This is a genomic window from Mesorhizobium sp. L48C026A00 (assembly GCF_000502375.1).
Taxonomy (GTDB): domain Bacteria; phylum Pseudomonadota; class Alphaproteobacteria; order Rhizobiales; family Rhizobiaceae; genus Mesorhizobium; species Mesorhizobium muleiense.
On the sequence record NZ_AYWU01000010.1, the window covers coordinates 112,952 to 167,591 of the forward strand.

The 54,640-nt window shown below is 62.2% G+C and carries 62 protein-coding genes and 2 pseudogenes (2 of these 64 cut by a window edge); 42 read left to right on the top strand and 22 right to left on the bottom strand.

Features of this window, described 5'->3' with window-relative positions; genetic code table 11:
• The 5 genes from uvrB to X738_RS60755 form a co-directional block, all read left to right on the top strand.
• Positions 1-954: the 3' end of an excinuclease ABC subunit UvrB gene (gene uvrB, locus X738_RS60735; protein WP_023799858.1), read on the top strand. 2,259 nt of this gene lie to the left of the window's left edge; 954 of the gene's 3,213 nt are visible here — the last part of the coding sequence; its start codon lies beyond the left edge, outside the window; the stop codon is at positions 952-954.
• 367 nt (positions 955-1,321) lie between these two features.
• Positions 1,322-2,851, top strand: coding sequence for an ABC-F family ATP-binding cassette domain-containing protein (locus X738_RS60740; protein WP_023799859.1), 1,530 nt, complete (start codon positions 1,322-1,324; stop codon positions 2,849-2,851).
• Between the two features lie 104 nt (positions 2,852-2,955).
• Entirely contained in the window at positions 2,956-3,141 is a 186-nt protein-coding gene (locus tag X738_RS60745; RefSeq protein WP_023799860.1) for a hypothetical protein, read from the top strand.
• A 192-nt stretch (positions 3,142-3,333) separates the two neighbouring features.
• Complete coding sequence (locus X738_RS60750) at positions 3,334-3,762, top strand: VOC family protein (RefSeq protein ID WP_023799861.1); 429 nt, start codon at positions 3,334-3,336, stop codon at positions 3,760-3,762.
• Between the two features lie 186 nt (positions 3,763-3,948).
• Positions 3,949-4,302 (top strand): DUF1428 domain-containing protein, encoded by a 354-nt coding sequence (locus tag X738_RS60755; protein ID WP_023799862.1) that lies wholly within the window; start codon positions 3,949-3,951, stop codon positions 4,300-4,302.
• A 7-nt stretch (positions 4,303-4,309) separates the two neighbouring features.
• Here X738_RS60755 and X738_RS60760 read toward each other — a convergent pair whose 3' ends face one another.
• Complete coding sequence (locus tag X738_RS60760) at positions 4,310-5,944, bottom strand: tetratricopeptide repeat-containing sulfotransferase family protein (RefSeq protein WP_023799863.1); 1,635 nt, start codon at positions 5,942-5,944, stop codon at positions 4,310-4,312.
• 195 nt (positions 5,945-6,139) lie between these two features.
• Entirely contained in the window at positions 6,140-6,334 is a 195-nt protein-coding gene (locus X738_RS60765) for a hypothetical protein (protein ID WP_023799864.1), read from the bottom strand.
• Positions 6,335-6,717: 383 nt separating this feature from the next.
• On the opposite strand from X738_RS60765, the gene X738_RS60770 reads away from it, so the two are divergent.
• From X738_RS60770 to X738_RS60780, 4 genes and pseudogenes are all read left to right on the top strand, one after another.
• Entirely contained in the window at positions 6,718-6,984 is a 267-nt protein-coding gene (locus X738_RS60770) for a hypothetical protein (RefSeq protein ID WP_023799865.1), read from the top strand.
• A complete protein-coding gene (locus X738_RS60775) occupies positions 6,981-7,229 on the top strand; it encodes a hypothetical protein (RefSeq protein WP_023799866.1) in 249 nt (82 codons plus the stop codon). Before X738_RS60770 ends, X738_RS60775 begins: the two co-directional genes overlap by 4 nt.
• A 50-nt stretch (positions 7,230-7,279) precedes the next feature.
• Positions 7,280-7,417, top strand: a complete 138-nt coding sequence (locus X738_RS86095; RefSeq protein WP_023799867.1) for a hypothetical protein — start codon at positions 7,280-7,282, stop codon at positions 7,415-7,417.
• A gap of 168 nt (positions 7,418-7,585) precedes the next feature.
• Positions 7,586-9,138 (top strand): annotated as a pseudogene (locus X738_RS60780) (EAL domain-containing protein).
• 87 nt (positions 9,139-9,225) lie between these two features.
• On the opposite strand, the gene X738_RS60785 reads toward X738_RS60780, so the two are convergent.
• The gene (locus tag X738_RS60785; RefSeq protein ID WP_023799870.1) at positions 9,226-9,627 is read right to left on the bottom strand and encodes a Kazal-type serine protease inhibitor family protein; all 402 of its coding nucleotides are present in this window, start codon (positions 9,625-9,627) and stop codon (positions 9,226-9,228) included.
• Between the two features lie 504 nt (positions 9,628-10,131).
• On the opposite strand from X738_RS60785, the gene X738_RS60790 reads away from it, so the two are divergent.
• From X738_RS60790 to X738_RS60800, 3 genes are all read left to right on the top strand, one after another.
• A complete protein-coding gene (locus X738_RS60790; protein ID WP_023799871.1) occupies positions 10,132-10,344 on the top strand; it encodes a cold-shock protein in 213 nt (70 codons plus the stop codon).
• Between the two features lie 281 nt (positions 10,345-10,625).
• The gene (locus tag X738_RS60795; protein ID WP_006202521.1) at positions 10,626-10,838 is read left to right on the top strand and encodes a cold-shock protein; all 213 of its coding nucleotides are present in this window, start codon (positions 10,626-10,628) and stop codon (positions 10,836-10,838) included.
• Positions 10,839-11,081: 243 nt separating this feature from the next.
• Complete coding sequence (locus X738_RS60800) at positions 11,082-11,501, top strand: BA14K family protein (RefSeq protein ID WP_031255241.1); 420 nt, start codon at positions 11,082-11,084, stop codon at positions 11,499-11,501.
• Between the two features lie 114 nt (positions 11,502-11,615).
• Here the strand turns inward: X738_RS60800 and X738_RS60805 are convergent, their stop codons facing one another.
• The 3 genes from X738_RS60805 to X738_RS60815 form a co-directional block, all read right to left on the bottom strand.
• Positions 11,616-12,257 (bottom strand): MBL fold metallo-hydrolase, encoded by a 642-nt coding sequence (locus tag X738_RS60805; RefSeq protein ID WP_023799873.1) that lies wholly within the window; start codon positions 12,255-12,257, stop codon positions 11,616-11,618.
• A 260-nt stretch (positions 12,258-12,517) separates the two neighbouring features.
• Positions 12,518-12,835 carry a hypothetical protein gene (locus X738_RS60810; RefSeq protein ID WP_023799874.1) on the bottom strand — a complete coding sequence of 106 codons (318 nt, stop codon included), beginning with the start codon at positions 12,833-12,835 and terminating at the stop codon, positions 12,518-12,520.
• 145 nt (positions 12,836-12,980) lie between these two features.
• A complete protein-coding gene (locus X738_RS60815) occupies positions 12,981-13,874 on the bottom strand; it encodes a branched-chain amino acid aminotransferase (protein ID WP_023799875.1) in 894 nt (297 codons plus the stop codon).
• A 243-nt stretch (positions 13,875-14,117) separates the two neighbouring features.
• Between X738_RS60815 and X738_RS60820 the strand changes: the two genes are divergently transcribed.
• The 4 genes from X738_RS60820 (at position 14,118) to X738_RS60835 (ending at position 18,059) form a co-directional block, all read left to right on the top strand.
• Entirely contained in the window at positions 14,118-14,651 is a 534-nt protein-coding gene (locus X738_RS60820) for a MarR family winged helix-turn-helix transcriptional regulator (RefSeq protein WP_031255243.1), read from the top strand.
• Positions 14,638-15,357 (top strand): response regulator, encoded by a 720-nt coding sequence (locus X738_RS60825; RefSeq protein ID WP_023799877.1) that lies wholly within the window; start codon positions 14,638-14,640, stop codon positions 15,355-15,357. Before X738_RS60820 ends, X738_RS60825 begins: the two co-directional genes overlap by 14 nt.
• A gap of 52 nt (positions 15,358-15,409) precedes the next feature.
• Positions 15,410-16,822, top strand: a complete 1,413-nt coding sequence (locus X738_RS60830) for an ATP-binding protein (protein ID WP_023799878.1) — start codon at positions 15,410-15,412, stop codon at positions 16,820-16,822.
• Positions 16,823-16,973: 151 nt separating this feature from the next.
• Entirely contained in the window at positions 16,974-18,059 is a 1,086-nt protein-coding gene (locus X738_RS60835) for a glycosyltransferase family 4 protein (RefSeq protein ID WP_023799880.1), read from the top strand.
• 233 nt (positions 18,060-18,292) lie between these two features.
• On the opposite strand, the gene X738_RS60840 is transcribed toward X738_RS60835, so the two are convergent.
• The 4 genes from X738_RS60840 to X738_RS60855 all read right to left on the bottom strand — a co-directional run bounded on the left by X738_RS60840 (position 18,293) and on the right by X738_RS60855 (position 20,557).
• Positions 18,293-18,736: a YybH family protein gene (locus tag X738_RS60840; protein WP_023799881.1), complete on the bottom strand. Its 444-nt coding sequence runs from the start codon at positions 18,734-18,736 to the stop codon at positions 18,293-18,295.
• 335 nt (positions 18,737-19,071) lie between these two features.
• Complete coding sequence (locus X738_RS60845; RefSeq protein WP_023799882.1) at positions 19,072-19,431, bottom strand: tRNA-binding protein; 360 nt, start codon at positions 19,429-19,431, stop codon at positions 19,072-19,074.
• A gap of 18 nt (positions 19,432-19,449) precedes the next feature.
• Entirely contained in the window at positions 19,450-19,950 is a 501-nt protein-coding gene (locus X738_RS60850; protein ID WP_006202532.1) for a YbjN domain-containing protein, read from the bottom strand.
• A gap of 307 nt (positions 19,951-20,257) precedes the next feature.
• The gene (locus X738_RS60855; RefSeq protein WP_023799883.1) at positions 20,258-20,557 is read right to left on the bottom strand and encodes an accessory factor UbiK family protein; all 300 of its coding nucleotides are present in this window, start codon (positions 20,555-20,557) and stop codon (positions 20,258-20,260) included.
• Between the two features lie 155 nt (positions 20,558-20,712).
• Here X738_RS60855 and X738_RS80920 point away from each other — a divergent pair, with 155 nt between their 5' ends.
• From X738_RS80920 to X738_RS60885, 7 genes are all read left to right on the top strand, one after another.
• Positions 20,713-20,871, top strand: coding sequence for a hypothetical protein (locus X738_RS80920; RefSeq protein ID WP_023799884.1), 159 nt, complete (start codon positions 20,713-20,715; stop codon positions 20,869-20,871).
• Between the two features lie 126 nt (positions 20,872-20,997).
• Positions 20,998-21,873 (top strand): prolipoprotein diacylglyceryl transferase, encoded by an 876-nt coding sequence (gene lgt / locus X738_RS60860; RefSeq protein WP_084833748.1) that lies wholly within the window; start codon positions 20,998-21,000, stop codon positions 21,871-21,873.
• A gap of 78 nt (positions 21,874-21,951) precedes the next feature.
• Complete coding sequence (locus tag X738_RS60865) at positions 21,952-23,040, top strand: class I SAM-dependent methyltransferase (RefSeq protein ID WP_023799886.1); 1,089 nt, start codon at positions 21,952-21,954, stop codon at positions 23,038-23,040.
• 97 nt (positions 23,041-23,137) lie between these two features.
• Positions 23,138-23,932 (top strand): peptidoglycan editing factor PgeF, encoded by a 795-nt coding sequence (pgeF, locus tag X738_RS60870; protein ID WP_023799887.1) that lies wholly within the window; start codon positions 23,138-23,140, stop codon positions 23,930-23,932.
• Complete coding sequence (locus X738_RS60875) at positions 23,932-25,083, top strand: M24 family metallopeptidase (RefSeq protein WP_023799888.1); 1,152 nt, start codon at positions 23,932-23,934, stop codon at positions 25,081-25,083. The genes pgeF and X738_RS60875 overlap by 1 nt, the downstream gene beginning before the upstream one ends.
• Positions 25,084-25,137: 54 nt before the next feature.
• Positions 25,138-25,767, top strand: coding sequence for a hypothetical protein (locus tag X738_RS60880; protein WP_023799889.1), 630 nt, complete (start codon positions 25,138-25,140; stop codon positions 25,765-25,767).
• Positions 25,768-25,934: 167 nt separating this feature from the next.
• The gene (locus X738_RS60885; protein ID WP_023799890.1) at positions 25,935-26,870 is read left to right on the top strand and encodes a ribose-phosphate pyrophosphokinase; all 936 of its coding nucleotides are present in this window, start codon (positions 25,935-25,937) and stop codon (positions 26,868-26,870) included.
• A gap of 95 nt (positions 26,871-26,965) precedes the next feature.
• On the opposite strand, the gene X738_RS60890 is transcribed toward X738_RS60885, so the two are convergent.
• Complete coding sequence (locus X738_RS60890; protein ID WP_023799891.1) at positions 26,966-27,832, bottom strand: AraC family transcriptional regulator; 867 nt, start codon at positions 27,830-27,832, stop codon at positions 26,966-26,968.
• A 130-nt stretch (positions 27,833-27,962) separates the two neighbouring features.
• On the opposite strand from X738_RS60890, the gene X738_RS60895 reads away from it, so the two are divergent.
• Complete coding sequence (locus X738_RS60895) at positions 27,963-29,213, top strand: MFS transporter (RefSeq protein ID WP_036269886.1); 1,251 nt, start codon at positions 27,963-27,965, stop codon at positions 29,211-29,213.
• 42 nt (positions 29,214-29,255) lie between these two features.
• Here the strand turns inward: X738_RS60895 and X738_RS60900 are convergent, their stop codons facing one another.
• On the bottom strand, positions 29,256-29,933 hold the full coding sequence (locus X738_RS60900; protein ID WP_023799893.1) for an ArsR/SmtB family transcription factor: 678 nt from the start codon (positions 29,931-29,933) through the stop codon (positions 29,256-29,258).
• A gap of 5 nt (positions 29,934-29,938) precedes the next feature.
• Here X738_RS60900 and X738_RS60905 point away from each other — a divergent pair, with 5 nt between their 5' ends.
• The 8 genes from X738_RS60905 (at position 29,939) to X738_RS60945 (ending at position 37,335) form a co-directional block, all read left to right on the top strand.
• The gene (locus X738_RS60905) at positions 29,939-30,547 is read left to right on the top strand and encodes a DUF2938 domain-containing protein (protein ID WP_245277692.1); all 609 of its coding nucleotides are present in this window, start codon (positions 29,939-29,941) and stop codon (positions 30,545-30,547) included.
• A gap of 320 nt (positions 30,548-30,867) precedes the next feature.
• Positions 30,868-31,509 carry a 50S ribosomal protein L25/general stress protein Ctc gene (locus X738_RS60910; RefSeq protein ID WP_023799895.1) on the top strand — a complete coding sequence of 214 codons (642 nt, stop codon included), beginning with the start codon at positions 30,868-30,870 and terminating at the stop codon, positions 31,507-31,509.
• 22 nt (positions 31,510-31,531) lie between these two features.
• Positions 31,532-32,257 carry an aminoacyl-tRNA hydrolase gene (gene pth, locus X738_RS60915; protein ID WP_023799896.1) on the top strand — a complete coding sequence of 242 codons (726 nt, stop codon included), beginning with the start codon at positions 31,532-31,534 and terminating at the stop codon, positions 32,255-32,257.
• A 97-nt stretch (positions 32,258-32,354) separates the two neighbouring features.
• Complete coding sequence (gene ychF, locus X738_RS60920; protein ID WP_023799897.1) at positions 32,355-33,458, top strand: redox-regulated ATPase YchF; 1,104 nt, start codon at positions 32,355-32,357, stop codon at positions 33,456-33,458.
• A gap of 1,147 nt (positions 33,459-34,605) precedes the next feature.
• Complete coding sequence (locus tag X738_RS86105) at positions 34,606-34,947, top strand: transposase (RefSeq protein ID WP_198032831.1); 342 nt, start codon at positions 34,606-34,608, stop codon at positions 34,945-34,947.
• Positions 34,948-35,250: 303 nt separating this feature from the next.
• Positions 35,251-36,225 (top strand): magnesium/cobalt transporter CorA, encoded by a 975-nt coding sequence (gene corA, locus X738_RS60935; protein ID WP_023799900.1) that lies wholly within the window; start codon positions 35,251-35,253, stop codon positions 36,223-36,225.
• A 127-nt stretch (positions 36,226-36,352) separates the two neighbouring features.
• Positions 36,353-36,868, top strand: coding sequence for a MaoC family dehydratase (locus tag X738_RS60940; protein ID WP_023799901.1), 516 nt, complete (start codon positions 36,353-36,355; stop codon positions 36,866-36,868).
• The gene (locus X738_RS60945) at positions 36,865-37,335 is read left to right on the top strand and encodes a MaoC family dehydratase (protein ID WP_023799902.1); all 471 of its coding nucleotides are present in this window, start codon (positions 36,865-36,867) and stop codon (positions 37,333-37,335) included. Before X738_RS60940 ends, X738_RS60945 begins: the two co-directional genes overlap by 4 nt.
• 164 nt (positions 37,336-37,499) lie before the next feature.
• On the opposite strand, the gene X738_RS60950 is transcribed toward X738_RS60945, so the two are convergent.
• The 4 genes and pseudogenes from X738_RS60950 to petA form a co-directional block, all read right to left on the bottom strand.
• Entirely contained in the window at positions 37,500-38,045 is a 546-nt protein-coding gene (locus X738_RS60950) for an adenine phosphoribosyltransferase (protein WP_023799903.1), read from the bottom strand.
• 203 nt (positions 38,046-38,248) lie between these two features.
• Complete coding sequence (locus tag X738_RS60955; protein WP_031255255.1) at positions 38,249-39,121, bottom strand: cytochrome c1; 873 nt, start codon at positions 39,119-39,121, stop codon at positions 38,249-38,251.
• Positions 39,122-39,210: 89 nt separating this feature from the next.
• Positions 39,211-40,515, bottom strand: a complete 1,305-nt coding sequence (locus X738_RS60960; RefSeq protein ID WP_031255257.1) for a cytochrome b — start codon at positions 40,513-40,515, stop codon at positions 39,211-39,213.
• Between the two features lie 127 nt (positions 40,516-40,642).
• A pseudogene (petA, locus tag X738_RS0141885) lies at positions 40,643-41,188 on the bottom strand (ubiquinol-cytochrome c reductase iron-sulfur subunit); the annotation flags it as partial.
• A gap of 299 nt (positions 41,189-41,487) precedes the next feature.
• Here petA and X738_RS60965 point away from each other — a divergent pair.
• From X738_RS60965 to X738_RS60980, 6 genes are all read left to right on the top strand, one after another.
• Entirely contained in the window at positions 41,488-42,306 is an 819-nt protein-coding gene (locus tag X738_RS60965; protein WP_023799907.1) for a DUF2189 domain-containing protein, read from the top strand.
• A gap of 4 nt (positions 42,307-42,310) precedes the next feature.
• Complete coding sequence (locus tag X738_RS80925; RefSeq protein ID WP_198032832.1) at positions 42,311-43,141, top strand: heavy metal translocating P-type ATPase; 831 nt, start codon at positions 42,311-42,313, stop codon at positions 43,139-43,141.
• Entirely contained in the window at positions 43,135-43,887 is a 753-nt protein-coding gene (locus X738_RS89075) for an HAD-IC family P-type ATPase (protein ID WP_084833751.1), read from the top strand. The genes X738_RS80925 and X738_RS89075 overlap by 7 nt, the downstream gene beginning before the upstream one ends.
• Before the next feature lie 12 nt (positions 43,888-43,899).
• On the top strand, positions 43,900-44,364 hold the full coding sequence (locus X738_RS89080) for an HAD-IC family P-type ATPase (RefSeq protein ID WP_023799910.1): 465 nt from the start codon (positions 43,900-43,902) through the stop codon (positions 44,362-44,364).
• A 293-nt stretch (positions 44,365-44,657) separates the two neighbouring features.
• Positions 44,658-45,212: a hypothetical protein gene (locus X738_RS60975; RefSeq protein WP_023799912.1), complete on the top strand. Its 555-nt coding sequence runs from the start codon at positions 44,658-44,660 to the stop codon at positions 45,210-45,212.
• Positions 45,209-46,444 carry an HlyD family secretion protein gene (locus tag X738_RS60980; protein ID WP_023799913.1) on the top strand — a complete coding sequence of 412 codons (1,236 nt, stop codon included), beginning with the start codon at positions 45,209-45,211 and terminating at the stop codon, positions 46,442-46,444. The genes X738_RS60975 and X738_RS60980 overlap by 4 nt, the downstream gene beginning before the upstream one ends.
• Positions 46,445-46,583: 139 nt before the next feature.
• On the opposite strand, the gene X738_RS84840 is transcribed toward X738_RS60980, so the two are convergent.
• The 5 genes from X738_RS84840 to X738_RS88735 form a co-directional block, all read right to left on the bottom strand.
• Complete coding sequence (locus X738_RS84840; RefSeq protein WP_133254778.1) at positions 46,584-46,922, bottom strand: hypothetical protein; 339 nt, start codon at positions 46,920-46,922, stop codon at positions 46,584-46,586.
• A 46-nt stretch (positions 46,923-46,968) separates the two neighbouring features.
• Positions 46,969-47,880 carry a hypothetical protein gene (locus X738_RS60985; protein WP_023799914.1) on the bottom strand — a complete coding sequence of 304 codons (912 nt, stop codon included), beginning with the start codon at positions 47,878-47,880 and terminating at the stop codon, positions 46,969-46,971.
• 79 nt (positions 47,881-47,959) lie between these two features.
• The gene (locus tag X738_RS60990) at positions 47,960-48,910 is read right to left on the bottom strand and encodes a DUF2950 domain-containing protein (protein ID WP_031255263.1); all 951 of its coding nucleotides are present in this window, start codon (positions 48,908-48,910) and stop codon (positions 47,960-47,962) included.
• A gap of 48 nt (positions 48,911-48,958) precedes the next feature.
• Complete coding sequence (locus X738_RS60995; RefSeq protein WP_023799916.1) at positions 48,959-50,371, bottom strand: DUF3300 domain-containing protein; 1,413 nt, start codon at positions 50,369-50,371, stop codon at positions 48,959-48,961.
• A gap of 30 nt (positions 50,372-50,401) precedes the next feature.
• Positions 50,402-50,908, bottom strand: a complete 507-nt coding sequence (locus X738_RS88735) for a hypothetical protein (protein WP_198032833.1) — start codon at positions 50,906-50,908, stop codon at positions 50,402-50,404.
• A 616-nt stretch (positions 50,909-51,524) separates the two neighbouring features.
• Here X738_RS88735 and X738_RS89085 point away from each other — a divergent pair.
• The 4 genes from X738_RS89085 (at position 51,525) to ydiK (ending at position 54,464) form a co-directional block, all read left to right on the top strand.
• The gene (locus X738_RS89085; RefSeq protein ID WP_373420421.1) at positions 51,525-51,722 is read left to right on the top strand and encodes a hypothetical protein; all 198 of its coding nucleotides are present in this window, start codon (positions 51,525-51,527) and stop codon (positions 51,720-51,722) included.
• 129 nt (positions 51,723-51,851) lie between these two features.
• Positions 51,852-52,157: a potassium channel family protein gene (locus X738_RS61005; RefSeq protein ID WP_306454962.1), complete on the top strand. Its 306-nt coding sequence runs from the start codon at positions 51,852-51,854 to the stop codon at positions 52,155-52,157.
• The gene (gene cax, locus X738_RS61010; protein WP_031255267.1) at positions 52,129-53,217 is read left to right on the top strand and encodes a calcium/proton exchanger; all 1,089 of its coding nucleotides are present in this window, start codon (positions 52,129-52,131) and stop codon (positions 53,215-53,217) included. Before X738_RS61005 ends, cax begins: the two co-directional genes overlap by 29 nt.
• A gap of 146 nt (positions 53,218-53,363) precedes the next feature.
• The gene (ydiK, locus tag X738_RS61015) at positions 53,364-54,464 is read left to right on the top strand and encodes an AI-2E family transporter YdiK (protein WP_023799920.1); all 1,101 of its coding nucleotides are present in this window, start codon (positions 53,364-53,366) and stop codon (positions 54,462-54,464) included.
• A 90-nt stretch (positions 54,465-54,554) separates the two neighbouring features.
• Here the strand turns inward: ydiK and X738_RS61020 are convergent, their stop codons facing one another.
• Positions 54,555-54,640: the 3' portion of a VIT1/CCC1 transporter family protein gene (locus X738_RS61020; protein ID WP_023799921.1), read on the bottom strand. The gene runs 562 nt beyond the window's last position; the window shows 86 of its 648 coding nt (coding positions 563-648); its start codon lies off the right edge, out of view; it ends in the stop codon at positions 54,555-54,557.

Below are 54,640 nucleotides of genomic sequence, written 5' to 3' on the forward strand. Positions count from 1 at the left end.
ATTCAGACCATCGGCCGCGCGGCCCGAAACGTCGACGGCAAGGTCATCCTCTACGCCGACCAGGTCACCGGCTCGATGGAGCGGGCGATGGCCGAGACCAACCGCCGTCGCGAAAAGCAGATGGAGTGGAACGCGGCCAATGGCATCACGCCGGAATCGGTCAAGTCGCGCATCTCCGACATCCTGGACTCGGTCTACGAGAAGGACCACGTCCGCGCCGACATCTCGCAGTTCACCGACAGCGCCGGCGCGATGATGGGCAACAATCTGAAAGCCCATCTCGACGCGATGGACAAGCAGATGCGCGACGCAGCCGCCAATCTCGATTTCGAGAAGGCAGCCCGCATCCGCGACGAGATCAAGCGGCTGCGCGAGATGGAACTGTCCATCTCCGACGATCCGCTGGCCAAATATGCCGACATGGAAAGCCCGGTTTCGGGCCGCGAAAAGGGCAAGCACAACAAGGGCCGCGTCATCCACCGCACGGTGGATGACGACGGCAAGGGGCTGTTCCGCAAGCCCGCGCTCGACGAGATGGGCGCCGACGGGGCCGTGCCGGTCAAGAAGCCGCTATTCGCCAAGCCTTCGCTCGATGCGATGGGTCCGGGCACCGACATGCCGACGCCCGCCGGGGCGGTGTCACGCTCGCTGTTCAAGAAACAGTCGGCCGAGGAGGCGCACGGCTCCGATTTCGGCATCCCCGGCGAGCCGACCAAGCCGCTGTTCAAGAAGAACTCGCTCGATGAAATGACGGTGCGACGGACTGAAAAGCCTGTTGAGGGCAAAGTGCCGGCCAAGCCACAGCCGATCTCCCGCCAAACGGGCGCGGAGGAACGCGACGATTCGGCCAAACCAGTTATCCGCCAGCGCGCTGGCATCGGCTCTTACGAGGATCCGGCCGATGCCCGCCGTGAAAAGCGCCGACCCGGCAAGACCGGCCGGCCGGGGCGGTAGCGTTCCTTCGCGCCCCCCTCTGTCCTGCCGGACATCTCCCCCACAAGGGGGGGAGATTGGCAACTTCAGCGCTTAGCTCACTTTTACACGCCCCCTTGCCATCGGCCCCTCCCCTGGTGTAGCCAGTTCTACAACTCGAACGTCTTGAAAGGAGGGCTGCGTGTTGTTTTCCCACCACCGTCAGCGCGGCCCTGCCCCTGCCCTGCGAGCTTGCTTGCAGGGCTGACCAGAGACGGTCCGGGTTCTCCCGCTTCGATTTTCTTGGTCTGCCTTCGTGGTGCCGTAACGCCGAGCCTGCTGGCCTGCCTGCGCACCGTCAAAGTGCATCGAACCGGACCTTTATTCCGGGCAGACCAGAGAAACCAACATGGCCCTGATCAGCCTCAAGTCCCTCGGCGTCACCATGAGTGCGCCGCTCTTTTCCAACCTTGACCTCAGCATCGGCACCGGCGACCGGCTCGGCATCGTCGCCGCCAACGGCCGCGGCAAGTCCACCTTGCTGAAATGCCTGACCGGCGAGGTGGAGCCGACAGCAGGCGACATCACCCGCACGCGCGGCCTGCGCGTCGGCTATGTCGAGCAAGCCGTTCCCGCAGCACTGGCCGAGCATGGCTTTCAGCAGATGGTGGCCGACGCCTTGCCGGCCGAGCAGGCCGAAAGCGAGCAATGGCGCGTCGATGTCGTTCTCGATTCACTCGACGTGCCGCAGCCGATGCGCGAGCGGCCGATGCGGGCCTTGAGCGGCGGCTGGCAAAGGCTGGCGCTGATCGCACGCGTCTGGGTCACCGATCCCGATGTCCTGCTTCTCGACGAGCCGACCAACCATCTCGACCTCGCCAAGATCAGCCAGCTCGAAACCTGGCTGAACGCACTGCCGCGCGAGGCGCCGGTGGTGATCGCCAGCCACGATCGGGCGTTCCTCGACGCAACGACCAACCGGACGCTGTTCCTGCGCCCCGAACAGTCGCCGGTATTTTCGTTGCCCTATTCGCGGGCACGCGATGCGTTGAGCGAAGTCGACGCCTCGACCGAGCGCAAGTTCCAGCGCGACATGAAGGTGGCGCAGCAATTGCGCCGGCAGGCGGCCAAGCTCAACAACATCGGCATCAATTCGGGCAGCGACCTTTTGACGGTCAAGACCAAGCAGCTCAACCAGCGCGCCCAGCGCCTCGAAGAGGTCGCAGCGCCGGCGCACCGCGAAAAATCGGCGGGCGCGATAAAGCTCGCCAATCGCGGCACCCATGCCAAGGTGCTGATCACGCTTGACGACGTGGCGGTCGAAACGCCTGACGGCACGCTGCTGTTCAGGACCGGCAAGCGCCACATCTGCCAGGGCGACCGCATCGTGCTGCTCGGCCGCAACGGCGTCGGCAAGTCGCGGCTGATCAGCCTGATCAGAAATGCCGTCGTCGAGCCAGAGACGGCAACACAAGGCGTGAAGGTGACGCCGTCGACGGTGCTCGGCTACAGCGACCAGGCATTGTCGGGCATCAGCGGCGACGACACGCCGCTGGCGATGCTCTCGCGCAGATTCTACGTCGGCGAGCAGCGCGCCCGCTCGCTGCTGGCGGGCGCAGGCGTCGGTATCGACATGCAGGAGCGCAGGATCGGCGTGCTGTCGGGCGGACAGAAGGCGCGGCTGATGATGCTAGCGCTGAGGCTCGCCAATCCCAATTTCTACCTGCTCGACGAGCCGACCAACCATCTCGACATCGACGGCCAGGAAGCGCTGGAGGCAGAATTGCTCGGCCATCAGGCGAGTTGCGTGCTGGCATCGCACGACCGCTCCTTCATCAGGGCGATCGGCAACCGTTTCTGGCTGATCGAGAAGCGGCGGCTGGCCGAGATCGACAGCCCGGAAGACTTCTTCCGATCGGTGGCAGAAGCGGGCGGTTGAAGCTTTGCGGCAAAAAAATCCGACGCTCTGTCGGATCATGGCCGCGTGCCACGTCCTTGGGATGCCGACACGGTGATGCCGGCGCCAATCGAGGAGAGAGCATCATGTCCATTCTGTCGTCCGTAGGTCGCATCGCGACCCGTTACTCGGCGGCTCGCGCCCGCTACCGCAGCGAGCGCGCCCTGCTTTCATTGCCGATCGAACTGCGCAAGGACATCGGCTGGCCGGAGATCGTCGTCGACGCGCAAAACAGCCGCCGGATTGCAATCTCCTTGTCCGAGGCAAGATGATAAGTTGAAGAGACCAACCGGCCGCAGCGGCGCCGTCATAAGCCTTGCGCGTCGCCCAGGGTCACTCCAACCGCCGACGGCCCGGCGCATCTGGTCCCGGCATTAAAAAAAGCATCTGACGTGTAGGATCGCCGCCGCTTCATTCGTCCTGTGGTCCGCAAGGTCAAACCAAACCCAGAGAGGAGCAAAAAGATGAACGACCAGCCCCAAACCCAGCCTAAAGCGAAAGTCCTCGGCGGATTGACGCCCTACCTTCAACTGGACGGCGCCTTTAAGGCTTCGGAATTCTATCAGAAGGCGTTCGGCGCCGAGCAGGTGTTCTTCTACCCGCCGGACGAGCAGGGCCGGACGATGCACATCCATCTCCACATCAACGGTTCGACCTTGATGATTTCCGACTTCTATCCCGAGCACGGAATGGCCCCGGTGAAGCCGCAGGGCTTCACCATGCAGCTGCATCTCGGCAGCGACGAGATCGACGCCTGGTGGCAGCGCGCCATCGATGCCGGTTGCAAGGTCGGCACGCCGCTGCAGGTGATGTTCTGGGGCGATCGCTGGGGTCAGTTGACTGATCCCTTCGGCGTGGAGTGGGCGATGAACGCGCCAGTAAAGGCGGCGTAGCGCCACCGTTTCTTCCTTCTCCCCTTGTGGGAGAAGGTGGATCGGCGCGCAGCGCCGAGACGGATGAGGGGTGCTGGAAGAAACGAGACGTTGGTGTTTCCCTGGAACACCCCTCATCCGACCGAGCTTCGCTCGGCCACCTTCTCCCACAAGGGGAGAAGGAAAATCCAACAAGGAGAACCCACAATGTCCTATGTTGATGGTTTCGTTCTCGCCGTACCCAAGGCGAATCTCGATGCCTACAAGAAAATGGCGCAGCTGGGCGGCACCGTCTGGATGGAGCATGGCGCGCTCGCCTATGTCGAGTGCATTGGCGACGACGTGCCCTATGGCGAAATGACCTCGTTCCCGCGCGCCGTGCAGGCCAAGGACGACGAGATCGTCGTCTTCTCGTGGGTCGTCTATGAATCGCGGCAGAGCCGCGATGCGGTGATGGCCAAGGTCATGGCCGATGAGCGGCTGAAGTCCGACTGGTCGGCGATGCCGTTCGACGGCAAGCGCATGATCTTCGGCGGCTTTCAGCCCTTCATTGAGTTGTAGGCCCGCATTACGCCAGCCGGTCGAGCAGTGGCTTGAGCCGGTCGCCATAGCGCTTCCACAGATCGACCGAGCCCTGGTACATCGGCTGGCGCACCTGCGCCGCCGACGCCGTGCGCACCGGCCGGTCGGTCTCGTGGAACGACAGCACTGCATCGTCCCATGGCAGGCCGAGATAGGCGATCAGCGCCCGCGTCTGCGCTTCCTGGTCGGCGACGAAATCCTCGTAGCGCACATCATGCACGACATCAGGCAAAACGGTGCGCCAATGCGCCATGATGTCGGTGTAGAGATTGTGGAAATCGGCAAGCTCGCCGAGGTCGTAGCCGTAGCGGTGGCTGTCGCCGCGGAAATGCACCTTGTAGATCGACAGGCAGGTCGCCGCCGCGTCGCGCGCGCAATGGATGATCTTGGCCTTGGGCAGCATCAGATGGATGAAGCCGACCAAAAGGAAATTGCCGGGCATCTTGTCGGTGACATGCCGGAAACCCGGATAGCGGGCGTGCAGCAGGTCCAGATAGGCCTGGCCTGCCTCGGCAAAGGCTTTGTCGGGCAGGTCAGCGATCCCGCTGGGGAAACCTCCCTTCATACCAGGCGGAAACTGTTTTCCCACCGCCGTCTTCAATATGCCGAGCTCGCCCGCGCCATAGACCTGCGGATGGCTGGCGATGATCTGCTCGACCAGCGTGGTGCCGGAGCGCGGCATGCCGACGACGAAGATCGGCGTGTCGTCGGCAATCCCGCTCGGTCTGTGCTTGTCGAAGAAGGCCTTGTCGAACACCGCCTTCATCGTTTCGAATTCGGCGCGTGTCTTGTCCGCATCATAGTCGATGCCCATGCGGCGGATGGCATTGCCTTCGGCGAAATAATCGAAGGCACGGCCATAATCCTTGAGGTCGTCATTGGCCTTGCCGAGGCCGAACGAAAGCTGCATACGCGCCAGGCTGCCTTCCGGCGCCTTGGCGTGCTGCGCCTCCATCCCGGCAAGCTCGGCGTCGCGCTCCTGCTGGCGCTTGACCTGGGTGAGCATCAGCCAGGCCCTGGCCACGCCGGGATCGACCGCCAGCGCCTGCCGGAAATGCTCCGCTGCCTCTGCGAGGCTGCCCTTCTCCATCAGCCCGACGCCCAGACCGTGCAGCAGGTCGGCGTCCTTCGGCCGAATTGCCAATGCTTCGCGGAAGACGGCGAGCGCCTCGTCGAGCCGCCCAGCCTCCTGCAGCGTTTCGGCAAGCCCGATGCGGGCGCGGACATGGAACGGGTTGCGGCCGATGGTGCCGCGATAGATCTCCTCCGCGCCCTCGAACTGGCCGAGTTGCTTCAGCGAGGAGCCGAGATTGTCGCGCGCCGCGAGTTGCTCCGGCCGGATTGCCACCGCGCCACGGAAGAAATCGACGGCTGCACCGACACGGCCGAGGTCGCGCATCACCGTGCCGAGATTGTTGAGGAAATCTGGATTCTTGGGTTGCAGGCGCACCGACTGCTCGAGGAGATCAAGTCCTTCGGCGCTACGCCCGGTCTGGTGCAGCAGCAAACCGAGGAAATGTGCTGCCGCCGCATGATTGGCCTTTTGCGCCAGCACCTGCCGGTAGAGCATCTCGGCTTCCTGCCGGCGCCCCGCCTGATGCAATTGCAGTGCCTGCTGCACGCGCTGGTCGAGCCCCAGCGGCGGCTGTCCGCCTGAGCCGAAATTGCCGCCCGCGCCTGCCGGTCTTCTCGGATCTCTGTTGATGGGAAACCTGCCGTGTTTTGTCCGCCTGCCGCGATCTAGGCCATCGGCGCGGCAGGTTCAAGGGTTCTCAGGCCAGCTTGCCGGAAATCCTTGGTTCATGGCCCGGCCAGGTCAGATCAGGCGGTTGGTCTCCGCAACCTGTCTGGCCCGCCGCAGCGTGCCGTCGGTATCGGCGATCCTGCGCCTGGCTGCCTCGTCACTTCGTATCGTCAGCCGTGCCGACACGACTTTCGCAGGCCCGGCGATCTGCTTGACAATCGGCTTGATGGTTACGGTCGAACCATCAGGTGTTTTCACGGAAAACATGATTTTTCCTTTCAGATGTAAATAAAAATCGATGCCGGGATGAATTTTTCCGGCACAATCTCAAACAATTCTTGTGAAGTTTCCGGACCGTATCACCATTTCCCAAATAGCCCTAGAAAAGTAAATTTACGACGAGGTCGGCGACGGGCGGGAATCTTCTTGAATAAACCGCATTTTGGGATTAATGAATTGAGATCGTTTTTTGGGCCAAGCTTGGCATCTCGCGGCGTCAGAAGTTCTCGACCCGCCAAACTCATTCCAGATCGCCGATACCCAAATTGCCGATACCCAAATTGCCGAACAGGGACCCACGACCTTAAGTCCCGGTGCCGCGAAGCGGGCACCACCCTATCGGATCCAAGACGACACTTCGAGGCACGAGAATGTCTGGCCGAACTACCCATTCCATCGCGCATTTCGAGGCACCCTTCATGATTGGCGGCCTGGACGGACAATTGCCGGCCGGCGACTACGACATCGACCACGATGAGGAGCTTGTCGATGGCATCTCGTGGCTTGCCTGGCGCCGTGTCGCCACTTTCATCCATTTGCCGGCGAGAACGGTGAAAAGCCAGACCAGCCAATTGGTCGCCATCGACTTCGCCGAACTCGAAACCGCGCTGAGGCGCGACCAGGAGAATGCCGCATGATCCGCTTCCAGCAGAACGCGCGCCCGCGCACCGACACGCCTGCGCATCTTTTCGCGATCGGCCAGACCGTTCGCATGAAGAGCCGCACCGGCCTTGTCCAGAAGACCGCCGAGCTGTTCCAGATCAAAAGCAAGCTGCCGGTCAAGGACGGCTCGCCGCAATACCGCATCCGCAGCAACGAGGAGACCCATGAGCGGGTCACCACGGAAGACAATCTCGAAGTGGCCAACGATCCAAACGGCTAGCCGCCCATCAACCGTCGCCACCATGTTCATCAATCACGAGGGACCAGGAAATGGCCAAGGGTCAACAGCGCAGCAACCGCGAGACACGCAAGCCCAAGAAGGACAAGACGGCAGCAAAGCCGGCCTCGCCCTTCGGCTCGGCTGTCAAGCAGGCGGAAGCCGGTTTGAAACCGAAGTCAAAGGGCTAGCGGCGGACGGATGAGCAGCCCTGCATTCATCCAGCCATCGCGGGCCGGATTAAAGATCATGTAATTTCGAAGCCCTATAAGGTCCGCTGGAACCGGGCCGATCACAGTTGGCTGCCTGGCGGGCCGCGCGCGAAATCGTCGCTCGCAGCCGAATGCAGGGAGGCGCACATGGACAGGTCGCGCATCATCGTGACTGCGGTGGTGCTGGCCCTGCTCGGTGCGATAGTGCCCATCGCGGCGATGTTCCACTTTTCATGGGTCCTGGCGGTTCAAGAAGAACACGAGCGGCTGGAGCTGTTCGCCAACCGCGCGATCGCCAGGGCCAGCATATCCCTCATGGATGCAGCGGCGCGTTGCGGGAGATCGACCGGTTCACCGGCGACCGCTGTTCGGTGGACCACATTGCCCGCATGCGGCGGCTCACCATCAACACGCGCTCGATCGAAGAAATGGGCTATTTCGAAAACGGCCTGCTCAAATGCACATCCTGGGGACCGACCGAAGGACGCGTTACGCAAGCCGCACCGGATTTCACCGCTGCAGACGGCGTTACCGTCACTGCCCGGATACGGCCCCTGGCCAACCAGGACCATCCGTTGATGGCCCTGCAGTACAAGCGCCATAATGTCCTTATCGACCCCCTGCGCTTTGTCGACATCGTCGTCGATCCCGACGTTCAGCTTGCCCTGGCGACAAACACGGGCGTCCTGCTCAGCGCGCTGAACGGGCCTGATCCTGCCCGCATCGGCAAGATCATCGCCGACCCGGGCAAAGGCCTGGATGACGGTCATCTGTTTGCCGCGGTGCGCGGGACGGACTGGATCGCCGTCGCCACCGAACCGGAAAGCCAGATTGTCGACAGCGTGCGTAGGCGGCAATTGCTGTTGCTTCCCCTCGGCGCTTTCATCGCCGCCTTCATCATCGGCATGGTTGTCTGGCTGTCACGGCGGCGGCTGTCGCCGCTTGGAGAATTGCAGATTGCCGTGCGCAAGCACGAGTTTATCGTCCACTATCAGCCGATCGTCGCGCTCAGGACAGGCAATTGCGTGGGTGCCGAAGCGCTGGTGCGCTGGAGACGACCCGACGGCTCGCTGGTCCGGCCCGATCTTTTCGTCCCGCTGGCCGAAGAGAGCGGCCTGATCGCGGCAATCACCGACCAGATCATCGCCCTTGTTGTTTTGGACCTGAAAAAACTTCTTGTCGCCAATCGTTCGCTCCACATCGCGATCAATCTCAGCCCGGCCGACGTCAGAACGGCAAGGGTCCTTCCGGTCATCGAAAAGGCCCTGCAGCACACCGGAATTCAGCCTCGGCAGATCTGGCTGGAGGCGACGGAGCGCGGTTTCGTCGACGTCGATTCAGCGCGTTCGACCGTCATTCGCGCCCGCGAGCTTGGCCATGCGGTCGCAATCGACGACTTCGGCACAGGCTATTCGAGCCTGTCCCATCTCGAGGGCCCGCCGCTCGATGCGCTGAAGATCGACAAGTCGTTCATCGTCACGAACGCTACGGATTCCGCCACCAGTTCCGTCACGCCGCATATCATCGACATGGCCAAGACGCTGAAGCTGAAGATCATTGCCGAGGGCGTGGAGACGCAGGCACAGGTCGACTACCTGATGGAACGCGACGTCGACTATGGTCAGGGTTGGTTGTTTGCCAAACCTATGCCCGCGGCCGAGTTCATCGCCTATTGCCGCAGGGCGGGGCTGCCGGCGTAGAGGCATGAGCCGCCAGCTGCCGTCGCGCGGCTGCGCCCAGTTGATGGATGAGCCTCCTCGCCCGGAGACGGGGAGGAAACCAGCCTCTCAGCAGGGACCGTCGTCGACGATGCGATAGTCGGCGGCGCGAGCCTCGCAAGCGTTGGGGAAGGTGCGCAACTCGCCGCCGCGGCGGGCGCAGACCGGGCGGTATTCGCGCGTGCAGAATGTCTGCTCTCCATCACCGCCACCGTCGCGGCACCGGCCGCCGCTGATGATGCGATATCCGGCCCGCTCGGCAAGGCAGGCATTGGCGAAGGTCTGGCGGTCGCCACCGCGCCGGGCGCAGACCGGATCATATTGTCTGGTGCAAAATTGCGGCTCGGGCCGAGGCGGGCGGTACCCCGGTCCGTCCTCCTCCACCACCACCGCGGTACAGGCTGCAAGTACTGCCGACAGCAACAGGATGGCAAAACCCTGTCGCGAGAAGATTGCCGCAGGAAATTTCACCACCAGACCTCCCTCGAGCCCCCGCTCCAATGCATGTCACCCAAAGCTGCCGACTCTGACCCGAGGGTGCGAAGCGGTTTGGGACAACGGCATGCCAAAAATGAAGCCGATCCTCGCCATTCCACCCGCCGAATGCAACCCCTGTTTGCAGGCTCCCAGCAGGCTGGACCATGCGTGGCCGGGCTATGGCCGATGACCACCGGGCGAGCACCCCGCTTTGTCGATGCCATGTGTGCGAAGGCGCCCATGAGCGGCCGTTGGCGCTACCTTGCAACCATCGCGTTTCCGTGCGATAAATTTTGTGTTCGGGCATTTGCGACCCGGAGAGCGGAACGTTTTGGACGACCTTTCCCCGATACTGTGAATCTCTGACGGCCCCGTTTTTCGGCGGGGGGTTCTAACCATGCGCCAATGCATGACTGCCGAAGCAACCACCGGGACTTGCCCACGGCGTCAGGCGGCGGGCAAACCACAAAGACTGACACGGGTGAAGGAGTTTCCCCAATGGCCCAGACCGGCACCGTTAAATTCTTCAACGCTACCAAAGGCTTCGGCTTCATCACGCCAGACGACGGCGCCAAGGACGTGTTCGTCCACATCTCGGCGATCGAGGCTTCGGGCCTCCGCACGCTCGTCGATGGCCAGAAGGTCACGTTCGATGTCGAGCCCGACCGCATGGGCAAGGGGCCGAAGGCGGTCAATCTCCGCGCGGACTGAACCGTCGGCGCGCATGTCCGCCCGGACGTGCCCTAGGGGACGTGCGAAGCCGGAGGTGCCAGGAATGAGCCCGAGGCCGCTCCAAAGGCCTTGAACCGGCTTTCAGCGCCGGACCCGAGTTTCGAAGGCGCGGCGGTTTCGTCGCGCCTTTTTTAGTGGCAGGGCGGCAAGCCACTGCTCGCAAAACTTTCTCTTGCCGATGGCGCTAAAATAAACGACAAATTTCCACTCGGGCATTTGCCGGCCCGAAACTGGACTTGATGGGATCAAAGGAGCTTCCCATGCCGCAGACCGGCACCGTCAAATTCTTCAATCATGCCAAAGGCTTCGGCTTCATCACGCCGGATGATGGCGCGAAGGATGTCTTCGTCCATATTTCGGCCGTGCAGGCGTCGGGTCTTCCCGGTCTTGAGGATGGGCAGAAGGTGACATTCGACACCGAGCCGGACAAGCGCGGCAAGGGTCCGAAAGCCGTCAACCTGTCGATCGGCTGAGCCGAGCTCGAGACAGCGTCGGGCGGTCCGCTGGCGCAGCTCCGCTCCTTGTTGAGCGTACAATATTTGTGCCTTGCGCCATGCCTGATCGATAAATCGACTGGTCCCAGCCCGCCAATTTCGTTCAGCCCCCGTTCAGCCACGGTCGCCTATTAATCTTCGGTAAAGCCGGACCGCATCCCCCAGATTACCCACAGATTACCCGGGCCGCAGATTACCCGGGCCGGCATGAAGGAGACCGAGATGAACCGAATTCTCAAGACCGCCGTCCTGTCCGCCGCGATCGTTGTAACCACGCTCGCGACCTTGCCGGCGGCCAGCGCTGGTGACTGGCGCCACCGGCACCACCATCGTGGCAATGGCGATGCGATCGCGGCAGGCGTCCTTGGCCTCGCGGCCGGCGCCCTGATCGTTGGTGCGCTCAACAACCCGCAGCCCAGCTATTACGACCCCGGCTATGACGATTATGATCGTTATCCACGGCGGCCCGCCCCGGTGCGCCGCTACTACGCGGAACCGCGGGTCGCCTACAATGACGGCTATGCCGAGCCATGGACCCGTGGCTGGTATGAATATTGTTCGGATCGCTATCGCTCTTTCAACGGCCGCACCGGCACGTTCACCGGCTATGACGGCGAACAGCATTTCTGCACCGCGAACTGAGGCTTCCCTGCCCCCCAAAAAAAGCGCTGTCCGCAAGGACAGCGCTTTTTTTCGGCGTCATAAGGAAAGGAGAGACCGACGCGCGCCGCGTGAGGCTACGCAGCCACGACGCGTTTAAATCAGGAAGGGGTTGCTCCGGCGCTCCTCGCCGAAGCGGCCGCCGGGACCATGGCCGCAGATGAAGCCGATGTCGTCGCCGAGCGGCAGAAGCTTGTCCTTGATCGAGGCGATCAGCGCGGCGTGGTCGCCGCCCGGCAGATCGGTGCGCCCGACCGAGCCGCGGAACAACACGTCGCCAACATGGGCGAACTTCGCAGCACGATTGTAGAAGACGACATGGCCGGGCGCGTGGCCCGGGCAATGAAAGACTTCGAACGCGTGCTGGCCGAACGAGACGGTATCGCCTTCGCCGAGAAAGCGGTCGGGCACGCAGTTGCGCACCGGATCGGTGATGCCGTAGTGTTTCGCCTGGTTCTCGAGATTGGCAAGCAACGGACGGTCGGCCTCATGCGGGCCGATGATCTCGATGCCGAGCGCGTCCTTCAGGTCCATGGCGCCGCCGGCGTGGTCGATGTGACCATGCGTGATCCAGATCGCGCCGGCGTTGATCGCATTGTCCTTGAGCACTGCCAGCACCTTGTCAATGTCGCCGCCGGGATCGACGACGACGCCTTGCCTGTCGTCCATGTCGAAGAGGATGGTGCAGTTTTGCTGGAAGGCCGTGACCGGCACGATGCCGGCGTTGAGCTGACCCATGATCGTCCTTTCGCTGTGTCGCTTCTGATTTAGAGACACACGCGAACGTCGTCCACCGCATCCGGCTGTCGCGACAACGCAAAAATGAAGTGGGCGGCCGAAGCCGCCCACGGAAAGCCCGAAACCGCTAAAGCGCGTCGCGGCTGAATGGATTCATGCGACGCGCTTTAAGTTATTGTTTTTATGCATGTCGTTATCGCAAAACCGCTACGCACCCTCGGGTCAAGCCGGGGCATGCTTTTGCGCGACTTGCATTAAGCTTACTTCTTCGTCGCGTTCATGACCGCGCCGATGATGGCCGTCAGAATGGCGCCACCACCGGCACCGCCGAGGATGTTCTGCACATTCAGCGCGCTGCCCAATCCGCCCGTTGCCGCTGCGGCCGCAGCCGGATCGATCGTGCCGCCGCCGAGCAGGCTGCCGAGGATGGCCGCACCGCCGACGCCGCCAAGGGCGCCGCCGAGGATTTTGGTAAGCTGCCCCATTGCCGCTGTCTTGAGCGCGGCGCCCACCGCCTGGCCACCAATGACACCCATACTCACCTGAACAATGATCTGAAGAAGCGTGTTCATGTCCATATTGCCAGTCCCTCCATAGCTGCCAGCCTCCCGGGCCGACAGCATCATGAGACGCCGAACTGGACGAAAGTCAAATGCCGAGGTGCTTAAATAAAAGGGGCAGTCCGAAAACCGCCCCTACTTGTTAAAAAAGTTGTGACTTTCGTTATTCTGCGGCAATCGCATGCTTGGGTTGAACGGCTGCAGAATAGTCGTTCATCAGAGTCTTGGCGATTTCGCCCACCTCGAATCGGTATGGACCGATCTCTGAAACGGGGGTCACCTCGGCCGCCGTTCCGGTGAGGAAGCACTGCTGGAAGCCTTCGAGTTCTTCCGGCATGATGGTGCGCTCGATCACCTCGAAGCCGCGATCCTTGGCAAGACCAATGACTGTACGGCGGGTGATGCCGTCGAGGAAGCAATCGGGGGTGGGTGTGTGGATCTTGCCGTCCTTGACGAAGAAGATGTTGGCGCCGGTTGCTTCCGCAACCTGGCCGCGCCAGTCGAGCATCATGGCGTCGGCATAGCCTTTGGCTTCGGCGGCATGCTTGGACATGGTGCAGATCATGTAGAGGCCGGCGGCCTTCGATTTCGACGGCGCGGTGCGCGGATCGGGGCGGCGCCATTCGGCCAGATCGAGGCGGATGCCCTTCAGCTTCTGTGCCGGATCGAAATAGCTGGGCCACTGCCAGATGGCGATGGCGCAGTTGATCCGGCTGTTTTGCGCCGAGACGCCCATCTGTTCGCTGCCGCGCCAGGCGATCGGCCGGACATAGGCATCCCGAAAACCCTGCTTCTTTAACAGCGTGCGGCAGGCGTCGTCGATCTCGGCAACCGAATAGGGAATCTTGAAGCCGAGCAGGCGTGCCGATTCGTGCAGGCGCTCGCTGTGATCGGTCAGCTTGAAAATCTCGCCGCCATAGGCGCGTTCGCCCTCGAACACCGCGCTGGCGTAGTGCAGGCCATGGGTCAGCACGTGGATCTTGGCGTCGGCCCATTGGACGAACTCGCCGTTCATCCAGATAAAGCCGTCCATTTGGTCAAAGGGAACGGATGCCATGGTAACCTCCCGCGGGCGGCCGCCCGCACATTATCGTTGCGCGTTTCTTGTCAGCCGCACCGGGCGGCCGCTATCTCGAAGCGTAGGCGGATATATAAGGTCTGGCAAACACAGGAAGTTCCGGAAAAACGGCTTTCCCTTGCCTTTTCGTTCGCAATCCGCCGAAAAGCTTGTCAAAAATTACCATTGCCGGGAAATTACGTCAATAGTACTGACATAATTTCCCTTTCGCACGGAGAAATGATGACGGATCGCAGCCACCCAGCCGGAAAACCGATCAGGACGGCGATCACCGACGAGGACGGCATCGACTTTGCCATCATCGAACTGTTCTTCTTCGCCTATCGCGATTTTACCTCCGATCCGGACCAGATCCTGTCCGACTATGGTTTCGGCCGCGCCCATCACCGGGTTCTGCATTTCGTCAATCGCAGGCCGGGCCTGACGGTCGCCGAACTCCTCGACGTGCTGAAGATCACCAAGCAGAGCCTGGCGCGCGTGCTCAAGCAACTGATCGACACCGACCACATCGTCCAGTTGCAGGGTCCGCGCGACCGCCGCCAGCGCGAGCTCTATCCGACAGCCAAGGGCCGCGCCCTGGCGCTGGCGCTGGCACGGCCACAGTCACGCCGCATCCATGCTGCATTGGAAGATTCCGGAGCCACCGAACGCGCCTTGATCGAGCGCTTCCTGGAAGCGATGGTCAATCCGGAACTAAGGGCGCAGATCGACATTGTGCCCGCAAAAACGTCAGGGAAAAGCCATGGAGACCATTGAAAAGGTTGATCAACCGGCAGCACCGGACGACGATGCGCCGCATCTGCTGGTGATTGATGACGATACCCGTATCCGCAATCTTCTCAAACAATATCTGACCGAAAACGGCTTTCGTGTCACCGTTGCCGGAAATTCCGGCGAAGCGCGGCGCAAGCTCGCCGGCCTCGATTTCGATCTGCTGGTGCTCGATATCATGATGCCGGGCGAAACCGGCGTCGATCTCGCCAAGGCATTGCGGGCAACCAAGAACGTGCCGATCCTGATGCTTACCGCGCTGTCCGAGACCGACAGCCGGATCACCGGGCTCGAGGCCGGCGCCGACGACTATCTGCCGAAGCCTTTCGATCCCCGCGAATTGATCCTGCGCATCAACAACATCCTGCGCCGCGGCGGTCCGGCAACGACGCCCAAGGTCGAGCAGCTGGTCTTCGGGCCTTACACGTTCCAGATCGCCCGGCGCGAGCTCAAGCGCGGCGGCGAGGCTCTGAAGCTGACCGACCGCGAGCAGGAGATCCTGGCGATCTTCGCGGCCCGTGCCGGCGAAACGATACCGCGTCATGAACTTGTCGGCGACGAATCCGAAGTCGGCGAGCGCACCATCGACGTCCAGATCAACAGGCTGCGCCGCAAGATCGAGCGCGATCCGTCCAATCCGGTCTGGCTGCAGACCGTGCGCGGTATTGGGTATCGGCTCAGCGTGGAATAGACTGCCGCCCGCAGCCCCTTGTCGAGCGGCTGCGGATGCGCAAAAAGGGCGAATGGCGACCACGCAACTGGAACGGCCGGGAGATCGCGGCTTGAGCGCTCGCGCCAGGCGGGCACTGAAGGCCGTGCCGCTTGCCTGGAAACGGTTCTGGCGCCTCGTTTCGCTTTACATGCCGAAGCGGCTCTATGCCCGCTCGCTGATCATCGTCATCGCGCCGATGATACTGCTGCAATCGGTCCTCGCCTTTGTCTTTATGGAACGCCACTGGCAGACCGTGACGCAGCGCCTGTCGCAGGCCACGGTCCGCGACATTGCCGCGATCGTCGACCTGGTGGAAACCTATCCGCACGACGCCGACTACGCCAACATCATCCGCATCGCGCAGGATCGCATGCAGCTGAAGATCGACTTGCTGCCGCCCGATCCGCTGCCGGCGCCCGGTCCAAAGCCGTTCTTCTCGATCCTCGACGAAATTCTCTCGTCCGAGATCACCCATCAGATCAACCGTCCGTTCTGGATCGATACGGTCGGCAATTCCAATATCATCGAGGTCCGCGTCCAGCTCGAAGGCAAGGTGCTGCGCGCCTTCGTGCGCCGGAGCCAGGCCTATGCCTCGAACACGCACATTTTCCTGATCTGGATGGTCGGCACCTCGCTGGTGCTGCTGATGATCGCCATCCCGTTCCTGCGCAACCAGATCCGGCCGATCCTGACGCTGGCCGAGGCCGCCGAAAGTTTCGGCAAGGGCCGGCCGATGCCGCTCGATTTCCGTCCGCGCGGTGCCGAGGAGGTTCGCCGCGCCGGCTTTGCCTTCATCCAGATGCGCGAACGCATCGAACGCCAGATCGAACAGCGCACCGCCATGCTGAGCGGCGTCAGTCACGATTTGAGGACCATCCTCACGCGCTTCAAGCTGCAGCTTGCGCTGACCGGGACCAAGGCCGACACCGAGGCGCTCGGCCAGGACATCGACGACATGCAGTCGATGCTGGAAGGCTATCTCGCCTTTGCCCGCGGCGAGGCAACGGAAGACGCCGGCCGTTTCAACCTTGAAGCCTATTTCGACAAGCTCGGCGAGGAGGCGACGCTGCGCAAGCGCAAACTGTCGACCTCGCTCGCCGGCGATCCAAATGTGCATGTGCGGCCCCATGCCTTTGCCCGGCTGTTGTCCAATGTCGTCGGCAACGCCTTCCGTTATGCCAAGACGGTTGAGATCAACGCCAACCACGGCCGCGGCTCGCTGCTCGTCACCATCGACGACGACGGTCCGGGCATTCCGCCTGAAAAGCGCGAGCACGTGTTCAAGCCTTTCGTGCGGCTTGACGAAGCCCGCAACCTCGATGCCAGCGGCACCGGCCTTGGCCTTGCCATCGCACGCGACATTGCCCGCAGCCACGGCGGCGACATCATGCTCGACAAGAGCCCGCTCGGCGGCTTGCGCGCCGTCATCAAGGTTCCGGCCTGATTAGAATGACATGCGTCCAATTGGACGTACTGCTTCATCGGCCCGTCATGAAACCATGCTGAAGAGCGCGCATGAAGCGCGTGATCCCGATTGATTCGGCCTTGCGGCCCCGCATCAAGGAAACCGACGACCTTTCAAGCAAAGGCCTGCTATGCGCATCCTGATGGTCACCGACGCCTGGCGCCCGCAAGTCAACGGCGTTGTCCATACGCTGGAACGGCTTTCAGAAACCCTGAAATCCTTCGACGTCGAGACGGACTTCCTGACCCCGAATATCTTTCGCACCTTGCCGCTGCCGACCTACCCGGACATCCGGCTGGCGCTGACGACGCCAGGCCGCGTGGCGCGCCTGATCGAAGCGCGCAATGCCGATCATATCCATATCGTCACCGAGGGCCCGCTCGGCATCATGGCGCGGCGCTATTGCCGCAAGGCCGGCCGGCCGTTCACCACAAGCTATCACACGCGCTTTCCGGAATATCTGAGCGCGCGGCTGCCAATACCGGAAGCCTGGGCCTATCGCTGGCTTCGCGATTTCCACAATTCCGGACAAGGCACGCTGGTCGCCACCCAGTCGCTGGCGGACGATCTGGCGGCGCGCGGCTTCACCAAGCTAAGGCCATGGACGCGCGGCGTCGATACCGACCATTTCCGGCCGGACAAGAAAAAGGATATGGGGCTCAAGCGACCGATCTTCCTCTGCGTCGGCCGCGTCGCGATCGAAAAGAACCTGGCCGCCTTCCTCGACCTGGATTTGCCCGGCAGTAAGGTGGTCGTCGGCGAGGGACCGGAGTTGGCCAGACTCAAGGCCAGATACAACGATGCCCATTTCCTTGGCCACCGCCCGAACGACGAACTGGCCGAAATCTATGCCTCGGCCGATGTCTTCATTTTTCCCAGCCGCACCGACACGTTCGGCAATGTCATCATCGAGGCGCTGGCCAGCGGCACGCCGGTCGCAGCCTATCCGGTGACCGGGCCGATCGACATTGTCGGCGACGGCGTCGGCGGAGCGGTGTCGAACGATTTGCGTGAGGCCGCGCTCGCCGCGCTCGATGTCGACCGCGAAGAGGCGCGCCAACGGGCCATGCGCTACAGCTGGAAGGCCTGCGCGGAGATGTTCCTGGAAACGGTTGGAGAGGCGCTGGGCAGCCAGCGAAAACTGACACCACCTTTCGCCATCCACGGGCGAAGCGGCGGCAACGCCGGCGCGCAGACCCGAGGATCCATTTCGTGACCTGCGAGCGGCCCGTTTCGGTGAAGAACTTGTCGGGTTGAGGCGGCGGCGGGCCGCACTTGCTCCACAGGTTCATCCGGAACGCTTTTGCCGAGAACAGGCAGCGGAGGCGCTGATCGATCTCAATTTCTTGCGCGAGCTAGGGTGCAGCTCTTGGCGTCCGTCTGGTCGTGACTGCGCTAGCTGGGGCAGCGACCCGGTAGCGGACCGTCGGAAGCAGAGAACGCCGTTGATCAGTTGAAGGTGTGCAGCCGAAGTTTCAAGCTGCCATCTGCCTGCTTTTCGAAGACGTGGGTTGCCACCCCGGCCCACGGCTGATCCGCACCATTGGCGTCTTTACCCTTGGCCGACCATTTCGCCGTGCCAAACAGCAGGTTGCCGTCACCTCCTGCTTCGATCAGTTCGAGCTTGTGGCCTGTCACTCCCATGCCGAAGAGGCCGCCAAAGAATTTCTCGACCCCGTCCGGTGCCTTGATGACGTCATGGGTGGCGGGTAAGAAGATCGCGTCGTCGGTGTAGAACGCCGCAACCGCCTTTGCGTCTGCTTTGTTGAACGCAGCGTCCCAGGCCACGTAAGCGGCTTTCACCTGATCGTCGACGGGGTCAGCGTTGGCGGGCGACCACGAAAAGAGGCAAAGGGAAAGCACAGCGAAAATCGCAGTCAGCAGTCGAACCATCGTATCCTCCCGAGAATTGGCGGCACAGCCCGACAGATGCCGCGTCAAAACAATACGCCTGGGCCGTTGGGCTGTCGACTAATCCGTTTTGGGTGGCCGCCCACAACGAAAACTCAATCGATGTAGTCGCCGAGAACGGCAATCACGTGCAGGTCAAGCCTGTGGGCACCCTTGGTTCATTCGCGGGCATTCGGCGTGGTCGCGATACTGCGGCCGAGGTTTCTGGTGATCACGACTTTTGGGGAAACCACGCGCTTCTTGAGATCAAACCCCTGGAGCGGCCAAGGAAAGTCTGCGCGTCGGCTTCGCTCCCGCTCCGCCCGTGGATGACGAAGCTAGAACAGTCGGCCGCCGTCCGGCACCCTGCGTTCGATCGCACCGAGGACGACCGCACCCTCCTCGTCGGGAAAGCCAAGCGTCAGCACTTCCGACATGAAGGGGCCGATCTGCCGCGGCGGAAAATTGACCACCGCGAACACCTGCCGGCCGAGCAGCGTCTCGGGCGCATAGTATTTGGTGATCTGCGCCGACGATTTCTTCACTCCGATGTCAGCGCCGAAATCGATCTTCAGCTTGATCGACGGCTTGCGCGCCTCGGGAAACGGCTCGGCCTCGACGATCGTGCCGGCGCGAATGTCGACACGGTCGAAATCGGCGAAGCTGATCTCGGGCTTGCGCTGGCTGCTCGAACTCATGGAGGTTCAGGTCCTGGCTCAGGCGTTTCCGTAAGTCTCGAAGAGGACGCCGGCCAGCGCATCCTTGGCCGAGGTTCCCGACCAGACGACGAACTGGAATGCCTGGAAGTAGCATTCGCAGGCCTCCAGCGCCGACGACAACAGCACCTCGACCTGCTGGCTCGACGGCTCGACCCCGCCGGCGAGCAGCAGCGACTGGCGGAACATGATCGCGCCCTCCTGCTCCCAGAGGTCGAAATGGCCGAACAGCATCTGCTCGTTGATCAGCGAAAGCAGCCGCATCACTTCGAGCGCGCGCGCCTCCGGCACCTTGATGTCGAAAGCGCAGGCCAGATGCAGCGCCTCGAAATCCTCCATCCAGGAAAATGAGACGTGGTAGTCGGTCCAGCTTCCGGCAACCGAAATCGAAATCTCGTCGTCGCCGGCCCGTTCGAAGGACCAGTCGTTGTTGTGCGCCACCTGCTCGATAACATCCACCGGATGGATTTCGCGCGAGAATTCGAGTTCGAGAAGTTCCATGAATGCTTCCTGTCGTTCCTTCGCCTCGGCCGGCGGGGCACCCACAACGAACAATTTTGTCTAGAACTCGGACGCCGGGACTTCGTCAACGCAAAGACCCAGACCGGACCCCACCGCCCGGCGCATGACCCTGCTCCGAATCATGCAACAAATTCAGTCTATTGATCGGGAGTCGCGTGACCAGCCCAATTTTTCGCACTGCGTCATTCGCATGTGGAAAGCCGCTGTCACAAAGATTCACGCAATGCCGGTAAGCGATTCACGACAAAGCGCTTTTTGCGATTGTGCTTTGTGGAAAAGTTTAACGTTATTTTTTTGGTCTGGGCTTTGCCGCAGCCGCAGGCGCCTGCCCGGTCAGATCGGCGAGCTTTGCCTCAAGCGTCTCGATGCGCGCAGCGAGACGGGTGTTTTCTTCCCTGGCTTTTACCGCCATGTCGCGGGCGGCCTCGAATTCTTCGCGCTGCACCAGGTCCATCGAGTTGAGAACACGCTCGGCCTGCCCCTTGAAGGCGGTTTCGACTTCGCGGCGCACGCCTTGCGCGGCACCGGCAGCGTCGGTCATCAGCTTGGCGAATTCATCGAGAATGCGGTTCGGTCCGGTCGACATGGCAAATCCTCGCTTGCTCGATTTGACGTAGTGGCGCGCGACGCGGAATGCAAGAACGTTGAGGCTGCTGCGTCATCAAGTCGGGTGCAATTTGACCTGACCTCGCAAGCCATAGCTGGTACCGTCCAAGAAAGAGCATTTTGACGGGGGCTGCAATGGCTTTCAGTGCGAATTTGGACCAGCGTCTTGCCGCACGCGACGCCGCGCTCGCCAAGGGCATCGGCGATGCCGACGCAGGGCGGGTGAAGCCTGCGGAAGAGGTGCTTGACCGCCTGGAGGCCAAATACAAGGGATTGGCCGGGACCAAGCTGTGAGGCGGCAGTACCGGCGCGATCAGCCCGCTTCCCGAAGCCGTATTTGCCGCGCCAGCGTCGCCTTGACCGGGCCAAAACCCTGCCGCATGGTCCGCGCCCGAACGTGATCGCAACCGGGAGATCCTGTTGAGCGAGTATCTTATGCTGCCGCTGGCCGCCCTGCCCTTCCCCAACCTCGACCCGGTCATCGTCCAGATCGGGCCGCTGGCGGTGCATTGGTATGGCGTCGGCTACATCGTCGGCATTCTCTTCGCCTGGTGGTATGCCAAGCGGCTCGTCACCAATGCAAGGCTCTGGCCCGACGGCACCGTGCCCATGAAGCCCGAGGATCTCGACGACTTCATCGTCTGGGCGGCTATCGGCGTGGTGCTTGGCGGGCGTGTCGGCTACGTGCTGTTCTACGACCTGCCGCGCTACATCGCTCAACCCTTTGATATCCTTGCTGTCTGGCAGGGCGGCATGTCGTTCCATGGCGGGCTGCTCGGCGTCATTCTCGCCATGACGCTGTTTTCCTGGTCGCGCGGCATCCGCACCTCGTCGCTGTTCGACGTGGTGGCGGCCGGCGTGCCGGTCGGCCTTGGCCTCGTCCGCATGGCGAATTTCATCAACTCCGAACTCTGGGGCAGGCCGACCGACGTGCCATGGGCGGTCGAATTCCCCAATGGCGGGCCATTTGCGCGCCATCCGAGCCAGCTCTACGAGGCGCTGCTCGAAGGCCTGGTGCTGTTCCTGGTCCTGCGCTTCCTCACCCATTCCAGGCTCAAGCTGAAGACGCCGCGCTTCGTCGGCGGCGCCTTCATCGCCGGTTACGGTCTCTCGCGCATCCTTGTCGAATTCTTCCGCGAGCCCGACCAGCAGCTCGGCTACCTCCTCGGCACCAACTGGCTGACGATGGGCATGGTGCTGTCGCTGCCGATGCTGCTGGCCGGCATCTGGGCGATGGTGACTGCTACCGCATCGGCCCAAAAATCGGAATCGATTTTGGGGAAGCACGATGCGTAGAATCAAAGTGCCAGGGCGTACTTTGTGCGTCCAAATGGACGCACGTCGCCCTAGGGCGGTAACACAGCCACAGCCGGTATGACCCGGCTGAAAACCCGCATCGTCGAGCTGATCGGTGCGGCGGGGCCGATCCCCGTCAACCACTACATGGCGCTTTGCCTGTTCGATCCGCTGGACGGCTACTATACGACGCGCGAGCCGTTCGGGGCTGCCGGCGACTTCGTCACCGCGCCGGAGATCAGCCAGATGTTCGGCGAGTTGATCGCCGTCTGGCTCTACGAAGCCTGGCTGGCGACCGGCCGGCCGATGCCGGCCACCATCGCCGAGATCGGCCCCGGCCGCGGCACGCTGATGAAGGACATGCTGCGCACGCTTGCGCGGCTCGATCCGGCGCTGACCGCCGGTGCGTCGTTCGCCATGATCGAGACCAGTCCGCGACTGGCCGATGTCCAAAGGCAAACGCTTGTCGCCACGCCGGCCGCGATCGGCTGGCACGAAAACATCGACACGCTGCCGCAGACCCCGCTTTTCATCGTCGGCAACGAATTGTTCGACGCGGTGCCGATCCGCCAGTTCGTCCGCGCCGGAACAGGCTGGCGCGAACGGATGATCGGCCTCGATGGCGCCGACCAATTGCACGTCTTCGCCGGCGCCGGCTCGGTCGATCCAACACTGTTGCCGGACGATGCCGAAAACGCGCCACAGGGCGCGATCGTCGAGGTCGCGCCGGCCCGAGCCGCGCTGATGGCGACCATCGCCGAGCGCTTGGCCGGGCTCGGCGGCGCCGGCCTGTTCCTCGACTATGGCTACCTCCAGCCAGGGATCGGCGACACGTTGCAGGCCTTGCGCAAGCACGATCACGAAGATGTGCTGGCCAATCCAGGCGAAGCCGACCTCACCGCCCATGTCGATTTCGCCGCCCTTGCCGCGATCGTGCGGGCGCATGGCCTCGATGCCCATCTCTCCACGCAAGGCGAATTCCTGGTGGAAATGGGGCTTCTCGAACGCGCCGGCCAGCTCGGCGCCAATGCCAATGAGGCGGCTCGCGAAAAGATTGCGGGTGAGGTCGAACGCCTCGCCGGCCCGCAAGCCATGGGCGACCTGTTCAAGGTGCTTGCTGTCCTGCCTGCCGGCATCGCCGTTCCGCCCTTTGCAACGGCGGATTGACTTTTCACTGCCGCCTCTCCCACTCTCCCGCCTTCCGACTGTCGCCGTCTTTCGACTGTCGCTTGACGAAATCGCTCTCACGGACAACAACGCAGCCATGCTGAATCAGACCAAACCGGATCCCGTTCGGTCGCCCTTGCTGGAGAAAGCGCGGGCGCAAGGCATTCGCCACGGCTATTTCACCCGCGTCGGCGGCGTCTCCAGCGGCATCTATCAGGGCCTCAACATCGGCACCGGCTCGAGCGACGACCAGACGCAGGTCGCCGAGAACCGCCGCCGCGTCGCCGACTGGATGGGCGTGCCATCAAGACATCTGTTGACCGCCCACCAGATCCATTCGCCCGACGTCGTCATCGCCAGGGAGCCTTTTTCCGGCGAGCGGCCGAAGGCCGACGCCGTCGTCACCGACCGGCCGGGGATTGCGGTGGGCGCCTCGACGGCCGATTGCGGACCGGTGCTGTTCGCCGATGCCGAGGCGCGAATCGTCGGCGCAGCCCATGCCGGCTGGAAGGGCGCCTTGTCAGGCGTGCTGGAAAACACCATTGCGGCGATGGAAAGCCTCGGCGCCCGGCGCGAGCGCATCGTTGCGGTTCTCGGCCCGTCCATCGGCCCGGAAAACTATGAAGTCGGCCCGGAATTCATCGCTCGCTTCGTCGAGGCCGATGCCGACTATATCAGCTATTTCGCGCCCTCCGCGAAGCCGGAACATGCAATGTTCGACCTCAACCGCTATACGGTCGATCGGCTGACCCGGGCCGGCGTCACCGCCGAAGGGCTCGGCCGCTGCACCTACGCCGAGGAGGATCTGTTCTATTCCTACCGGCGCAGCACCCATCGCAAGGAGCCGGATTACGGGCGGCAGATTTCGGCAATCGTTTTGGAGACAGAATAATGGCGCTGCATTTCGAACGGTCGGAATTTGACGCGCGGCGCGATCGGCTGATGATCGAGATCGCCGAGAAGAAGCTCGATGCCGTCCTTTTGTTTGCACAGGAGAGCATGTACTGGCTGACCGGCTACGATACGTTCGGCTTCTGCTTCTTCCAGTGCCTGGTGGTGAAGGCGGACGGCTCGATGATCCTGCTCACGCGCTCGGCCGATCTGCGCCAGGCGCGACACACCTCGATCATCGACAACATCGTGCTGTGGACCGACCGCGACGGCGCCAATCCGGCGATCGACCTGCGCAATTTGCTCAACGACCTCGACCTGCTCGGCGCCCGCATCGGCGTCGAATACGACACCCACGGCCTGACCGCTTACAATGGCCGGCGCCTGGACGAGCAATTGCAGACCTTTGGCCAGATCGCCGACGCGTCCGGCATCATCAGCCGGCTGCGCCTGTTCAAGAGTCCGGCCGAGATCGCCAAGGTGGAAAAGGCCGCAAATCTCGCCGACGACGCGTTGGACGCGGCCCTGCCGCTGATCAAGCAGGGTGGCGACGAAGCCTTGATCCTTGCCGCCATGCAGGGCGCGATATTTGCCGGCGGCGGCGACTATCCGGCCAACGAGTTCATCATCGGCTCCGGCGTGGACGCACTGCTTTGCCGTTACAAGGCTGGCCGCCGCAAGCTGAGCAAGAATGACCAGCTGACGCTCGAATGGGCCGGCGTCTTCCACCATTACCATGCGGCGATGATGCGCACGGTGCTGACCGGCAAAGTGTCGAAACGTCACCAGGAACTGTTCGATGCTGCGCGCGCCGCACTTCTGGCGGTCGAAAAGGCGATGACGCCCGGAAATACCTTCGGCGACGTGTTCGACGCGCATGCCCGCACGCTCGAAACCCACAATTTGACCAAGCACCGGCTCAACGCCTGCGGCTATTCGCTCGGCGCCCGCTTCACCCCATCATGGATGGACATGCCGATGTTCTATCAGGGCAATCCCGAACCGATCGCGCCGAACATGACGCTGTTCGCCCATATGATCATCATGGACTCGGAAACCGAGACGGCAATGACGCTTGGCCGCACCTATCTGACGACTGAATCGCAGCCGAAGCCGCTGTCCCGCCATGATCTCGACTTGATTGTGCAATGAATCCATAATGGTAAGAATGCAAGAGGCGTTCATCGCCAGGGAGTTTTGAGGCAAATGAGGCGATCGCATGCGACGACCGTGTCATTGCTCGCGGCGCTGGCGCTGGCCGCCTGCACCAACGCGAAGGACGTTCTCGAACCCTCGGCCATCGCCCCGCAGTCGACACAGACCGTGCCAACGGCCGGAAGCGGCACGGCTGCAACACCCACCGCACCTGCGACGACCGCGCAGCCTCCCGCAGCAACACAGCCTTCCGCCCCTGCGCAGCCTGCAACCACGACCGCGCCGCCCGCAAAGAGCGCCGCCGTCATCGCACGAACCCGCCTGCAGGTAGCGCCGATCGTCGGCGCCTCGGTGGAAGCCGCGACACCGCTGACCGCGGCGCTTCAGACGCGAGCCAAGCAGCGCGGCATCACCTTGGCAGGCAGCGCCGGCCAGACCCCGACGCACGTGCTGAAAGGCTATTTCTCGACGATGTCGGAAGGCAAGGATACCACCGTCATCTATGTCTGGGACGTCTATGACCCGGCAGGCAACCGGCTGCATCGCATCAACGGCCAGCAGAAGGCGGCCTCGGTCAATGGTGGCGAAGGGTGGGCTGCGGTCGCGCCGGAAACCATGCAGGCGATCGCCGACCAGACGATCGACCAGTTCGCCACATGGCTTGGCGGCCAAGCGGGCTGACCGGCGGGCTGACATGTTGCCGGCTTCCCTCGCCGTCGACGTTTATTGAGATTAGCCGGCGGATTCCCGATCACGACGCTTGCAATACCGGCACGGGCCGCTAAAAGCCCCGACTAAGGGGCTCAAGAGAGTCTGCCAGAGTCTCCATCCTTCACCAGGAACGGTGCATGAAGCTTTTCGCGGGCAATTCCAACAGGGTGCTGGCCGAAGCGGTCGCCCGCTATCTCAACATCCCGCTGGGCAAAGCCAGCGTCAGGCGCTTCGCCGATCAGGAAATCTTCGTTGAGATCCAGGAGAATGTGCGTGGCGAGGATGTCTTCATCCTGCAGTCCACCTCGTTCCCGACCAACGATCACCTGATGGAACTGCTCATCATGATCGATGCCTTCATGCGCTCGTCGGCCAAGCGCATCACGGCGGTCATTCCCTATTTCGGCTATGCAAGGCAAGACCGCCGCGCCTCGGGCCGCACGCCGATCTCGGCCAAGCTGGTCGCCAACATGATCACGCGGGCCGGGGTCGATCGCGTCTTGACGCTGGATCTCCACGCCGGCCAGATCCAGGGCTTTTTCGACATCCCGACCGACAATCTGTTTTCGGTGCCGGTCATGGCCCGCGATGTGAAGGCGAAATACAAGCGGCTTGCCAATGTCATGGTCGTGTCGCCGGATGTCGGCGGCGTGGTCCGCGCCCGCGCTCTCGCCAAGCGCATCGACGCCCAGCTTGCCATCGTCGACAAGCGTCGCGAGCGCCCTGGCGAATCGGAAGTCATGAACGTCATCGGCGACGTGCGCGGCAAGGATTGCCTGCTGATCGACGACATCATCGATTCGGGCGGTACCTTGTGCAATGCGGCCGATGCACTGCTTGCCGCCGGCGCCACCAGCGTCACCGCCTACACCACCCATGGCGTTCTGTCCGGCGGCGCCATCGCCCGCATCGGCGCCTCGAAGCTGCAGGAACTGGTCATCACCGATTCCATCCAGCCGACCCAGGCGGTGCTCGACGCCAGCAACATCCGCGTCGTCTCGATCGCCGACCTGATGGGTGAGGCGATCTCGCGCACGGCGACCGAAGAGTCGGTGTCGAGCCTGTTCGACTGAAATCTGCCCGCGATACAGCGCCGCGCGTCCAGAGACGCGCAAGGACGCTGTAGCACCTTGATTTTGCGCATGATCCTCTCCGAAAAGGTTCGGGGTCATGCGCTAGCGTTCGACACCCTGATGTTGTCCCTAGAGCCGCGCATATAGCCGCGCGGCGATGCCCCCAGCATGCGCTTGAACATGGTGATGAAGGCCGGCACGCTGTCATAGCCGAGATCGAGCGCTACCCTTGTGATCGGCTCGCCGTCGGCCAGCCTCGGCAAGGCCGCGAACAGGCAGGCCTGCTGGCGCCATGTCGACAACGACAATCCGGTCTGGCGATGAAAGGCGCGGGTGAAGGAACGCCGGCTCATGCCGACGATATCGGCCCATTCGTCGATCGTCGCGTGCGGCGAGGGTGCTGCGACGAAGCGCCGGCACAGTGCCGCAAGCCTTGGATCTGATGGAAAAGGCAGGCCGAGCGGCCGTTCCGGCAGGTTCGGGATTTCGTGCAGCAGGAGGCTCATGATCAGCCCGCCGCGCCCCTCAAGCTCGGCACCCTGTGGCAGCTTTTCCGATTCCACGATCAGGCTGTGCATCAGATCGGTGATGCCGACGACGCGCAAGCCATCCGGCAGCCCGGCGATGGCGTCGGGCATCACATAGACCGAGCGCATGCTGACGTCGCCAAGCATCTCGACGGAATGCTCGGTGCCGGCAGGAATCCACATCGCATGATCGGGCGGCACCATCCAGCGCCCATGCCGCGTCGTCACCAGCACGACGCCGACAAGCGCATGCAGCAATTGACTGCGGCTGTGACGGTGCTGCGGCACGTGATAGCCGTCGGGATATTCGGTCGGCAGGGCCACCGCCGGCCCGACAGCCTGCTCCAGCCATTGCCAGCGGCGCAACAGCCCGAGATCGGTGAACTGGCCGAGATCGGTGTCGCCCGCTTTGAGGATTTTGGTGCCATGCGGCATTGGTAATGGCCCACTCGCGAAACTATTGGACCAAACCACGAAAGAAGTCGCCCGGCAAGTAACTTATAAGGCAGCGGGGCCATAAGGGCCGCCTGCGGGAGCGTCCGCCAAAAAGACCATGGAGCCTGCGTTGACCGATACGACAGCCACCTCCGTCGCCACACCGGCGACGGCCAGCCACACTTCGGCGCAAGCGACGGCCTTCACCGTCATCCTTGCGGTGAGCTTCTGCCATTGTGTCAACGACATCATGCAGTCGCTGCTGTCGGCCATCTATCCGCTGCTGAAGGACAATTACCATCTCGATTTCTGGCAGATCGGCCTTTTGACCTTCACCTTCCAGGTGACGGCGTCATTGCTGCAGCCGCTGATCGGCATGGTCACCGACAAGCGGCCGATGCCCTATTCGCTGCCCTACGGCATGGCGTCCTCGCTGATCGGCCTGATCGTGCTGGCCTATGCCGGACACTATTGGCTGCTGCTGATCGGCGCGTCGCTGATCGGCATCGGCTCGGCGATCTTCCACCCGGAATCCTCGCGCATCGCCCGCTTCGCCTCGGGCGGCAGGTTCGGCCTGGCGCAATCGCTGTTCCAGGTCGGCGGCAATCTCGGCCAGGCCATCGGGCCGCTGCTCGCCGCCTTCATCGTCGTGCCGTTCGGCCAGACCAGCATAGCGTGGTTCGCCGCCGGCTCGCTGATCGGCATCGTCGTGCTGTGGCGGGTCGGCGGCTGGTACAGCCGGCTGCGCGCCTCGCTCGCCAACCGCAAGGCGGCAGGCTTCGTCTCACCCTTCCCACGCCGCAAGGTGATGAGCGCGCTGGCGGTGCTGACCCTGCTGGTGCTGACCAAGAACGCCTACGTTGCCAGCCTCGCCAGTTACTACACCTTCTACGCCATCGATAAATTCGGCGTTTCGGTGCAGATGTCGCAGGTCATGCTGTTCCTGTTCCTCGGCGCCTCGGCGCTGGGCATCCTGCTCGGCGGCCCGTTCGGCGACCGCTACGGACAGAAGCCGATGATCTGGTTCTCGATCGTCGGCGTGCTGCCGTTTACGCTGGCCCTGCCCTACGCCAATTTCGAATGGACGATGATCCTGACCGTGCTGATCGGCCTGATCCTGTCCTCGGCCTTCTCGAACATCGTCGTCTTCGCCCAGGAACTGGTGCCCGGCCGCGTCGGCATGATCGCCGGCATCTTCTTCGGCTTCGCCTTTGGCATGGGCGGCATCGCCGCCGCCGTGCTCGGCGTCGTCGCCGATATGAAAGGCATCGACTTCGTCTTTCAGGTCTGCTCGTATTTGCCGCTGCTTGGGCTGCTGACGGTTTTTTTGCCGAACATGAAGGAGGCGAGGAAGCTCGAAGCTGGAACCACTATCGGGTGAACCTTGAGTTGGCTTGCCCCGGCGACGCGGGCTTCGGCTCTGTCAGCCGCTTTCGTAGTTCATGCCGTCGACATCAAGGTCTGAGGCCAGCCACTCGGGAAAGCCACCTTCGAACCGACGTGATGCCCAGCCTCGCGCCCTCAGGATTGCCAGCGCGTCGGCAGAGAGAACGCACTGGACACCACGACAATAGGCGACGATGACCTTCTCTCGTGGAAGCTCCGCAAGTCGTTCTTCCAGCTCACCCGCGGGAATGTTGATCGCACCCGGCAAATGCGCGGCCGCGTATTCCTCTTGCGGCCGGACGTCGAGCAGCACGATTTCGTCGTCCCGTATGCGGCGCACCAGTTCCTCGCGCGAGATGTTCTCCAGCCTGTCCGGCCGGCTCATTGTGTCATCGATAAGCTCGCGGATTTGCTCGCGCCTGTGGTTCGCAAGGCTGCGCAGGGCCCCAAGCACGTTTTCGATCGGACCATCGGCCAGACGATAAAGCACGCGTTTCCCGTCTCGCCGGGTCTGCACCAAGCCGGCCCGCTTGAGCTGTTGAAGATGCTGCGACGTGTTGGCCAAGGCGATCCCGGAAAGTTGCGTCAGCTGCTCCACGGCCAGTTCGCCGTCGGCAATGTGGCGCAGAAGAACCAGCCGGTGTGCATGCCCCAGCGTGCGGGCGAGATCGGCTATCTCGTCAACGATCGGATGATGGACATCTGCGTTTTTCATATCGCATGGTACAATCAATCAAACGATCAATCAATACATTGAATGTCTTATTTCAACCGGCTAGTGTCGGACGCCCAAGACAGGAGCATGGACCAGACAGGAGCATGGAAATGAACGAGCAGTTGGAGTTCGTTGTCCGCGCAGCCTCGATCGGAACGGGGGCGACGGCGGTGATGGATCTTTGGGGATTGTTTCTGAAACGAACGTTGGCGATTCCGCCGCTTGATTATGCCTGGGTCGGCCGCTGGATCGGCCACTTTCCGCGAGGACGTTTCGCACATGCGAATATCGCGCAGGCGCCCCGAATTCGCGGCGAAACGCCTGTTGGCTGGGTCGCGCATTACGCGATCGGCATCGTCTTTGCTGCATTGCTGATGGCAGTATGGGGCCTCGACTGGGCACGAGACCCGACATTGCTTCCCGCCCTTGTTGTCGGCATGTCCACTGTCGTTGCCCCGTTTTTCATAATGCAGCCAGCCTTTGGAGCCGGAATTGCAGCCTCGAAAACGCCCAATCCGAGCACCGCGCGTCTGCGCGGCCTCATCACTCATCTGTCCTTCGGCGTCGGGCTGTATGCCGCTGCGTTGTTTTCCGCACACCTGTTCCCGATCTGATACTGGTCGATTGCGGTCGGCTTTCAGGACACAACCCCAATATTTTGCAAATGCGGGAGCAAGCACGAAATTCAAAAGCGAGACACTGCCCACCCGCCTTCGCCACCCGCCTTTGGCTTGCACCCCGCCCCACCTTCCGCTATAGAGCCGCCACCCGCGTAGACACCCTTGGAGGCAACGCGGCGGAAGGCTGTCCGGCCTCACGTGATCCCAAAAAAGATTTTGGACCAGATCATGTAAGGCCATGACGGCTTTCGACGTTTACGGCCCAGGCATCTCGCCGGCCGCGAACGCTCCAGAACAACGCGAAAGGAAATGCCATGAGCCAAGCTTCTTACGAGCTCAAGGCCGAAGCGCGCGAACAGGTCGGTAAGGGGTCCGCCCGTGCAGTTCGCCGCAACGGTAAAGTGCCTGCAGTAATCTACGGCGACAAGCAGCCTCCCCTGGCGATTGCGCTGACCTACAAGGACATCTACTACAAGATCCATGGCGGCGGGTTCCTGACCACGATCGCCACGATCGATGTCGACGGCAAGAAGATCCAGGTCCTGCCGAAGGACTACCAGCTCGACCCGGTCAAGGATTTTCCGGTCCATGTCGACTTCCTGCGCATCGGCAAGGACACCGAAGTCAATGTCGACGTGCCGGTCCACTTCATCAACGAGGACAAGTCGCCCGGCATCAAGCGCGGCGGCGTGCTCAACATCGTGCGTCACGAGGTCGAGTTCCACTGCCCGGCCAATGCGATCCCGGAATTCATCACCGTCGATCTCACCGGCACCGATATCGGCGATTCGATCCACATCTCGGCGGTCAAGCTGCCGGCCGGCGTCAAGCCGGTGATCTCCGACCGCGACTTCACCGTCGCGACCATAGCCGGCTCCGCGGCAATGAAGCCGGAGGCTGAAGAGACGGTCGAAGCGGCTGAACCCGAAGCGGCTCCTGCCGACGAAGAGAAGTAATCCTTTCCGCTCGGAGGTGACGATGCTGCTGTTTGCAGGCCTCGGCAATCCGGGCGCGAAATACGCTGACAACCGGCACAATGTCGGCTTCATGGCGGCGGACGCAATCGCCCGCCGCCATTCCTTCTCGCCCTGGTCGAAAAAGTTCCAGGGCCTGGTCGCCGAAGGCACGCTTGCCGGCGAGAAAATCGTCCTGATCAAGCCGCAGACCTTCATGAACCTGTCCGGCCAGTCGGTCGGCGAGGCCCTGCGCTTTTACAAGCTCGACGCTTCGGCGCTGACCGTCTTTTATGACGAGATCGACCTTGCCGCCGGCAAGGTGCGGGTCAAGGTCGGCGGCGGTTCCGGTGGCCACAACGGTATCCGCTCGCTCGAGCAGCATGTCGGCAAGGATTTCCGCCGTGTGCGCATTGGCGTCAGCCACCCCGGCGTCAAGGAAATGGTGCATGGCCATGTGCTTGGCGATTTCGCCAAAAGCGACCGCGAGTGGCTGGACGTGCTGCTCGACGCCATCGCCGACGATGCCGGACTGCTTGCCAAGGGCGACGACAATTCCTTCATGAATCGCGTGACGCTGGCCTTGCGCGACAAGCTCACACCGACGGGCGACGACGACCGCCCGCCACCCAAGGCGCCGAAAGCACAAAGCCACGTTCGCCAGGCGCGGCCGCAGCAACCGGCGGCCAAGCTGCCCGAAACCGGCCCGATGGCCGCCATGCTGAAGAAGCTGTTTGGCGGCAAGGATTGAGCCTGGCCACGGATCGGGGCTGCAGGGCTTGACGTTCGTCACCCCTTTCGCCCATAGCCCTCATCAAATTTCGATTTCCCGATAGGACCGGATAAAAATGGGTTTCAAATGCGGCATCGTTGGCTTGCCCAACGTCGGCAAGTCGACGCTTTTCAACGCGCTGACCAGGACGGCGGCGGCACAGGCCGCCAACTATCCGTTCTGCACCATCGAACCGAACACCGGCGAAGTCGCGGTGCCCGACCCGCGCCTGCAAAAAATCGCGGCGATCGGCAAGTCGAAGGAGATCATCCCGACCCGCATCTCGTTCGTCGACATCGCCGGCCTGGTGCGCGGTGCCTCGAAAGGCGAAGGGCTGGGCAACCAGTTCCTGGCCAATATCCGCGAGGTCGACGCCATCGTCCATGTGCTGCGCTGTTTCGAGGATGACGACATCACCCATGTCGAGGGCCGCATCGATCCCGTCGCCGACGCCGAGACCGTCGAGACCGAGCTGATGCTCGCCGACCTCGACAGCCTCGAGCGCCGCATCGTGCAGTTCCGCAAGCGCGCTTCCGGCAAAGACAAGGAGGCGCTAACCGTGCTTCCGATGATGGAAGCCGCGCTTGAACTCCTGCAGGCCGGCAAGCCGGCCCGCATCCTGCTCAAAAATATCTCCGCGGAGGATCTGCGCATCCTGCAGGGGCTGAACCTGCTGACATCGCACCCCGTGCTCTATGTCTGCAATGTCGCCGAGGCCGATGCTGCCACCGGCAACGCACACACCAAAGCGGTCGAACAGATGGCTGCCGCGCAAGGCGCGCGCACCGTGGTGATTTCGGCGGCGATCGAAGCCGAGGTCGCGCAGCTCAGCGACGAAGAGGAAATGGAATTTTTGGCGACGCTGGGCCTTGAGGAACCCGGCCTGAACAAGGTCATCCGCGCCGGCTACGAGCTGTTGCAGCTCATCACCTATTTCACCGTCGGGCCGAAGGAGACGCGCGCCTGGACCGTGCACAAGGGCGCCAAGGCGCCGCAGGCTGCAGGCGTCATCCACACCGATTTCGAGCGCGGCTTCATCCGCGCCCAGACCATCGCCTACAACGACTTCGTCACGCTGGGCGGCGAAGTGGCGGCCAAGGAAGCCGGCAAGGCGCGCGACGAAGGCAAGGAGTATGTCGTCCAGGACGGCGACATCATGCTGTTCAAGTTCAACACCTGAGCTCACCGACGGCGCCTTCTTCCTTCTCTGGTGCCAAGCTGGAACACCCCTCATCCGACCTCGCTTCGCGAGGCCACCTTCTCCCACAAGGGGAGAAGGAAGANGCCAAGCTGGAACACCCCTCATCCGACCTCGCTTCGCGAGGCCACCTTCTCCCACAAGGGGAGAAGGAAGAGGCTTCGCGGCTCCCTCCGGCGCGGCTTGACTGCCCGCAACGCCCGGTCTAAGGCATATGCGCTAAGATAGGAGTTGCAGCGGGGAATCGGTTGTGATTCTACGCTGCGATGACTCACGAATCGCTTGTAGATGACGGCTGGGCCGAGACGATTGAGCTTCTCGGTGGTGAAGAGTTGATCGCGGGGAGTGCTCGCGAGACGAAGGCGTTCCTGCGGCCGCGGGGCGTCAGATCGGCTACTGATCTGTTGCGCCTGACTCTGGCTTACTGCCTTGGCAAGGTGGGCATGCGGGGCGTCGTGGCCTGGGCGGCGGCGAGCGGGATCGCCGACATCTCGGACGTGGCGTTGCTCGGCCGGCTGCGCAACGCAGGGCCGTGGCTGCAGCAGTTGATTGGGTATCTTTTGAAGCGCGAGGAGGTAGGCTTGGCCAAGGGCCGGCTGATCCGCATCCTCGATGCGACATCGGTTGCCAAGGCCGGTGTGCATGAGAAGAAGAACAATGGCCTTTGGCGTATGCACTGCGCCTTCGATCTTGAGCGCGAGCAGTTCGATTTCCTCGAGATCACCGACCAGAGCGAGGCCGAGCTGATCGACCGCGTGCCGGTGGTGGCGGGCGAGATCCGCATCGGCGACCGCGCCTATCTGCAGGCCGAGCGGATCGCAAAGGTCATGGCGCAAGGCGGCGACGTTGTCGTGCGCGCGGCGTGGAAGAATGTGCGATGGCTCGATGCCAGCGGTAAGCCATTCGATCTCAGCGGCCACCTGAAGAGCTGCCGCGAGGAGGTCATCGAAACGCCTGTCTGGCTGGGCCTCAAGAAGAAGGGCGAGCCCCTGAAGATGCGCCTGATCGCCTTGCGCAAATCCGAGGCCGCGACACAAGAAGCGCGGCGCAAAATCAACAAGGAAGCCAAGGCCAAGGGCAAGCAGGTTCAACCGGAGACGCTGATTGCTGCCGGCTTTGTTATCNCGCCTTGCGCAAATCCGAGGCCGCGACACAAGAAGCGCGGCGCAAAATCAACAAGGAAGCCAAGGCCAAGGGCAAGCAGGTTCAACCGGAGACGCTGATTGCTGCCGGCTTTGTTATCCTTGTGACCTCGCTTGACCAGGAGGAGTTTCCCTCCGGCACAGTTCTCAAGCTCTATCGCATGCGCTGGCGCATCGAGCTCGCCTTCAAGCGTCTGAAGAGCCTGATCGGACTGCGCGCGCCTCCCGCCAAAGACCCAAGGATCGCAAAGCCTTGGATTCTTGCCCACTTCCTCATCGCGCTTGTGACCGAACCCCTCTCGCAGGAGTTGGGTGTCTCTCCCCCTTGAGCGACGGACGCCCGCTGCTGTGGCGCGCTACCCGCCAGATCGTCGCCTCTCTGATCGCAGCGATCTTTGCTCAACCTCCCTTGGCAATCCTGCGCCAAAATCTCCATGCCTTGCGACATCGATGGCGTGAACCACCACGAAAGCGCAAATTTCAGTCCATGCCGAAGCTATCTTAGCGCATATGCGGTCTAAGGGGCGTCTGCACCGGCCCCTGCTTTCGTCGAAAGCGCCCCGTCCGGTGCAATCCGAAACGACGCGTCCGCTCGAACCCATCCTTTTGGCCTCAGCAAGGGAGACCCGGCGATGATCAAGGCATTCGTCGTCGACAATGATCGCCTGCGCCTTGTCGACGATCTCCTGGCAAACAGCGACCAGGTCGTCTGGGCCGACCTTGTGAGCCCGACAAAGGAAGAGGAAGCGGCCATCGAGGCCTGGCTCGGCGTTGCCATTCCGACGCGCGAGGAGATGGAGGAGATCGAGATTTCGAGCCGCCTCTATGTCGAGGACGGCGCCTATTTCATGACCGCCATTCTGCCGGCCCAGACCGAGGCCGACGATCCCCTGATGTCGCCGGTCACCTTCGTGCTGGCCGGCAACAGGCTGATCACGGTGCGCTACCACGAACCGAAGGCCTTCAAGACGTTTCCGCAGCGCGCCGAGAAGGTGGCGACCGGCTGCACCAGCGGCGACACCATCCTGATCGGCCTGCTGGAGGCGATCGTCGACCGCCTCGCCGACATTCTGGAGCGTGCCGGCCGCGATATCGAGACGATTTCGCGCGACATCTTCCAGCCAAGCTCGACCAAGGCGTCGAAGCGCAATCGCGATTTTCAGGAATTGCTGAAGGCGATCGGCCGCAAGGAGGACATCGCCTCCTCGATCCGCGACAGCCTGATCTCGCTGCAGCGGCTCGCCGGCTTCCTCACCCACGCCTCGACCCAGACCAAGATGAGCAAGGACATCCGCGCGCGCATCAAGACCTTGTCGCGCGATGTGCTGTCGCTCGCCGACCACGCCACCTTCCTGTCGCAGAAGATCAACTTCCTGCTCGACGCAACGCTCGGCATGATCTCGATCGAGCAGAACGCCATCATCAAGATCTTCTCCGTCGCCGCGGTCATCTTCCTGCCGCCGACGCTGGTCGCCTCGATCTACGGCATGAATTTCAACGTCATGCCTGAACTGACCTGGAACTTCGGCTATCCTTTCGCCATCGGCTTGATGATCCTCTCGGCGATCCTGCCCTTCTGGTATTTCCGCCGCCGCGGCTGGCTTTAGAGGCTTCGGAGCTTCTATTGGGTTGGGCGTGATGGCCTGGCGCACCAGAAATGACTTGACCGCCCCGCCTGCATCCGGGAAACCACGATCCGTGGCGATCGTACAATCTTGAACCGGATTCCAGACCATGACCGCAAAGAACGCAAAGACCTCGGCCCATGAAAAGACTGGGGCCTATGAAAAGACCTGGGCCTATGAGGATTTCGTCGAGGGCGCCTCGCTCGACCTCGGCACGAAGCTGGTGAGTGCGGCCGAGATCGTCGAATTCGCGCAAGAGTTCGATGCGCAGCCGATGCATCTCGACGAGGCGGCGGGCAGGGCCAGCATCCTTGGCGGGCTGGCGGCCTCCGGCTGGCACACCTGCGCGATGTTCATGCGCATGCTGTGCGACGCCTTCCTGCTGGACTCGACCTCGCAAGGCGCCCCCGGGGTCGACCAGGTCCGGTGGAAGAGGCCGGTGCTGGCCGGCGACATCTTGAGCGGCAGCACCACCGTCCTTGCCAAACGTCTGTCCAGGTCCAAGCCCCAGCTCGGCCTCGTCACTTTGCGCAGCGAGCTTTTCAACCAGCGTGGCGAAGGCGTCTTCGAACTCGAGAACACGGTCATGTTCCTCGCCCGTGATGCCGCACAGGGCCGCTCATGACATTGGACGAGTTCTTCTGCATCGGCGTCACCGTCACCCTCGGCTCGCATAGATTCGAGCCCGAGGCGATCAAGGCGTTCGCCAGGAAATACGATCCGCAGATATTCCATCTCGACGAAGAGGCGGCGAAGAACAGCGTGTTCGGCGGCCTGTGCGCCTCCGGCTGGCACACAGCTGCAACCTGGATGAAGCTGAACCTCGAGACCGGCGTGGAGGCCGAAGGCATCAGCTGGGCCGGCGGTGGGCCCGCCCCCGAATTCGGGCCATCGCCCGGCTTCAAGAACCTCAAATGGCTAAAACCCGTCTATGCCGGAGAAACCGTGACCTTCACCCGCACCGCGCTTGCCCACCGCCCCATCGCATCGCGGCCGGGCTGGCGAGTGCTGACACTGCGCTCGGAAGCTTTCGATTCGACCGGCGACAAGGTCATCGAGTTCGAAAGCGCCGTGCTGGTGAAGGTGGAATAGTTTCTTCCTTCTCCCCTTGTGGGAGAAGGTCGATCGGCGCGTAGCGCCGAGACGGATGAGGGGTGCTCCAGCTTGGCACTGCGGCACTCCATGCAGCACCCCTCATCCGACGTCGGCTTCGCGAGGCCACCTTCTCCCACAAGGGGAGAAGGCAGAACACTCTCTCAATGCCCTTCGAACCCGATCAGCGTCCTGACCGGCACGCCGAGCGCCTCGAGCTTGTCGCGACCGCCGAGGTCCGGCAGGTCGATGACGAAGCAGGCGGCGAGGATGTCGGCGCCGATCTGCCGCAGCAGCTTGACCGCTGCCTCTGCCGTGCCGCCGGTGGCGATCAAATCGTCGACGAGGATCACCTTCTCACCCGGAGACACGCCATCCCTGTGCATCTCCATCTCGTCCAGCCCGTATTCGAGGTTGTAGGCGACGCGCACCGTCTCGTAAGGCAGCTTGCCCTTCTTGCGGATCGGCACGAAGCCGGCCGAGAGCTGGTGGGCGACGGCGCCGCCAAGGATGAAACCGCGCGCCTCGATGCCGGCGATCTTGTCGACCTTCTGGCCGGCATAGGGATGCACCAGCTCGTCGATGGCACGGCGGAAGGCGCGCGCATTGCTTAGCAGCGTGGTGATGTCGCGAAACAGGATACCGGGCTTCGGATGGTCCGGAATGGTGCGGATCGCGGCAAGCAGCGTGTCTTCGAGCGAAGGTTTCATGGGGCGGCTCTCCGGGTCCGACTTGAAGACGTGAATAAGCTAGTGGCCGATCGTAACCCGGCGCGGCCGGCGACGGCTACCGCGATGTGGCGCCTGGAAGAAATTGCACGGCAAAGGATTGCAGCCGGCGGGTTTCGGAGGCCGTTCCCGGACATGCAAAAGGGCGCCCTTCGACGCCCTTTTACCTCGTGGTTTCGCGCAACTCAGTGCGCCACGCCGGCCCACACCTTGCGCTTGGTCAGATAGACCAGCGCGCCGAACAGCAGCAGGAAGACCAGCACGCGAAAGCCGGTCTTCTTGCGGTCTTCCAGATGCGGCTCGGCTGCCCACATCAGGAAGGCCGACACGTCGCGGGAATACTGGTCGACCGTCTGCGGCGCGCCGTCGTCATAGGTCACCTGGTCGTTGGAGAGCGGGTTGGGCATCTTCAGCGAGACGCCGGCTATGAAGTACGGATTGTAGTGGGTGCCTTCCGGTATCTCCATGCCCGCCGGCGGCTGCTCGTCATAGCCGGTCAGCAGCGAGTGGATGTAGTCGGGACCGCCCTGGGCGTATTGCGTGAAGATGTCGAAGACAAAGCGCGGAAAGCCACGCGTGACGCCGCGCGCCTTGGCCAGCAGCGACATATCGGGCGGGGCAGCCCCGCCATTGGCGGCCGCTGCTGCCTGATCGTTGGGGTACGGCGCCGGGAAATAGTCGGACGGTATGCCGGGACGATCGAACATGTCGCCGGCATCATTGGGACCATCATTGATCGTGTACTCGGCCGCCAGCGCCTTGACCTGCGCTTCCGAATAGCCAAGGTCTTCCAGTGTGCGGAACGCCACCAATTTCATCGAATGGCAGGCGGCGCAAACTTCCTTGAAGACCTTCAGCCCGCGCTGCAACTGCGCCTTGTCGTAGGTGCCGAAAGGCCCGGCGAAGCTCCAGTCCATCTCCTTCGGCTGGTGTATCGGGAAATGCGTCGGCGCGGCTTCGCTGTGCGCCTCCTCCTGGGCGATCGCCCCGGTGGTCGCGGCCGCAGTGCCTGCCAGCACAAGGCCGAGCAGCGCCAGCGAGGTGAGAATCGTCTTCATACCAAATCCCCTTGAGATTCTCTGGCGCGCTGTCGTCGTCGTGAGCATGATCGTGTCCGAAAACCGGTCTCCACTTTTCGGGGTCATGCTCAGCCCTTGGTTTCCGGCGCGGCTGTCGCGCGAGCCGGATGCCCGCCACCGCCACCCTTGTTCTTCTCGAGAACTGCCTCGGTGATCGAATTCGGCAATCGCCGCGGGGTCTCGACCAGGCCCAGCACCGGCAGCACCACCAGGAAGAAGGCGAAGTAGAACAATGTCGCCATCTGCGCCATGAAGACATAGCTGCCTTCGGCCGGCTGCGAGCCCAGCCAGCCAAGCAGGACGGCATCGATCACGAACAGCCAGAAAAACAGCTTGTACCAGGGCCGGTAGACCGCCGAGCGCACCTTCGAGGTGTCGAGCCACGGCACCAGGAACAGCACGGCGATGGAGCCGAACATCGCGAGCACGCCACCGAGCTTGGAGTTGATCGGCCCGATATTGAAGGTGATGGCGCGCAGGATCGCGTAGAACGGCAGGAAGTACCATTCCGGCACGATATGGGCAGGCGTCTTCAGCGGGTCGGCGACGACGTAGTTGTCCGGATGGCCGAGAAAGTTCGGCAGGTAGAAGACGAAATAGGCGAAGATGAACAGGAACACCAGCATCCCGAACGCGTCCTTGATGGTCGCGTAAGGGGTGAAGGCGACGGTGTCGGTTTTCGACTTGACCTCGATGCCGGTCGGGTTCGACTGGCCGACCACATGCAGCGCCCATATATGCAACACGACGACGCCGGCGATCATGAACGGCAGCAGATAGTGCAGTGAAAAGAAGCGGTTCAGCGTCGGGTTGTCGACAGCGAAGCCGCCGAGCAGAAGCTGCTGGATCCATTCGCCGACCAGCGGGATAGCGCTGAAGAAGCCGGTGATGACGGTCGCGCCCCAGAACGACATCTGCCCCCAGGGCAGCACATAGCCCATGAAGCCTGTTGCCATCATCAGAAGATAGATGATGCAGCCGAGGATCCACAGAAGCTCGCGCGGCGCCTTGTAGGAACCATAGTAGAGGCCGCGGAAGATGTGGATGTAGACGGCGACGAAGAAGAACGACGCGCCATTCGAATGCAGATAGCGCAACAGCCAGCCCGAATTCACGTCGCGCATGATCTTCTCGACCGAATCGAAGGCGAGACTGCTGTCCGCCGCGTAGTGCATGGCCAGCACGATGCCGGTCAGCATCTGCGCCCCCAGCATGAGAGCCAGGATACCGCCGAAGGTCCAAGCATAATTGAGGTTGCGCGGCACCGGATAGGCGACGAAGCTGTCATAGACCAGCCGCGGCAGCGGCATGCGGGCGTCGACCCAGCGTCCGATACCGGTCTTGGGCGTATAGGTCGAGTGTCCCTCGCTCATCGAAATGTCCCCTCGCCTCAGCCGATACGGATCTTGGTGTCGGAAATGAACTGGAATACCGGCACCGACATGTTCTCCGGCGCCGGTCCGCCGCGGACGCGGCCGGCCTGGCATTGCTGCTCGGCCNCTTGGTGTCGGAAATGAACTGGAATACCGGCACCGACATGTTCTCCGGCGCCGGTCCGCCGCGGACGCGGCCGGCGGTGTCGTATGTCGAACCGTGGCACGGGCAGAACCAGCCGCCGAACTCGCCTTCCTGGCCGAGCGGAATGCAGCCGAGATGGGTGCAGACCTGGACCATCACCATCCAGGCCTCCTTGCCCGGCATGGTGCGGTTGGCGTCGGTCGCCGGCGCATCGGCCGGCAGATTGGCGTTGCGAGCGAGCGGATCCTTGAGCTCGGCCAGATTGACCGCCTCACCGTCCTTCATCTCTTGTTCGGTGCGATTGCGCACCACCACCGGCTTGCCGCGCCATTTCACCACAAGCGACGTTCCCGGAGTCAGCGAGGAGACGTCGACCTCTACCGAGGCCAGCGCCAGCGTCGAGGCATCCGGGCGCATCTGGTCGATGAACGGCCAGGCGACGGCACCCGCGCCGACCACCGCGGCCATGCCCGTGGCGACGTAGAGAAAATCACGACGGTTGGGATCCTGGGTGTCGGTTGCGCTCACGGGTGCCTGATCCTTTCGCCTCTTCCGTGCCGGTGGCCGAGGCTTGTTCCCCGCTCTTTCACGCCAACCCGACAGCGCATGGCGAACAGGCTAGCGAATTCCTCCGGCAATTGGCCTTCGGTTTATGCGTGAAGCCCGTTTTTGTCCAGACGGGTGAAGGCACAAGGGCAGATTGTCGCGGGGACGCAATTCGACGGCGGACGGCGTGGCGACGGGCACATGTCGAACACGGCGAAAACGAGCGAAATCAACCCGCGAAGCAGCGCCTGCGTTTGTCTCGACAGGAGAGGAGGAGTGAGATGAGCGAGACCGACAAGTCGTATTGGCTGCTCAGCGAGACCTCGGGCATTGGCGAAACGCGCGACCGGCGCCTCGACCGGGGACTGCCGCTTTTCGAGGGACTCCGCTGGCTCTCTGCGGGCTGGCGGGATTTCTGGATCCGGCCCGCGTCGAGCCTGGCCTATGGGATTGTCGTCTTTCTCCTGTCCGTCGCCTTCGTTTGGACGCTTGTCGGATTCGGTCGTGACTACATTCTGTTTCCGGCGCTTGCCGGGTTCATGATCGTGGCCCCCTTTTTGGCGCTAGGCCTGTATGAAAAGAGCCGGGCAATAGAGGAAGGACGCGCCATCGGCCTCGCCTCGATGCTCCTGGTGCGCCCCACCGGCGGCGCACAGGTCTTCTTCACGGGCCTACTACTGTGTTTGCTCCTGCTTCTGTGGACGCGTGCGGCGGTGCTCCTCTGGGCGCTCTTCTTCGGCGTGACGCCCTTTCCCGGATTCGACCGCATAGTCGGAGTGCTCTTCGGCACCGCATATGGGTGGGCGATGATTGCGATCGGGACGGCGATAGGTGGCCTCTTCGCGGCCTTCGCTTTCGCCATCAGCGTCTTTGCAGTGCCGATGCTGCTCGACCGGCGCGTGGACGCGCTGACGGCTATGGCTATCAGCGCGAAACTGGTGTGGAACAACCTTCCGCCGATGCTGGCCTGGGGCGCCTTGGTGCTCCTGCTCTTCGCAGTCTGCGTGGTCACAGGGCTTATCGGGATGATCGTCATCTTTCCTCTGCTGGGGCACGCAACCTGGCATGCGTACAGGGCGGTCGCACGTCCAGAGGGGTGAGACCATGAGTTGTTGCGCGCCGGGGGCCGAAGCCGCATTGCTGCTGGCGCCAGGGCGGGAGATTGCCGAGCGCGAAATCGTGCTCGCCAGCCGCGACATGGGGGATGGCGCTTTCCAGATCCAGTTTTCGGTACCGCAAGCGCATTGCGCTGCCTGCATAGCTGCGATCGAAGGCGCGCTGCAAAGTCTCGACGGAATCATCGCGGCACGAGTGAATCTCACGTCCCGACGTGTCGCCGTGAAGTGGAGGAATGAAGGTCGTGTCCCTCCGATGTTCGACGCCCTGAAGGCTGTCGGATACGATGCCTGCCTCGCGGAGACGGAAGACGGCGCATGCGATGCCGAGTTGTCGCGGCTGCTGCGGGCCACAGCCGTGGCGGGATTCGCCGCCATGAACATCATGTTGCTGTCGGTGTCCGTCTGGTCTGGCGCAGATCAGGGAACTCGAATTGCATTTCACTTGATCTCGGCGCTGCTGGCCGTCCCCACCGTCGCCTATTCCGGACGGATATTCTTCGTTTCGGCGTGGAATTTGGCGATGAAGCGCACCGCCAGCATGGACTTTCCCATCTCAGTCGGAATCCTGCTGGCTCTGGGCTTGAGCCTCTACGACACGTCTGTCGGAGGACCTCACGCCTATTTCGATGCCGTAACGTCGTTGATCTTCTTTCTGCTTGTCGGGCGCACGCTTGACCATGCGATGAGGCGGAAGGCGCGGAACGCCGTCACCGGTCTTGCCCGCTTGATGCCGAGGGGGGCGGCGGTGGTCGGGGCGGACGGAAGCCGCGAGTTCCGCGACCTGACAGAAATCGAGCCGGGCGACATGATATGGTAGCCCCCGGAGAACGCATTCCGGTGGACGGGACGGTTGTCCTGGGCGCGGGCAGCCTCGACGTTTCGGTGGTGAGCGGTGAGTCCAAGCCCGAACGCGCGCAGCCGGGCAGCGGCGTTCTTTCGGGAGCGCTAAGTCTTGATGGCGCGCTCACTGTCCGTGCCGAGCGGCGTGCACGGGATTCCTTCCTCGCTGACGTGGTCAGGCTGATGGAGGCGGCTGAGCACGGCCGCGCCCGCTATCGCCGCATCGCCGACCGCGCGGCCGCGCTCTATTCCCCTGTCATCCATCTGCTGGCGCTTGCGACTTGCGCCGCCTGGATACTGCTTACAGGCGACTGGCATCGATCGGTTACGATTGCGATTTCCGTCCTCATCATCACCTGCCCGTGCGCGCTCGGCCTTGCCGTGCCGATGGTCCAGGTCGTGGCGGCGCGCCGGCTGTTCGATCTCGGCGTCACCCTCAAGGATGGCAGCGCGCTAGAGCGCCTTGCCGAGACCGACACCGTGGTCTTCGACAAGACGGGCACGCTCACGACGGGCGCCGCCCGCGTCGAACGGCACACGGTAGCTCCGCAAGATGTTGTGGCCGCCGCAGCACTCGCCTCCTTTTCCAGGCACCCGGTGGGGCGCGCGGTGGCCGCGATGACAGTCGCAAGAGTGGCTACCGAAGGGTTCCGCGAAGTTGCCGGGTACGGGATCGAAGGGCGCGTTGGCGAAGCGTTTTACAGGCTAGGAAGGAAGGATTGAGTCTCCGCAAGCGTGGCCAACGTCCCGAGTGAAGCCGCCACGTGGCTTTCGAAAGACGGAAAGCTTGCGGGTTCATTTGCGATTGCCGACGAAATCCGTCCTGGCGCGACGCGTGCCATCCGAAAGCTAACTGACCTCGGGTTGGCGACAGAGGTGCTGTCCGGCGATCGAGTGGAGGAGGCTTGCAGGGTGGCGGCTGCGTTGGGAATCTCGGAAATCCGCCACGGTGCGCTTCCCGAGGACAAGGTCGAGCGTCTGGAGGAGCTGGCGCGGTCCGGCCGCCGCATCCTTATGGTTGGAGACGGGCTGAACGATGCCCCGCGCTCGCCACCGCGCATGTCTCAATGGCGCCCTCGTCCCCTTCGTCAGTATGGGTGGAAAAGCGAGGCGGCCGCTCATGAGGCTCGCCCCAAGGGCGGGAAGGCGCCGACCGCCGACGGCGTTTTCTCAAGGAGCAGAACGGACGGAAGGGTTTGACAATGTCTCAAGCTGGTGACAGGCCGTACGACTGGGTGGCGGCGTTGGCTTTCTACTCGGGAGCCGCCGTGCTTGTTCCAAGCCTCGCCGCCTTGGTCGTTAGCCTTCTGGCGGTCGCCTTGGCATTGCTATAGCAACGAGATGGCTGTCCTGCGTAGGGCGGCGGCTCCGCGACTGCTGGCCTCTTCAGTTGCATTCGGATGCGGACGGAGTATCCTTAAGTTTGGGCGCTGGACGTTGCTGCGCCTAGTGCTCGGGCGTCCTCGCACGAGCGAAATTGGGGAGTGGCAGGCATGTCCGTGGCAATGCATCCGGCGGCGCCGCATCATCTTCCGCCTTTCATAACGGCCCCCGGCGAGACCGATGTGTTGTTCACGGGGTCGGTCATCTTCCTTGTGCTGGCCGTGATGGGGATTGGAAGTTTGTACTTCTGGCTCCATTCCTTGCCGGAGCGCATGTCCCACGGCGGCAGTCAGATCCAGTTCCAGCTGGTGGCGGTGCTGTCGCTGCTGGCGTTGTTCACCCACATCCATGCGTTCTGGATTGCCGCGCTGTTTCTGGCGCTCGTCCCCGTGCCCGACTTCTGGACGCCCCTGGCCAGCATGGCCGACTCGCTCGCTAGGATGGCGACGGGGCGGTTTCGATCCCCCGCCGCGGAGGCGCGGTCTGAGCCGGCTCCCGAGGTGCTTGCCAACTATACGCCGGTCAAAGTGGAGGCCGTACCTCCTCCGACCCCCTTGGAGAAAGCCCGAAGCGACCCCCGCGACGAAATCGCCAAGACGCATGCGCCGGAGCCGTCCGACCGCCATCAGCGCCAGCCGGTGTCAGTGGGAGGTCATGAACGATGATCGAGGTTCTGCTTTGTTCGGTCCTGACCGTCCTGCCCGATTTTCTCGTCCGCCGCTTCGTACAGGGAAAGAGGATTGGTCACGAGATCACGCTCTATTCTGTATGGTATGAGCTGCGATACGGGATAACGGCGTGCATAGCTCTGACAGTGATTCTGCTGACGCTCATTCTCTACTATCATCCGTCGACGTCGAGTGCGATTTCGTTCTTTCGCACCATTCCCATCCTCCCCGAAGGCTCCGGCCGCGTCGAGGAAGTCTATGTGGGCATAAGGGATAAGGTCGAGGCTGGCCAGCGCATCTTCAGGCTTGACAGCTCGGAGCAGGAAGCGGCGCTCGAGACCGCGCGACGGCGCATATCGGAGATAGACGCTGGTTTCGAATTGGCAAAAACCGAGCTGGTAGGGGCCGACGCCCGCATTCAGGAAGCGCAAAGCTCGTACAAGCAGGCCTTGGACGAACTCGAAACCAAGACCGAACTTCAACGGCGAAACGCCAGCACGGTCGCGCAGCGCGAGATCGAAAAGCTCGCCAACATCGTGGAAGGGCGGCAGGCCGCCATTTCCGCGGTCATGGCAAGCAAGCAGTCCGTCGAATCGCAGATTTCGTCCGTGCTGCCGGCGCAGAAGAAAAGCGCCGAGGCGGCGCTTGCCCAGGCCCAGGTCGAACTGGACAAGACCGTCGTCTACGCCGGGGTCGCCGGCACTTTGGAGCAATTCACCCTGCGCAAGGGAGACATCGTAAATCCCATTATGCGGCCCGCCGGCGTTCTCATACCGGCGGAAGCCGGAAGGAAGGCTCTTATAGGGGGCTTCAGCCAGCTCGAAGCCCAGGTCATGAAGGTCGGCATGGTTGCCGAAGCGACTTGTATTTCGATGCCTCTGACGATCATTCCGATGGTGGTCACCGAGGTTCAGGATCTCATCGCGACCGGTCAGGTTCGGGCGTCGGATCAGTTGATCGACGCCCAACAGGTGGTCCGGCCCGGAACGATCACCGTCTTTCTGGAGCCGCTGTTCGCGGGAGGGTTCGATGGCGTGCCTCCAGGCAGCAGTTGCATCGCCAACGCCTACACCAACAATCACGACCGACTTGCCGAGGAAGATTTGGGCACAGCGCACTGGCTGTTCCTGCACGTCATAGATACGGTCGGGCTGGTGCATGCGATCATATTGAGATTCCAGGCGCTCCTTCTTCCGGTGCAAACACTCGTCTTTTCGGGCGGGCATTGAGGAACCGACGCGCCGTCGAACATGCGGCCAAAGGAAATTTGCACCAAAGTGCGATCTTAAGCTCGCTATGGCCGTTCGTGCTTAAATGGAACGGGATTTGAACCGACATAACGCGGAGCAACAACGACGTCTCAAGGGATCAATGCGGCAAGTCATACGCTTGGCCTGCCGACCTTAGTTGCTCAAGTGTTTTTCCGGCGCAACTTCCGGACCAATCTCCGCCAACTGGCTCGGCCTTGCCTCGCATGGTGATTGTGCCGGCCTGATTGTCTGGGGTTATATAAACGGCAACCCCGTCTGGACCAATTTTGGACAAGTAGTAAGCACGAACGATGCCGCTTAATTCACAACGCACCAAGAAAGGAAAGTCCTCGAACGATCCCTCTTGGGCATGTGCTTCAGGGCTATACATGCAGGCAAGCGACGATTGCGCAATGACAGCGAAAACTGTTCCTGTAAATAGCCAACGAGCCTTCATGCGAATATCCTTCCTAGGCCAAATATACACCATTGCCAAATATACATCATTGATTGCCGTTCCTTGACCACCCGGTTCCGAATAAGCTCGATGACGCTTCGCCACTCGTCACCGACACGATCAATGCGAAAGCATTATCGGCAGCCGGACGTCCAACAGGATGCCTTTCGTAGCCCCACCGAGCACGAAATCCCTCAGTCTGGTGTGACCGAACGCTCCCATGATCATCAGGTCGGCGCCGATTTCGATCGCTCGCTCCTGAAGCGACACCTCGACCGGGCAATCCTCGGATACGAATGGCATGGCCTCGGCTGACAGCCCGCGTAGGTTCAGCCCTTGAGCCAAGGCGTTGGGCGGCGTCCGTCTCCCGCAGGGACTTCTCGCCCGTCACGGTGAGCACCGTAATCTTGGAAGCGCGGCGCAACACCTGATGTGCATCCGCCACAGCGCGAGCCGCAACACGGCTGCCGTCCCAGGCAATAGCAAGGCTGTGCAGCTTCGTGACAGGCTCGACCTCTGGCAGAAGGATCGTCGGCCTTCCCGACCCGAAGATAATGGCCTGCGCGGTCGTCCTGCTCGTGGGGTTGTTCGCCTCCCAGGCGCAGAGAACGAGATCATAGTAACGCGCTTGAATTGCAGCGGTGTCATTCAGCAAGGGAGCGTTCGACGCGACCGCGTCTGTGGTTGAGTCCACGCCTGCCCGTTTCGCTTCCAGCACAACCTTTGCTAGAAACGCTTCGCCGCGATCCCGGCACAGCGCTTCGGCCTCCCGCGTCATTTTGGGGACGTCGACCAGCCTCCGCGACAGCGCATTCGAGATGTTTCGGATCTCTACGTTGATGGCCAACGCATGCAGTTGCGCGCCGAGGGCCGCCGCCATCGCGACCGCCCTGGGCACTACCATTTCAGGGTTGGGTTCGGGATAGGTGATAACAGGAAGCAGGGCTATCGTTTTCACTAGGGGCCTCCCTCTGAATGCAGGGTACGCGACAGCCATCTAGTCCCAAAGCACGCATCCGGGATGTGCATGGGTCCGCTCACTCGCCCGGATCGTTGACCACGGCCCAACCGTCATCGGGATTGAACGCCGTGATCTTTTCGGCGAGCGCCGCCGTATCGGGCCCGAGATCCTTTTCGTAGACTGTGCCGTACTGGTTTACGACGAAGGTCATGATGCCTGTGCGGTCGTATTCGGCAGGCATCGCGATCAGCCCAAAGCCGGCGATCATGTTGCCGTTGATGACGTAGTCGTACTGGCCGCCGGCGACGTTAGCGCCTTGACCGTTCAATATGCGGTAGCGGTATCCGAAATAGCCGTCCTCGGCGGCCGTCGCCAACTCGGCCTGGCTGATCAGCGAACCGAACGGGCTTTCCGGCACGCCGTCGCCGGGTTCCCAATAGAGCCCGTCATATGTTTCAGGCGTGCTGATCAACTTCTGAGCATATTCGCCGACGCCATCCTCGTCCCAGTCGGTTTCCTTGTAATCCTCCTGGGCCTCGACATAGGCGCGCAGGTTGGCGACGGTGGTCAGCTCGTTCTCGCCGATCCTGCGGTTTATGACTTCTTCCAGCCCGGCGATGGTATCGAACGCCCATTTGCCCTCTGTCTGCACGACAGGGAATGGAAACGGCCATACCTGGTTACCAAGAAGAAGCGAGCGGCGGTCGGTTGCCAGTTCCTTGACGGCGATGCCCTTCGCCGCCTCTTCGCGGATTTCCGGAAAGCTCGCCTCCACTTCCTTCGACTTCAGCACTTCGCTGGGCGACAGTCCGAGAAGCGAGGCGACGGCCTCCTTGTCATCTTCCTCCAGCGCTTTGCGGAACGCCTCGACGAGTTCGTCGACTGTTGCGAACGGCGTGGGCGTCTCGCCGATGAAGGCATCGAAATCCTGCGTGGTGCTGGTCTGTGCTTCCTGGGCGCCGCCGGCCGAAAGTGCGGGAACGCCGAGCGAAAGTGCGAGAGTTGCGGTAATGAGGTATCGGATCATGATCATGTTCCTGAAATAAACCGGATGTCGCACACGATACGGCAGTTGCTACCGGCGTCCTCCGCCTCGTCCGCCTCCGCCTCGTCCGCCTCCGCCCCCTCCTCTTCCACCTCTGCTCTGCACCTGGCGATGGCCGCCACCCCGGCTATAGGCACCGCGGTTCGAATGGTTGGTCGCAACCCTGCCAGGTCGCGGATTCCCCATCGCCGACGGCTTGCGCGGACGATTGTCGGCGCGCGCAGCCGGCTTTTTCCTGGAGGACTTTTTCTGAGCGACTTTCTTCGCCGCAGGTTTGTTGGCCGCCGGTTTCGCCTTCCTGTGCTGGTCCGAGACGCGTTTTGCATCGGGCCGCTTGGTCCCCGACTTCGGCAGCTTGGCCTGCGGCCGGTCCTTCAAACCTTCGGCGACGTTTTCGCGGACATCCTTGCCCTTGAGGTCATGCGCGCGCGCCTGGAGCTTGCCGGCTTCAGTGCGCTTGCCCGGTCCCACCCGGTCCTTGGCCTTGCGGGCAACGTTGTTGAAGTCCTTGCTCTTCAGGTTCTGCTTGAGCTTGTCGCGGTCGATGTTCGCGTTCTTCAGATTGATCTTGCCGCGGTCGATGTTCTTGAGGTCGAGGTCCTTCAGTCTGTCGATGTCGATGTTGTCGATGTCGATATTGTCGAAATCGATATCGATGTTGTCGCCGATATCGACGTCGAGATCCACGTCGCCGCCCCAGGTTCCCCAGTCGTCCCAGTCGACCACTGCGGCCCACATCGCACCGGTAGCAAGCGCGGCCCAGTAGGGCGCTGTCGGATAGTAATAGGAGGGGTACGGGTCGTAGACGATCGGGTCGCCTGCTATGACGTAGTCGGGCTCGTACAGCATTTCGGGGGGATAGGTCGGGATATAGACGGTCTGCGGATCGGCAGACCTGATCACGACATTATCGCCTTCGCTGACAACCTGCACCTGCTCGGTCGTCTTCAAGTAGTCCTTGGCGACCGCCTCGTCGCGTAACTGCTGGATGGCGACAAGCAGGTCCTTCTGCTGGTTGGCGGCCGCGTCCCCCAACTGCTCGGTCCACTCCAGATCGTCGTTCATCATCTTCACGATCTCGGGATAATTGAGCAGCGAGATCACGCTGCCATCCCATTTGTCGCTCGGCTCGAGGTCGGGAGACCTCGCCTTTTCGTCGAGAAAGCGGGCCGCCTGCACGATCTGCAACGGATAGAGCGACGCCGCGATGGTGAGCGCGACGAGATCGTCAGGATAAAGCGCGATCGGCGCGGTCAGAACCTTCAACTCGTCGAGCGTGAGAGGAGCAGGCTCCTCGGTGGCGGCGGCCGGTTCGCTGTCGACCGCCGGTCGGGGAGTGGGCGTGGGCGTTTGTGCGTAGGCTGGCGCACCCACCGCCGGCGAAAGCATCAGGAGGGCCGCAAGGCCGACTGAAACGAGGCCGAACCTGGAACAATGGGTCATCTGGCTGCTCCTACGGTAGCGATCGCCGAGCTATTTCTTTTGCACGGTGTTGAAAGTGTCGACGTAGCTCCGCCCAACCGCGCGGACGGCGCGACCTATGTCGTCATGGATATCGTCCTGGAGATTGACGAAGGAGACACGCACGCTCCAGTTGGGAGCATCGAAACCCCCGCCATTGAGCAGCACGATCGAGTGGTTTTCCGCCAGGCGATAGACCAGGTCCAGTAGATGAACGTTCTTCTTCAGCCACGTAACCATTTCCTCGCCTTGGTATTTGCGCAGCCAGAACTCGAAATCGAGGGTTCCGCAGTACGCCGCAGAATTCGCGTTGGGCTGAACATCCAGAGGCGGTCCTTGCGCGTCCGATCTGCATCGGTCGGGCATTCCGGCCGCGCCACCGCTGTCGGAGCCTTCGCGAATATGGCTTGCATTGGAAACCGTTTGCGCGGCATCGATATGGTTTAACCGGTCACGCGGGGTGAGCCGTCGCTTCAAGCTCGGAACAGAGCCAAACTCACTGGAAAATTGATGCGCCACAGGAACACCCCTTCAATGGCCCTCAACTCTCTACTGTCAAACTACTTTCTCGCGCAGTTTTTAGACACACCATAATTAAAATAAGCTTTGAATTATCGTCCCTCCGCGCTCGCTCACGTCTGTTGTTAAATGTAACCATAGTAGTAGTCTACGTTAAAAAAAAATCGAGACTTCAATAACATAGCGATGCAGTTGTTCCATGATAACACCTTGAAATAAGGCACGCAAGGGTGTATTGTACGACTTCAAATTAACTGAAATTGCAATCAGCGATTTCATTAGGATAATTATCATACAATTTAGCTTAGCGGCGGAAGCAATCGGAGAACTTCTGGCCGCTTGTTCCAGTATTGAACCTGCAACAGGAGGGTATCGTGGTAGAATGGGTTCGTGAGCACGCTTCGCAGCTGTCCTGAAATCTTGACCTTCATGTCTCTAGCCATTTGCTATTATTTCTGCCCCTTTATGGATGAAGATCTCGGATTAAGAGCGGTGACAGCGACCCCCATTGCAGCCGTCATCGTTGGGCAGCTTGGGATCACGATTTCTCCGTCGCTGAAGGCGCTGCTGGCAGGACTGGTTGTCGGGCATCTGCGTATGCGCTTCCCTCTCTTCGGTGGGGCCGGGACTGTACCTCCGGCACTACCTGCTCCGTATGAACCCCATACTGCTCCTCGGAGGACTGGCTGGGGCGCAGACCATGACCGCCGGCATGGCGGCGGTGCAGGACCGCTCGGGTAGCCCGGTTGCCGTCCTTGGCTATACGCCGGCGGTTCCATCGGCCATATCCTGCTCACAACCTGGGGGACGGTGATCGTGGGCGTGACGGCGAAGTGAAATCCGACCTGAGAAAGGGACTTCGGTGGCAGTAGGATTACCCGGCAAGCCCCGATCGCGGCAGTTGAGACGCAGCTTCTTTTATGCGCTCGTGCAGCAGCTTCGCGTGGTCTGGCCGATCTTCTCCGGCATCCTTCTCGCCATGGCGGGATGCGGGCTGATCATCGGGCGTATTGAAAATTGGCGCGTCGACGAAGCTCTGTACTTCACCTTCGTGACGGGTCTTACGATCGGCTACGGCGATTTCTCGCCGCAGCACCTTCTGACGCGGTTACTGGCGATAGCAATCGGTTTTGCCGGCATAGTGATGACAGGCCTCATTGCGGCGGTCGCCGTGCAGGCGCTGAGGGCGGCTGACAGCAATCTCCTGAATGAGGCTGGAAATGGGCCCCTTGATCAAAGAGATCCGTAGCAACGTCGTTCTCTGGCTTTTGGCGTTTGTTCCGGTGGTCTTCGTCGTCCGGCAATTGGAGCCGGAAGCGCACACGCTGCTCTTTGTGCTCTCTGTGCTGGCGATTGTACCGCTGGCCACCTTGCTGAGCGCGGCTACCGAGTCGGTCGCGTCCAAGACGGGCGATACGGTCGGCGGGCTGCTGAATGCCACGTTGGGAAACCTGACGGAACTGGTCATTGCGCTGGCTGCGCTGCAAGCCGGCCAGTACACGTTGGTGAAGGCTTCTATCGCCGGAGCAATCGTCGCCAATACTCTGTTCATGTTGGGCGCCTCGTTCCTGCTAGGCGGTATCAAGTATCATGTGCAGGAGTACAACAGAGTCAGCGCCAGGCTGCAAACCAGCCTGCTGTTCCTCGCTACGATCGCGATGGTGACACCGTCCATGGTGGCGCAAGTCGATTCCGTTGCCACGTCCGCGTTCACCCAGCAGTTGAGCGTTGGATTGTCGGTGCTGCTCATCGGCGCCTACGCGATGGGCCTGGTCTTCTCGCTGAAGACCCATCGAGAACTTTTCAGCGGAACAGCCCATGCGGAAGACGGCGAAGCGTGGCCGATGGGCCTGGCCCTCGGAACGTTGGCAGCGGTGACATTGCTTGTTGCTCTGGTAAGCGAAGTGTTCGTCGAGTCGGTGCAGGAGGCTGCGGTCGCGTTCGGCATGACCCCCGCCTTCGTGGGTTTCATCGTCGTTGCGTTGGTGGGCGGTTCCGCCGAGATGGCGGCGGCGTTTGCCGGCGCGCGAAGGAACCGGCTGGACCTGAGCGTGGGCATCGCGCTTGGGGCCGCATCGCAGATCGCGCTTTTCGTTGCCCCGATGATGGTGCTCCTCAGCTATGTCATCGGCCCTGCTCCGATGGACCTTCTGTTCTGGCCGGGCGCGGTCGTCATGGTGCTTATTGCCACGATAACGGCGTTCCTGATGACCAATGGCGGACGTTCCGCATGGTTCGTCGGAGTGCTGCTGCTGATGGTCTATCTGATCTTCGCCATGACGATCTACCTTCTACCGCCGCAAATCTAGGCAGGTGGGTGGAGCGTGGTTCCGTCACGGCGAATACCAGAGATGAACACCAAAGGATGGGCTGACCGCAGGTTTGGGCGCGCCAGGAGCGGACTTGGAGAACATGACGTGAGAAAGATAGGCGAGCGGCGTTGGGAGGGCAGATAATGGATTCGGACGGTTCGCGTCCCCGCGTCCATCCTCGTCAGGATCTCACCCGCGTGACGCTGGCGGTGCTGTTCATCGGCAGTCTTCTCATCGCCAGCGTCTGGGTGATGCAGCCGTTTCTGCCGGCGATCGTGTGGGCCACGACGTTGGTGCTTGCCACCTGGCCGCTCATGCTCTGGTTGCAGCGCCATACCGGCAACCGCCGCGGCCTTGCCGTCCTGATCATGACGCTGACCTTGCTGCTGCTTGTGATCGTGCCCTTCTGGCTGGCGCTCAGCACGGTCATCGCGAACATCGACAAGGTTGGCGACCTGGTCCGGACTATCCTGTCGATGCGACTGCCACCGCCACCCAGCTGGCTGGAGGGAGTGCCCCTGGTTGGAGCACGCGCTGCCGAAGCGTGGCAGAAACTGAACTCGGCGGGCGCTCAGGAACTGGTCCAAAGACTGACCCCTTATGCCGGAACGCTGACCTACTGGTTCGCGTCCGCCACCGGAAATTTGGGTGGCATGTTCATACATTTCCTGCTGACGACCGCGATTGCCGCGATCATGTATTCGGGCGGTGAACGGGCCGCCGCCACCGCAATTCTCTTCGGTCGCCGGCTGGGCGGCGTTCGTGGAGAGACCGCGGTAAAGCTAGCCGGCCAGGCGATCCGAAGTGTGGCCTTAGGCGTAGTGGTTACCGCCGTTGCGCAAAGCGCTGTAGCGGGTATCGGGCTGGCCGTGGCCGGCGTGCCCTATGCCGCCGTGCTCATGGCATTGATCTTCATTTTGTGTCTGATCCAGCTCGGTCCGGTCCTGGTAATGGCTCCGGCAGTAATCTGGATGTATTATTCGGGCGACACGCTTTGGGCGACGGTGTTGCTGGCCTTTACCATCGTCGCCGCGACGATGGATCAATTTATTCGCCCTGTTCTCATCCGCAGAGGCGCCGACTTGCCTATGCTGCTTATCCTGGCCGGGGTCATCGGCGGCCTGGTAGCGTTTGGCATACTGGGCATTTTCATAGGCCCGACGGTTCTGGCGGTCGCCTACACGCTGCTCAATGCGTGGATGGCGGATGGCGATGATAGAGAACCTCCTGGGGAAACGCGATGAAGCCGGCACGCGTTGCTGCTTTTAAGCTAGGCGGCAGCGCCGCGAGCCAAATCGGCTAGTAGGGTGGACTCAATGCGCACGCCCGGCAGTTCACCCTCCAAGCGCTATAGTCGTAACTACCAAGACGCTACCGATTGCCGCCATGGCCAGAGCCATCGGCCAAGGGCTTCTGCCCA

Excerpts from the sequence above, each read along its gene's own strand:
- X738_RS60740 (WP_023799859.1), top strand. The coding sequence starts at position 1,322 with ATGGCCCTGATCAGCCTCAAGTCCCTCGGCGTCACCATGAGTGCGCCG.
- X738_RS60745 (WP_023799860.1), top strand. The coding sequence starts at position 2,956 with ATGTCCATTCTGTCGTCCGTAGGTCGCATCGCGACCCGTTACTCGGCG.
- X738_RS60750 (WP_023799861.1), top strand. The coding sequence starts at position 3,334 with ATGAACGACCAGCCCCAAACCCAGCCTAAAGCGAAAGTCCTCGGCGGA.
- X738_RS60755 (WP_023799862.1), top strand. The coding sequence starts at position 3,949 with ATGTCCTATGTTGATGGTTTCGTTCTCGCCGTACCCAAGGCGAATCTC.
- X738_RS60765 (WP_023799864.1), bottom strand. The coding sequence starts at position 6,334 with ATGTTTTCCGTGAAAACACCTGATGGTTCGACCGTAACCATCAAGCCG.
- X738_RS60770 (WP_023799865.1), top strand. The coding sequence starts at position 6,718 with ATGTCTGGCCGAACTACCCATTCCATCGCGCATTTCGAGGCACCCTTC.
- X738_RS60775 (WP_023799866.1), top strand. The coding sequence starts at position 6,981 with ATGATCCGCTTCCAGCAGAACGCGCGCCCGCGCACCGACACGCCTGCG.
- X738_RS86095 (WP_023799867.1), top strand. The coding sequence starts at position 7,280 with ATGGCCAAGGGTCAACAGCGCAGCAACCGCGAGACACGCAAGCCCAAG.
- X738_RS60790 (WP_023799871.1), top strand. The coding sequence starts at position 10,132 with ATGGCCCAGACCGGCACCGTTAAATTCTTCAACGCTACCAAAGGCTTC.
- X738_RS60795 (WP_006202521.1), top strand. The coding sequence starts at position 10,626 with ATGCCGCAGACCGGCACCGTCAAATTCTTCAATCATGCCAAAGGCTTC.
- X738_RS60800 (WP_031255241.1), top strand. The coding sequence starts at position 11,082 with ATGAACCGAATTCTCAAGACCGCCGTCCTGTCCGCCGCGATCGTTGTA.
- X738_RS60805 (WP_023799873.1), bottom strand. The coding sequence starts at position 12,257 with ATGGGTCAGCTCAACGCCGGCATCGTGCCGGTCACGGCCTTCCAGCAA.
- X738_RS60810 (WP_023799874.1), bottom strand. The coding sequence starts at position 12,835 with ATGGACATGAACACGCTTCTTCAGATCATTGTTCAGGTGAGTATGGGT.
- X738_RS60815 (WP_023799875.1), bottom strand. The coding sequence starts at position 13,874 with ATGGCATCCGTTCCCTTTGACCAAATGGACGGCTTTATCTGGATGAAC.
- X738_RS60820 (WP_031255243.1), top strand. The coding sequence starts at position 14,118 with ATGACGGATCGCAGCCACCCAGCCGGAAAACCGATCAGGACGGCGATC.
- X738_RS60825 (WP_023799877.1), top strand. The coding sequence starts at position 14,638 with ATGGAGACCATTGAAAAGGTTGATCAACCGGCAGCACCGGACGACGAT.
- X738_RS60830 (WP_023799878.1), top strand. The coding sequence starts at position 15,410 with ATGGCGACCACGCAACTGGAACGGCCGGGAGATCGCGGCTTGAGCGCT.
- X738_RS60835 (WP_023799880.1), top strand. The coding sequence starts at position 16,974 with ATGCGCATCCTGATGGTCACCGACGCCTGGCGCCCGCAAGTCAACGGC.
- X738_RS60840 (WP_023799881.1), bottom strand. The coding sequence starts at position 18,736 with ATGGTTCGACTGCTGACTGCGATTTTCGCTGTGCTTTCCCTTTGCCTC.
- X738_RS60845 (WP_023799882.1), bottom strand. The coding sequence starts at position 19,431 with ATGAGTTCGAGCAGCCAGCGCAAGCCCGAGATCAGCTTCGCCGATTTC.
- X738_RS60850 (WP_006202532.1), bottom strand. The coding sequence starts at position 19,950 with ATGGAACTTCTCGAACTCGAATTCTCGCGCGAAATCCATCCGGTGGAT.
- X738_RS60855 (WP_023799883.1), bottom strand. The coding sequence starts at position 20,557 with ATGTCGACCGGACCGAACCGCATTCTCGATGAATTCGCCAAGCTGATG.
- X738_RS80920 (WP_023799884.1), top strand. The coding sequence starts at position 20,713 with ATGGCTTTCAGTGCGAATTTGGACCAGCGTCTTGCCGCACGCGACGCC.
- X738_RS60865 (WP_023799886.1), top strand. The coding sequence starts at position 21,952 with ATGACCCGGCTGAAAACCCGCATCGTCGAGCTGATCGGTGCGGCGGGG.
- pgeF (WP_023799887.1), top strand. The coding sequence starts at position 23,138 with ATGCTGAATCAGACCAAACCGGATCCCGTTCGGTCGCCCTTGCTGGAG.
- X738_RS60875 (WP_023799888.1), top strand. The coding sequence starts at position 23,932 with ATGGCGCTGCATTTCGAACGGTCGGAATTTGACGCGCGGCGCGATCGG.
- X738_RS60880 (WP_023799889.1), top strand. The coding sequence starts at position 25,138 with ATGAGGCGATCGCATGCGACGACCGTGTCATTGCTCGCGGCGCTGGCG.
- X738_RS60885 (WP_023799890.1), top strand. The coding sequence starts at position 25,935 with ATGAAGCTTTTCGCGGGCAATTCCAACAGGGTGCTGGCCGAAGCGGTC.
- X738_RS60890 (WP_023799891.1), bottom strand. The coding sequence starts at position 27,832 with ATGCCGCATGGCACCAAAATCCTCAAAGCGGGCGACACCGATCTCGGC.
- X738_RS60900 (WP_023799893.1), bottom strand. The coding sequence starts at position 29,933 with ATGAAAAACGCAGATGTCCATCATCCGATCGTTGACGAGATAGCCGAT.
- X738_RS60905 (WP_245277692.1), top strand. The coding sequence starts at position 29,939 with ATGGTACAATCAATCAAACGATCAATCAATACATTGAATGTCTTATTT.
- X738_RS60910 (WP_023799895.1), top strand. The coding sequence starts at position 30,868 with ATGAGCCAAGCTTCTTACGAGCTCAAGGCCGAAGCGCGCGAACAGGTC.
- pth (WP_023799896.1), top strand. The coding sequence starts at position 31,532 with ATGCTGCTGTTTGCAGGCCTCGGCAATCCGGGCGCGAAATACGCTGAC.
- ychF (WP_023799897.1), top strand. The coding sequence starts at position 32,355 with ATGGGTTTCAAATGCGGCATCGTTGGCTTGCCCAACGTCGGCAAGTCG.
- corA (WP_023799900.1), top strand. The coding sequence starts at position 35,251 with ATGATCAAGGCATTCGTCGTCGACAATGATCGCCTGCGCCTTGTCGAC.
- X738_RS60940 (WP_023799901.1), top strand. The coding sequence starts at position 36,353 with ATGACCGCAAAGAACGCAAAGACCTCGGCCCATGAAAAGACTGGGGCC.
- X738_RS60945 (WP_023799902.1), top strand. The coding sequence starts at position 36,865 with ATGACATTGGACGAGTTCTTCTGCATCGGCGTCACCGTCACCCTCGGC.
- X738_RS60950 (WP_023799903.1), bottom strand. The coding sequence starts at position 38,045 with ATGAAACCTTCGCTCGAAGACACGCTGCTTGCCGCGATCCGCACCATT.
- X738_RS60955 (WP_031255255.1), bottom strand. The coding sequence starts at position 39,121 with ATGAAGACGATTCTCACCTCGCTGGCGCTGCTCGGCCTTGTGCTGGCA.
- X738_RS60960 (WP_031255257.1), bottom strand. The coding sequence starts at position 40,515 with ATGAGCGAGGGACACTCGACCTATACGCCCAAGACCGGTATCGGACGC.
- X738_RS60965 (WP_023799907.1), top strand. The coding sequence starts at position 41,488 with ATGAGCGAGACCGACAAGTCGTATTGGCTGCTCAGCGAGACCTCGGGC.
- X738_RS80925 (WP_198032832.1), top strand. The coding sequence starts at position 42,311 with ATGAGTTGTTGCGCGCCGGGGGCCGAAGCCGCATTGCTGCTGGCGCCA.
- X738_RS89075 (WP_084833751.1), top strand. The coding sequence starts at position 43,135 with ATGGTAGCCCCCGGAGAACGCATTCCGGTGGACGGGACGGTTGTCCTG.
- X738_RS60975 (WP_023799912.1), top strand. The coding sequence starts at position 44,658 with ATGTCCGTGGCAATGCATCCGGCGGCGCCGCATCATCTTCCGCCTTTC.
- X738_RS60980 (WP_023799913.1), top strand. The coding sequence starts at position 45,209 with ATGATCGAGGTTCTGCTTTGTTCGGTCCTGACCGTCCTGCCCGATTTT.
- X738_RS84840 (WP_133254778.1), bottom strand. The coding sequence starts at position 46,922 with ATGAAGGCTCGTTGGCTATTTACAGGAACAGTTTTCGCTGTCATTGCG.
- X738_RS60990 (WP_031255263.1), bottom strand. The coding sequence starts at position 48,910 with ATGATCCGATACCTCATTACCGCAACTCTCGCACTTTCGCTCGGCGTT.
- X738_RS60995 (WP_023799916.1), bottom strand. The coding sequence starts at position 50,371 with ATGACCCATTGTTCCAGGTTCGGCCTCGTTTCAGTCGGCCTTGCGGCC.
- cax (WP_031255267.1), top strand. The coding sequence starts at position 52,129 with ATGGGCCCCTTGATCAAAGAGATCCGTAGCAACGTCGTTCTCTGGCTT.
- ydiK (WP_023799920.1), top strand. The coding sequence starts at position 53,364 with ATGGATTCGGACGGTTCGCGTCCCCGCGTCCATCCTCGTCAGGATCTC.